At 56.1% G+C, this 57,671-nt stretch carries 48 protein-coding genes, 1 pseudogene and 1 riboswitch; of the genes and pseudogenes, 21 read left to right on the top strand and 28 right to left on the bottom strand.

Going from position 1 to position 57,671, the window contains the following annotated elements; translation table 11 throughout:
* Nucleotides 1-36: 36 nt before the first annotated feature.
* Complete coding sequence (locus tag ACYZT6_RS19970) at nucleotides 37-1,653, bottom strand: inorganic phosphate transporter (RefSeq protein ID WP_462028325.1); 1,617 nt, start codon at nucleotides 1,651-1,653, stop codon at nucleotides 37-39.
* A 220-nt stretch (nucleotides 1,654-1,873) separates the two neighbouring features.
* Complete coding sequence (locus tag ACYZT6_RS19965; RefSeq protein ID WP_461976044.1) at nucleotides 1,874-2,896, bottom strand: transporter; 1,023 nt, start codon at nucleotides 2,894-2,896, stop codon at nucleotides 1,874-1,876.
* Between the two features lie 433 nt (nucleotides 2,897-3,329).
* Between ACYZT6_RS19965 and ACYZT6_RS19960 the strand changes: the two genes are divergently transcribed.
* Both ACYZT6_RS19960 and ACYZT6_RS19955 read left to right on the top strand, forming a co-directional pair.
* Nucleotides 3,330-4,952, top strand: a complete 1,623-nt coding sequence (locus ACYZT6_RS19960) for a methyl-accepting chemotaxis protein (protein ID WP_462028324.1) — start codon at nucleotides 3,330-3,332, stop codon at nucleotides 4,950-4,952.
* A 315-nt stretch (nucleotides 4,953-5,267) separates the two neighbouring features.
* Nucleotides 5,268-5,636, top strand: a complete 369-nt coding sequence (locus tag ACYZT6_RS19955; RefSeq protein ID WP_462028323.1) for a hypothetical protein — start codon at nucleotides 5,268-5,270, stop codon at nucleotides 5,634-5,636.
* Nucleotides 5,637-5,645: 9 nt separating this feature from the next.
* Here the strand turns inward: ACYZT6_RS19955 and ACYZT6_RS19950 are convergent, their stop codons facing one another.
* From ACYZT6_RS19950 to ACYZT6_RS19940, 3 genes are all read right to left on the bottom strand, one after another.
* Nucleotides 5,646-6,824: a GAF domain-containing sensor histidine kinase gene (locus ACYZT6_RS19950; protein WP_462029988.1), complete on the bottom strand. Its 1,179-nt coding sequence runs from the start codon at nucleotides 6,822-6,824 to the stop codon at nucleotides 5,646-5,648.
* A 136-nt stretch (nucleotides 6,825-6,960) separates the two neighbouring features.
* Nucleotides 6,961-7,266 (bottom strand): PepSY domain-containing protein, encoded by a 306-nt coding sequence (locus ACYZT6_RS19945; protein WP_010457288.1) that lies wholly within the window; start codon nucleotides 7,264-7,266, stop codon nucleotides 6,961-6,963.
* Nucleotides 7,267-7,402: 136 nt separating this feature from the next.
* Complete coding sequence (locus ACYZT6_RS19940) at nucleotides 7,403-8,530, bottom strand: glycerophosphodiester phosphodiesterase (RefSeq protein ID WP_462028322.1); 1,128 nt, start codon at nucleotides 8,528-8,530, stop codon at nucleotides 7,403-7,405.
* Nucleotides 8,531-8,765: 235 nt separating this feature from the next.
* On the opposite strand from ACYZT6_RS19940, the gene ACYZT6_RS19935 reads away from it, so the two are divergent.
* On the top strand, nucleotides 8,766-9,092 hold the full coding sequence (locus ACYZT6_RS19935) for a DUF2025 family protein (protein ID WP_462028321.1): 327 nt from the start codon (nucleotides 8,766-8,768) through the stop codon (nucleotides 9,090-9,092).
* Nucleotides 9,093-9,215: 123 nt separating this feature from the next.
* Here the strand turns inward: ACYZT6_RS19935 and ACYZT6_RS19930 are convergent, their stop codons facing one another.
* Together ACYZT6_RS19930 and ACYZT6_RS19925 are read right to left on the bottom strand one after the other, a co-directional pair.
* A complete protein-coding gene (locus ACYZT6_RS19930; RefSeq protein ID WP_462028320.1) occupies nucleotides 9,216-9,545 on the bottom strand; it encodes an antibiotic biosynthesis monooxygenase family protein in 330 nt (109 codons plus the stop codon).
* On the bottom strand, nucleotides 9,542-10,249 hold the full coding sequence (locus tag ACYZT6_RS19925; protein WP_462028319.1) for a CTP synthase C-terminal region-related (seleno)protein: 708 nt from the start codon (nucleotides 10,247-10,249) through the stop codon (nucleotides 9,542-9,544). The genes ACYZT6_RS19930 and ACYZT6_RS19925 overlap by 4 nt, the downstream gene beginning before the upstream one ends.
* 15 nt (nucleotides 10,250-10,264) lie before the next feature.
* On the opposite strand from ACYZT6_RS19925, the gene ACYZT6_RS19920 reads away from it, so the two are divergent.
* Nucleotides 10,265-11,206 (top strand): LysR family transcriptional regulator, encoded by a 942-nt coding sequence (locus ACYZT6_RS19920; RefSeq protein ID WP_462028318.1) that lies wholly within the window; start codon nucleotides 10,265-10,267, stop codon nucleotides 11,204-11,206.
* A 7-nt stretch (nucleotides 11,207-11,213) separates the two neighbouring features.
* On the opposite strand, the gene ACYZT6_RS19915 is transcribed toward ACYZT6_RS19920, so the two are convergent.
* Both ACYZT6_RS19915 and ACYZT6_RS19910 read right to left on the bottom strand, forming a co-directional pair.
* A complete protein-coding gene (locus ACYZT6_RS19915) occupies nucleotides 11,214-11,753 on the bottom strand; it encodes a DUF1003 domain-containing protein (protein ID WP_462028317.1) in 540 nt (179 codons plus the stop codon).
* Nucleotides 11,754-11,892: 139 nt separating this feature from the next.
* A complete protein-coding gene (locus ACYZT6_RS19910; RefSeq protein WP_462028316.1) occupies nucleotides 11,893-12,501 on the bottom strand; it encodes a TetR/AcrR family transcriptional regulator in 609 nt (202 codons plus the stop codon).
* 214 nt (nucleotides 12,502-12,715) lie between these two features.
* Between ACYZT6_RS19910 and ACYZT6_RS19905 the strand changes: the two genes are divergently transcribed.
* Nucleotides 12,716-13,774 carry an MBL fold metallo-hydrolase gene (locus tag ACYZT6_RS19905; protein WP_462028315.1) on the top strand — a complete coding sequence of 353 codons (1,059 nt, stop codon included), beginning with the start codon at nucleotides 12,716-12,718 and terminating at the stop codon, nucleotides 13,772-13,774.
* A gap of 2 nt (nucleotides 13,775-13,776) precedes the next feature.
* Here the strand turns inward: ACYZT6_RS19905 and ACYZT6_RS19900 are convergent, their stop codons facing one another.
* The 3 genes from ACYZT6_RS19900 to ACYZT6_RS19890 form a co-directional block, all read right to left on the bottom strand.
* A complete protein-coding gene (locus tag ACYZT6_RS19900) occupies nucleotides 13,777-14,034 on the bottom strand; it encodes an XRE family transcriptional regulator (protein WP_462028314.1) in 258 nt (85 codons plus the stop codon).
* Nucleotides 14,035-14,045: 11 nt separating this feature from the next.
* Nucleotides 14,046-14,363 (bottom strand): helix-turn-helix domain-containing protein, encoded by a 318-nt coding sequence (locus tag ACYZT6_RS19895; protein WP_131059705.1) that lies wholly within the window; start codon nucleotides 14,361-14,363, stop codon nucleotides 14,046-14,048.
* 93 nt (nucleotides 14,364-14,456) lie between these two features.
* Nucleotides 14,457-15,224, bottom strand: coding sequence for an AraC family transcriptional regulator (locus ACYZT6_RS19890; RefSeq protein WP_462028313.1), 768 nt, complete (start codon nucleotides 15,222-15,224; stop codon nucleotides 14,457-14,459).
* 112 nt (nucleotides 15,225-15,336) lie between these two features.
* Between ACYZT6_RS19890 and ACYZT6_RS19885 the strand changes: the two genes are divergently transcribed.
* Nucleotides 15,337-16,149: a sulfite exporter TauE/SafE family protein gene (locus ACYZT6_RS19885; protein ID WP_462028312.1), complete on the top strand. Its 813-nt coding sequence runs from the start codon at nucleotides 15,337-15,339 to the stop codon at nucleotides 16,147-16,149.
* A 6-nt stretch (nucleotides 16,150-16,155) separates the two neighbouring features.
* On the opposite strand, the gene ACYZT6_RS19880 is transcribed toward ACYZT6_RS19885, so the two are convergent.
* The 7 genes from ACYZT6_RS19880 to ACYZT6_RS19850 form a co-directional block, all read right to left on the bottom strand.
* Nucleotides 16,156-17,145, bottom strand: a complete 990-nt coding sequence (locus ACYZT6_RS19880; protein WP_462028311.1) for a hypothetical protein — start codon at nucleotides 17,143-17,145, stop codon at nucleotides 16,156-16,158.
* A 291-nt stretch (nucleotides 17,146-17,436) separates the two neighbouring features.
* Entirely contained in the window at nucleotides 17,437-17,946 is a 510-nt protein-coding gene (locus ACYZT6_RS19875) for a BRO-N domain-containing protein (RefSeq protein WP_462028310.1), read from the bottom strand.
* 389 nt (nucleotides 17,947-18,335) lie between these two features.
* A complete protein-coding gene (locus ACYZT6_RS19870) occupies nucleotides 18,336-18,755 on the bottom strand; it encodes a very short patch repair endonuclease (protein ID WP_462028309.1) in 420 nt (139 codons plus the stop codon).
* A complete protein-coding gene (locus tag ACYZT6_RS19865; RefSeq protein WP_462029987.1) occupies nucleotides 18,756-19,724 on the bottom strand; it encodes a restriction endonuclease in 969 nt (322 codons plus the stop codon).
* Nucleotides 19,725-19,770: 46 nt separating this feature from the next.
* Nucleotides 19,771-20,559, bottom strand: a complete 789-nt coding sequence (istB, locus tag ACYZT6_RS19860; protein ID WP_461987631.1) for an IS21-like element helper ATPase IstB — start codon at nucleotides 20,557-20,559, stop codon at nucleotides 19,771-19,773.
* Nucleotides 20,556-21,578: an IS21 family transposase gene (istA, locus tag ACYZT6_RS19855; protein WP_462025424.1), complete on the bottom strand. Its 1,023-nt coding sequence runs from the start codon at nucleotides 21,576-21,578 to the stop codon at nucleotides 20,556-20,558. The genes istB and istA overlap by 4 nt, the downstream gene beginning before the upstream one ends.
* Nucleotides 21,579-21,638: 60 nt before the next feature.
* On the bottom strand, nucleotides 21,639-21,914 hold the full coding sequence (locus ACYZT6_RS19850) for a hypothetical protein (RefSeq protein WP_462028308.1): 276 nt from the start codon (nucleotides 21,912-21,914) through the stop codon (nucleotides 21,639-21,641).
* Between the two features lie 81 nt (nucleotides 21,915-21,995).
* On the opposite strand from ACYZT6_RS19850, the gene ACYZT6_RS19845 reads away from it, so the two are divergent.
* Nucleotides 21,996-22,979, top strand: coding sequence for a DNA cytosine methyltransferase (locus tag ACYZT6_RS19845; protein ID WP_462028307.1), 984 nt, complete (start codon nucleotides 21,996-21,998; stop codon nucleotides 22,977-22,979).
* Between the two features lie 291 nt (nucleotides 22,980-23,270).
* Here ACYZT6_RS19845 and ACYZT6_RS19840 read toward each other — a convergent pair whose 3' ends face one another.
* The 7 genes and pseudogenes from ACYZT6_RS19840 to ACYZT6_RS19810 all read right to left on the bottom strand — a co-directional run bounded on the left by ACYZT6_RS19840 (nucleotide 23,271) and on the right by ACYZT6_RS19810 (nucleotide 35,140).
* Nucleotides 23,271-25,397 carry an AIPR family protein gene (locus tag ACYZT6_RS19840; protein ID WP_462028306.1) on the bottom strand — a complete coding sequence of 709 codons (2,127 nt, stop codon included), beginning with the start codon at nucleotides 25,395-25,397 and terminating at the stop codon, nucleotides 23,271-23,273.
* A gap of 2 nt (nucleotides 25,398-25,399) precedes the next feature.
* Nucleotides 25,400-26,368 (bottom strand): PD-(D/E)XK motif protein, encoded by a 969-nt coding sequence (locus ACYZT6_RS19835; RefSeq protein WP_462028305.1) that lies wholly within the window; start codon nucleotides 26,366-26,368, stop codon nucleotides 25,400-25,402.
* Entirely contained in the window at nucleotides 26,355-29,105 is a 2,751-nt protein-coding gene (locus tag ACYZT6_RS19830; RefSeq protein WP_462028304.1) for a Z1 domain-containing protein, read from the bottom strand. The genes ACYZT6_RS19835 and ACYZT6_RS19830 overlap by 14 nt, the downstream gene beginning before the upstream one ends.
* Nucleotides 29,099-30,547 carry an ATP-binding protein gene (locus ACYZT6_RS19825; RefSeq protein WP_462028303.1) on the bottom strand — a complete coding sequence of 483 codons (1,449 nt, stop codon included), beginning with the start codon at nucleotides 30,545-30,547 and terminating at the stop codon, nucleotides 29,099-29,101. The genes ACYZT6_RS19830 and ACYZT6_RS19825 overlap by 7 nt, the downstream gene beginning before the upstream one ends.
* Before the next feature lie 1,052 nt (nucleotides 30,548-31,599).
* A pseudogene (locus ACYZT6_RS19820) lies at nucleotides 31,600-32,930 on the bottom strand (IS4 family transposase).
* Nucleotides 32,931-33,086: 156 nt separating this feature from the next.
* Nucleotides 33,087-34,337 carry a ribonucleotide-diphosphate reductase subunit beta gene (locus ACYZT6_RS19815; protein WP_017340233.1) on the bottom strand — a complete coding sequence of 417 codons (1,251 nt, stop codon included), beginning with the start codon at nucleotides 34,335-34,337 and terminating at the stop codon, nucleotides 33,087-33,089.
* Nucleotides 34,338-34,876: 539 nt separating this feature from the next.
* Nucleotides 34,877-35,140 carry a DUF2790 domain-containing protein gene (locus ACYZT6_RS19810; RefSeq protein WP_010457261.1) on the bottom strand — a complete coding sequence of 88 codons (264 nt, stop codon included), beginning with the start codon at nucleotides 35,138-35,140 and terminating at the stop codon, nucleotides 34,877-34,879.
* A 552-nt stretch (nucleotides 35,141-35,692) separates the two neighbouring features.
* Here ACYZT6_RS19810 and acs point away from each other — a divergent pair.
* The 7 genes from acs (at nucleotide 35,693) to ACYZT6_RS19775 (ending at nucleotide 43,731) form a co-directional block, all read left to right on the top strand.
* The gene (gene acs / locus ACYZT6_RS19805; RefSeq protein ID WP_462028302.1) at nucleotides 35,693-37,648 is read left to right on the top strand and encodes an acetate--CoA ligase; all 1,956 of its coding nucleotides are present in this window, start codon (nucleotides 35,693-35,695) and stop codon (nucleotides 37,646-37,648) included.
* Between the two features lie 698 nt (nucleotides 37,649-38,346).
* Complete coding sequence (locus tag ACYZT6_RS19800; protein WP_461955284.1) at nucleotides 38,347-39,120, top strand: ABC transporter substrate-binding protein; 774 nt, start codon at nucleotides 38,347-38,349, stop codon at nucleotides 39,118-39,120.
* Between the two features lie 91 nt (nucleotides 39,121-39,211).
* The gene (locus ACYZT6_RS19795; protein WP_461955283.1) at nucleotides 39,212-39,901 is read left to right on the top strand and encodes an ABC transporter permease; all 690 of its coding nucleotides are present in this window, start codon (nucleotides 39,212-39,214) and stop codon (nucleotides 39,899-39,901) included.
* Nucleotides 39,898-40,596, top strand: coding sequence for an ABC transporter permease (locus tag ACYZT6_RS19790; RefSeq protein ID WP_283181347.1), 699 nt, complete (start codon nucleotides 39,898-39,900; stop codon nucleotides 40,594-40,596). Before ACYZT6_RS19795 ends, ACYZT6_RS19790 begins: the two co-directional genes overlap by 4 nt.
* Nucleotide 40,597: 1 nt before the next feature.
* Nucleotides 40,598-41,710, top strand: coding sequence for a M14 family metallopeptidase (locus ACYZT6_RS19785; protein WP_462028301.1), 1,113 nt, complete (start codon nucleotides 40,598-40,600; stop codon nucleotides 41,708-41,710).
* A 27-nt stretch (nucleotides 41,711-41,737) separates the two neighbouring features.
* Nucleotides 41,738-42,502, top strand: coding sequence for an ABC transporter ATP-binding protein (locus tag ACYZT6_RS19780; protein ID WP_109634103.1), 765 nt, complete (start codon nucleotides 41,738-41,740; stop codon nucleotides 42,500-42,502).
* 248 nt (nucleotides 42,503-42,750) lie between these two features.
* Nucleotides 42,751-43,731 (top strand): GlxA family transcriptional regulator, encoded by a 981-nt coding sequence (locus ACYZT6_RS19775; protein WP_285433814.1) that lies wholly within the window; start codon nucleotides 42,751-42,753, stop codon nucleotides 43,729-43,731.
* A 1-nt stretch (nucleotide 43,732) separates the two neighbouring features.
* Here ACYZT6_RS19775 and ACYZT6_RS19770 read toward each other — a convergent pair whose 3' ends face one another.
* Nucleotides 43,733-48,592, bottom strand: coding sequence for a dermonecrotic toxin domain-containing protein (locus tag ACYZT6_RS19770; protein ID WP_462028300.1), 4,860 nt, complete (start codon nucleotides 48,590-48,592; stop codon nucleotides 43,733-43,735).
* Between the two features lie 286 nt (nucleotides 48,593-48,878).
* Between ACYZT6_RS19770 and ACYZT6_RS19765 the strand changes: the two genes are divergently transcribed.
* From ACYZT6_RS19765 to astE, 7 genes are all read left to right on the top strand, one after another.
* Nucleotides 48,879-50,099, top strand: a complete 1,221-nt coding sequence (locus ACYZT6_RS19765; protein ID WP_462028299.1) for an aspartate aminotransferase family protein — start codon at nucleotides 48,879-48,881, stop codon at nucleotides 50,097-50,099.
* 202 nt (nucleotides 50,100-50,301) lie between these two features.
* Nucleotides 50,302-51,321 (top strand): arginine/ornithine succinyltransferase subunit alpha, encoded by a 1,020-nt coding sequence (gene aruF / locus ACYZT6_RS19760; protein ID WP_462028298.1) that lies wholly within the window; start codon nucleotides 50,302-50,304, stop codon nucleotides 51,319-51,321.
* Nucleotides 51,322-51,392: 71 nt separating this feature from the next.
* Entirely contained in the window at nucleotides 51,393-52,418 is a 1,026-nt protein-coding gene (astA, locus tag ACYZT6_RS19755; protein WP_219097186.1) for an arginine N-succinyltransferase, read from the top strand.
* On the top strand, nucleotides 52,415-53,884 hold the full coding sequence (gene astD / locus ACYZT6_RS19750; protein WP_462029986.1) for a succinylglutamate-semialdehyde dehydrogenase: 1,470 nt from the start codon (nucleotides 52,415-52,417) through the stop codon (nucleotides 53,882-53,884). Before astA ends, astD begins: the two co-directional genes overlap by 4 nt.
* Nucleotides 53,885-54,046: 162 nt before the next feature.
* Complete coding sequence (astB, locus tag ACYZT6_RS19745; RefSeq protein WP_462028297.1) at nucleotides 54,047-55,393, top strand: N-succinylarginine dihydrolase; 1,347 nt, start codon at nucleotides 54,047-54,049, stop codon at nucleotides 55,391-55,393.
* A 20-nt stretch (nucleotides 55,394-55,413) separates the two neighbouring features.
* Nucleotides 55,414-55,701: a hypothetical protein gene (locus tag ACYZT6_RS19740; protein WP_033056735.1), complete on the top strand. Its 288-nt coding sequence runs from the start codon at nucleotides 55,414-55,416 to the stop codon at nucleotides 55,699-55,701.
* Between the two features lie 12 nt (nucleotides 55,702-55,713).
* Nucleotides 55,714-56,724 carry a succinylglutamate desuccinylase gene (astE, locus tag ACYZT6_RS19735; RefSeq protein ID WP_462028296.1) on the top strand — a complete coding sequence of 337 codons (1,011 nt, stop codon included), beginning with the start codon at nucleotides 55,714-55,716 and terminating at the stop codon, nucleotides 56,722-56,724.
* A gap of 120 nt (nucleotides 56,725-56,844) precedes the next feature.
* Here astE and ACYZT6_RS19730 read toward each other — a convergent pair whose 3' ends face one another.
* On the bottom strand, nucleotides 56,845-57,354 hold the full coding sequence (locus ACYZT6_RS19730) for a 6,7-dimethyl-8-ribityllumazine synthase (RefSeq protein WP_462028295.1): 510 nt from the start codon (nucleotides 57,352-57,354) through the stop codon (nucleotides 56,845-56,847).
* A 102-nt stretch (nucleotides 57,355-57,456) separates the two neighbouring features.
* A riboswitch (FMN riboswitch) is annotated at nucleotides 57,457-57,627 on the bottom strand.
* Nucleotides 57,628-57,671 lie beyond the last annotated feature (44 nt).

Below are 57,671 nucleotides of genomic sequence, written 5' to 3'. Positions count from 1 at the left end.
AGGCTTCGCCAGCTGCTACAGGGTTATGTGTTGCGGCTAGAAGATTTGGGTAAACAGCCAGTACAGGCTGCCCGACAACAGAATCGCCGCCGGCAAGGTCAGCACCCAGGCCATCAGCAGGTTGCGGATGGTCTTCATCTGCAAGCCGCCACCGTTGGCGACCATGCTCCCGGCCACACCCGAGGACAGCACGTGAGTGGTCGACACCGGCAATCCGAACATGTCGGCCGCGCCGATGGTCAGCATGGCCACGGTTTCCGCCGAGGCGCCTTGGGCATAGGTCAGGTGGGTCTTGCCGATCTTCTCGCCGACCGTCACCACGATGCGCTTCCAGCCGACCATAGTGCCCAGCCCGAGCGCAATCGCCACGGCGATCTTCACCCACAGTGGGATGAAACGCGTCGAGTTGTCGATCTGTTGCTTGAACAGTTGCAGTTTGCCGGTGGTGTCGGCATCGAAGTTACCGACCTTGTTCTTGTCCATCAGGCGAATGGTTTCGCTGGTCAGGTACATGTCGTTACGCACGTTGCCCACGGCCTCGGCCGGCACTTTGGACAGCGAACCGTAACCCTTGACCTGCGCGCCGATGCTGCCAGTGAGGGCGGCGAGGGCCGGGACCAGTTGCGGTGTGGCTTCCTTGCTGCGCACGAATTCTGAGAGCACCGGACGCGGATCGGCCGGGGCCGGCATCGGTGCGGCTTTCACCAGCGCTTGCTGGGTGACTTCGGCGACGGCGGCGAATTGCAGCGCCTGGTCGGCCGGCATGGTGCGGTTCAGCGCATAGGCCATCGGCAGCGTGCCGACCAGAATCAACATGATCAGGCCCATGCCTTTCTGGCCGTCGTTGGAACCGTGGGCGAACGAGACGCCGGTGCAGGTCACAATCAACATGCCGCGAATCCACCACGGTGGCGGCGTATTGCCGACCGGTGCCTTGTACAGCGCGCGATTCTTGACGAACGCACGCAGGGCCAGCAGCAACAGCGCGGCAAAGCCGAAGCCGACCAGCGGCGACAACAGCAATGCGTAACCGATCTTGGTCGCCTGCGCCCAGTCCACGCCGCTGGTGCCGTCATGGCCGTGCATCAGGGCATTGGCCACGCCGACGCCGATGATCGAACCGATCAAGGTGTGCGACGACGAGGCCGGCAAACCCAGCCACCAGGTGCCCAGGTTCCACAGGATCGCCGCGATCAACAGGGCGAAGATCATCGCGAAACCGGCGGAGGACCCGACTTGCAGAATCAGCTCCACCGGCAGCAGGGCGATGATGCCGAACGCCACCGCGCCACTCGACAGCAGCACCCCCAGGAAGTTGAAGAACCCGGACCAGGCCACCGCGAAATTCGGCGGCAGCGAGTTGGTGTAAATCACCGTGGCCACGGCGTTGGCGGTGTCGTGGAAACCGTTGACGAACTCAAAGCCCAGGGCGATCAGCAATGCGACACCCAACAGCAGAAACGGCGTCCAGGTGGTGACCACCGTGCCGAGTTCGCTCATGTCGTGCATCAAGCTGTAAGCGGTAAACAACAGCCCGCTGGCCAACACCCCGAAAAACACCACGAGGGTGAACAGGCTGGGTTTTTTATCGAGCTGCGGTCTGGCGCTACTGGCGGGAGCCTGCGTTTCGGCGGTGTAGGAAGGCGTAGCCATGACGGACAATCCTGAGGAGGGAAGGAGTGTTCGTCATGATCGTTGCAGAATGTTACAGAGAGGCTGCCCTGCGTCAGGGTTTGGGTTATTTGCTAATCCGTTAATCAGAATCCACCACGGTCCCTGTAGGAGCGAGGCTTGCCCGCGAAGGCGGTATATCAGGTAAAACGCCTTCGCGGGCAAGCCTCGCTCCTACAAGTGAAGTGCGCGATTTTAAAGATTAATAATCCTGGCGCTTACGAAACGCCCAACGCCCCGCAATCACGGTAAACGTCGCGACCAGCGCCACCAGAATCCAGAACCCCTCCGGATCCCCCGAAAGCGGCACCCCGCCCACGTTCATGCCAAAGAAACCGGCAATGATGTTGATCGGCAGCGCCAGTACCGTCACCACGGTCAGGGTGAACAGCGTGCGGTTGCTCTGCTCATTCAGGTTGGCCGCAATCTCTTCTTGCAGCAGCTTGATCCGCTCGCCCAGCGCCGTGAGGTCGTTGATGATCAGCGCAAACTCCTCGGTGGACTTGCGCAGCTCCTTCACGTCCTCCTTCTGCAACCATTGCGGCGGCCGGTTGAGCAATCGCAATAACGACCCCGGCTCCAGCGCCAACAAGCGTTGCAGGCGCACCAGCACCCGGCGATTGGCACCCAATTCAGCACGGTTGGTCGACAGCCGAGAGGACAGCAACTCATCTTCGATCTGATCGACACTGAGGCTGGTCTTGCGCACGATCTGGGTCAGCACTTCGCCCTGATCGCGCAGCAAATGCACCAGCAACTCCAGCGGTGAACGAAAGCACTCGCCGGCCTTCACCGACGAGCGCAGCTTGTCCACCGAGTGCAGCGGTTGCAGGCGCGCGCTGATGATCAGTCGACTGCGGGCACACACCCACAACGTCGACACATCGGACGACACCATGCTGCTGAGGTTGAACACCACGTCGTTGACCACCGCCAGCAATGCCGAATCGACATGCTCGATGCGCGTGGATCGTGAACCTTCGTGCAGGGCTTCGAAAAATTCGTCTGGCAATTCCAGATGGCTTTTCATCCAGCGCTCACACGCGGCATGCGCGAGGTTCAGGTGCAGCCACAGAAATTCGTCACTCTCGTCCGGCTGTTGCAGGCATTGCAACGCCTTGGCCGAATCAATCTCCCGACCACGCTCGCCGGGGCGAAAACTGAAACCGTAGAGCAGACCGAAGAGGTCCGGGTCGCGATGGCTTTGGTCGATGCTGTGGTTCATGAGGGCTCGCAAGGGGACGCTATCGCTCCATGTAGCAGCTGTCGAGCCCAAGCGAGGCTGCGTTCGGCTGCGCAGCAGTCGTGAAACCTGAGTGCGCGGTCTTCCTGAAATACCGCATCGTCTGATTTCACGACTGCTGCGCAGCCGAACGCAGCCTCGCGGGCTCGGCAGCTGCTACAGGTCAGGGTTACGGCTGGGTTCACTTGAGCCGCATCATCGCAAGGAGTTTTGACAGTTTTGTGACAGGGCGATGAAGGCTAAATAGTGGCACTACCGACGGTCGGAAAAGATTCAAGAACCGCTCTAGCACGCCGATCTTGCTTACGTTAAGTTGCGCGGCCCTGACCATTGGTCAAGGTCACCGACAGGGATGTCCGGACACCTTTCACGCTGTGTTTGCTGCGTGTCTCACCCCTGTCATGAGTATCACTCGATGCTGCAAAAATCCCTGAGAGCACAAATCCTCGCCTTGTTGAGCGGCAGCCTGTTGGCGATGCTGTTAATCGCCCTGGCCTGCTTTCACTTTCTGTCCGGCGGCGTTCAGAGCTACGCGAATCTGATCGAAGGCCCGTTGCACACCTCGCAGTTGATCGACGAAGCCAACCTGCAATTCAAGGTGCAGGTGCAGGAATGGAAAAACGTCCTGCTGCGGGGCAAGCAACCGGCTGACCTGGGTAAATACTGGAAGCAGTTCGAAGACCGTCAGCGCGATGTGCAGAGCATTCTCGGTGAACTGGCCGGGCAGAAGGGCATCGAGCCGCAACTCAAGACCCGCATCGAACGCCTGCGTGACGAACACCGTCTGCTGGGCGCCGCCTATCAGAAGGGCCGTGATGCCTACGTGGCGGCCGGTGCCGATCCAACGGCTGGCGACATAGCCGTCAAAGGCGTGGACCGTGCAACCAGCGATCAGATGAGCGAACTGGTCAGCGAATTGCGCAAGCAGGGGGCCGAGCAATCGAAGCTGATCAGCGCCGACGCCGATCGCACGGTGTTGCTGGGGATCATTGTGATGCTCGCTTCGGGCCTGTTGATCGGGCTGTTGAGCCTGTGGCTGGTCAACCGCAACCTGGTCGAACCGATCCGCAAACTGATCGAATACGTCGCGCAACTCAGCCAGGGCAAGTTTGCCGAGCGCGTGGCCAGCACCCGTCAAGATGAGCTGGGCAAGTTGGCGATTGCGGCCAACACCTTGCGTGATTTCCTCGCCGAAACCTTCAGCCGTTTGCAGCGCAGCGCCAAGGATCTGGACAGCGCCAGCGGTGAGCTGAATTCGATTGCCGGCCTCATGGCCAGCGGCACCAACGAACAGTTCAACCGCACCGATCAGGTGGCCACGGCGATGAACGAAATGTCTGCCACCGCACAGGAAGTCGCCCGTCACGCCGCCGATGCGGCACGTGCCGCCGACGATGCCGACCAGTCCGCCCAACACGGCGAAAAAGTCATGCAGGGCACCATTCACACCATCACCCAAATGCGTGGCGAAATCGCCAACACCGCCACGGTCATCCGCCAACTGGAAACCGACAGCGGACGGATCGGCAAGGTGCTGGAAGTGATTCGCGGCATCGCCGAACAAACCAACCTGCTGGCGCTCAACGCGGCGATCGAAGCGGCGCGTGCCGGTGAAGCCGGACGCGGTTTTGCCGTGGTGGCCGATGAAGTACGCAGCCTGGCCCAGCGCACGGCGGCTTCGATCATCGAGATCAACCAGATCATCCAGACCGTGCAAACCGGCGCAGTGGACGCGGCGCAGGCGATTGAAAGCGGCCAGTCGCGCAGCGAAGAAAGCGTCGAGCAAGTGACCCAGGCCGGCGCCATGCTGGAGCGGATCACCCTCGCCGTGGAAGCCATTCGCGACATGAACCGCCAGATCGCCACCGCCGCCGAAGAGCAGACCTCGGTGGCCGAGGACATCTCGCGCAACCTCACCGAAATCACCAGCATCGCCAGTACCAACCTGGACAACGTGCAGCGCACTGAAGCGGCCGGCCGTAATTTGCACGGGTTGTCCGGGCAGCTGAATGAAGTCACGGCGCGTTTGAGTGCGTAATGGAAAGGGCTGTGTGCCGGGTCGGTTAACGAGTCGGTACACAGTCGATCTCAAGTGCGGATTGGCCGATGTCGATGATGAGCTTACTCTGCCATTGTCAGTATCACCTCCACATGATCAACCAAAGTCTTTTCGACATTTGATGTCGTTGTAGGCTCAGGTACCACTGATCGGAAACCTGCAGTCGAGGCATCATATTTTGGGGCTACCTGTAATTTCTGACAGTAGATAGTTTTTTTCTCGGAGCGCTAGATAAAGCTCTGGCATGCCTATTCACACTGAATAGGCGTCAGCACTTTGAAAAGGAGCGTTGCGATGGCCGAGTCTTTGGTGCCTTTGGCATTTGTCGATGGTCAGTTAATTACTTTTTGCATTGACCTGGCAGAGCCAGGGGGCCCGAAAGTAGTCATTCCGGGGCGAGAACACTTTCAAGTTAACGAAGAAATCAAAGTGTTGATTGGTGACATTGTGGTGGCGTTTCACACCTATCGACAAAATGATTCATTTCCAATACATATTTTTTTGGACAAACAAAAAATGGCACAGGTGACTGGAACAAAGGAGGGGCACTACGAAATTAAACATCTGGATGGAAAGACCTCTATCTCACGTTCTTTCTATGCCAAGGTCGAGCTGTATAACAGCCAATCGACCGTGAGTCACACTAACGAGGTCGAGGTGTAGAGCCTGTCTTCACTGCGTCAACGCCAGCGTAAAAATGAACTCCGTCCCATGGGCCGGAGTTGATTTCACGTCGAGTTGCCCGCCATGTGATTGCGCAATCTGACTGGCAATGTACAACCCCAACCCGAGACCGGTCTGCGGTGTTCCACTGGCCGGTCGCGAGTAGGGGCGAAACAAATGGGGCAACGCGTCCTCGGCGATTTGCCCCTTATTTTTCACGCTCAGCACGAATTGCCCGTCCTCGATTTGCGCGCTGACCTCTACCGCGCCATCGGGATCGCCGTGGGCAACCGCATTCGCCACCAGATTGGAGAGCAATTGCGCGACCCGCTCGCGATCGCACGCAATGCTGTGCAGGTCGCCAATGGAGGTGCGAAGGGTGCGTTCGGGGTGGACGCTCTGGACTTCAGAAATCACATGCCGCAGCGCGGCTTCCAGGTCCGGGCACGGCTCGATGTTCACGGGAATTCCAGTGCCCAAGGAGCCGCGGGCGAAATCCAGTACGTCATCGACCAGTTTGGTCGCGCGCCGGGCGCTGGTGAGGATGTGCCGGGCCCGTTGCTGATTGGCCGGGTCGGGGAGTTTGCGCAGAAGCATTTCGGCACCGGCGCTGATGGCGAACAACGGGTTGCGCAGGTCATGGCCGAGCACGGCGATGAACTGTTCGCGCAGCTCGGCGGTTTTGCGTTCCGCCCTCAATGCCGCTTCGGTTTTTTGCAGGTTTTCTTCGGCCTCGATCTGCAGCGCCAGCATCCGCGCAAAGGATTCCATGGTGCTCTGGATCGAACTGGAGGTGAGCGGCGCAGGGTTGGGGTCAAGGGCGCAGATGGTGCCGAAAAAGCGTCCGTCGGTGCGGAAGATCGGCACGGCGATGTAACTTTCGAATTGGTAGAGGCGAGGCGTGTGGTGATCGCGGTAGAGCGGGTCTTCACTGGCGTGGTCGATCACCACCGAATGATGCGCCTGGCGAATTTCGTGGCACAGGGTCGTGACCACATCCAGCTCGCCGCCGACTTGCAAACCGAAGTCCAATTGATCGAGTACAGCGCAAGCGGTCCACGAGTCTTCAGTGACACGCGCCACTGCGGCGAAGCGCAATCCCGTCAGCTCACGGATCACCTGGAGAATCGCCGGCACCGCGCTGATCCGACCGATCGTGGCAATGTCTGCTGCCGCTGTGTGCCCCATATCCATCAATCTCTGCGTGAACACCGTTGAGGGATTCTAACGGGCTGACGTCGCGTTGGCGCGCCTTCATTGTCTGAATCCGACATGCGAAAAAGCCGCACGATCCGAAGATGGTGCGGCTTTTTCCATGCGTGTATCAGGTGTCTTGTTTGTCGCTCAGGACTTTACCGGTGGTGGCATCGAAGTCCACGTCAAATTCTTTGCCGTCAGCGGTTTTCAGTTCCACTTCGTACTCGTAGTTATTGAAGTGGTTGTCCAGGTCGGTGTCGGTGATGGTCGCACCCGGGTGCAGTTTCAGCGCCGCCTGGTTCATTTCTTCCAGTGGCTTGATCTTGCCGCTCTTGACCAGCTCAGGGATCTGGTCGACGCGAACGTCAGCCTGAGCCAGGCCAGCAGTGAGGGTCAGGGCAGCGGCAGTGAACAGGGCAGTCAGGGTTTTCATAAGATTCTTTCCTTGGGGTGATCTGTTTAAGTGGGGCCAGATTAACTACGGCAACTTAATTCACCCTTAATTCCAATGACCGTGTCGTTTGGAAGATTTCGCGGGCAAGTCGACGCGGTGTCGTGTCAGCGACCGATCAGTAGCCGTTGTTCTGCAGCAATTGCGCGACGGTGCCCGCCGCCGGGCGCTTGTAGAACTTCAGCAATTCGCTGGCGCGGTTGGTGAAGATGCCATCGACGCCGGCCTCCATGACTTTCTGGTAATCCACCGCTTCATCGATGGTGTAGACGTGCACCAGCAGGCCCTGATCGTGGGTGTACTGGCTCATCCACGGTTGCACCAGGTCCGAATAGCTCTGATCGCCGCCCTTGGTCAGCGCGGCGGAAGGACCGGTGCCGATGGCGCCCTGCGCCTTGGCGTACTCGACCCATTGCTGGAATTCGGCTTTGTCTTTCGGTTCCTGTTTGGCGTAGTAAGTCGCTTTGTCCTTGTCGCCGGACTCGGCAAACGTCACTTTGGATTTCGGCTCGATACTGCCTTCGCCAACCCACAGCAACAGGATTTTCGGCACTTGCGGCATTTCCTTCTCAAGCAATTCGAGGCTGCTCTTCTCGAAGGTTTGCAGCACGACTTTGCCTTTGCCCTGGCCGACCGCCAGATTGCTTTTCGCCAGTTTGGAACCGGCCGGGCTCAGCCAGCCGCGATCCTGCAATTTATCCTTGAGGTCGCTTTCGATGCCGGGGAATTGCTTGGGCTCTTTGGTTTCGATGTACAGACCGGGCTTGTGCAGCGGATTGCCCTGGGCGATGTCGATGATTTCGTCGAGGGTCAGAATTTTCAAACCGACGAAGGAAGGACGTGCGCGATCCGGGTACGCAGTGTTGAACCAGCTGCCGGCGTCCAGGGTTTTCAGTTCGGCGATAGTGAAGGCGTTGGCCGGGCTGTCCTTGCGATCGGGGAATTTTGTAGCAACGTCGGTGGTGCGTTGCAGGTTGTTATCGTGCAGGGCGAACAGCACGCCATCCTTGCTGCGTTGCAGGTCCATTTCCAGATAGTCGGCGCCCAAGTCACGGGCCAGTTTGTAGGCGGCGGCGGTGGATTCCGGTGCATCGAAGGACGCGCCGCGGTGGGCGATGACCGCCGGGTGCGGGATGCCCAAGTGGGTCGCCAGAGCAGTCGGGCTGGGCTCGTTGGCGGCCTGTGCCTGGCCGAGGACGAGCAGCATGCTCAGCAGCAGGGCGCTTTTGGTGAAGGTAACAGGCATGGTCGAGGTCCTTTCGCGTTGGGTTTTCAAAGACGTCTCTTTTAACAACTGAGCGCAGCCAGCGCTATCGCCAGACCGACATAAACGTGTTGAAAGCAGATTTTTTCAGCGCTTTTGTGCAGTTCTTTGCAGTACTCTTGGCCCTGGCGTTTCCCCGGCAGAGGGAAATCCGATTGCTAAACCTTGCGTGTAAACCATCGTTCACCGGTCGTTAACGACCTTTTGTGAGGTTTATATGCGCATCACTTCCGAGCTTATCTGCCAGGCCGCCGACCAACTCAAAGGCTTCGTCGGCCTCAATCGCAAGACCGGCCACTACATTGTGCGTTTCAGCGAAGACTCGTTTGGTATGGACGTGGCTGATGACGGGATTATTCCCACCAGTGAATTTGTCTGGGCGCCGGGACCGGGGCCGGCAATGACGCTCAAGCGTGAGCTGATTCAGTTGTTGCTGGATCAGAATATTGATGACCGGATCAATGTGACCGAACCGTTGCGCGTGTACATGAATCGGCGGGAAGTGCCGGAGATTTCGGCGGTCAGGAGTCTTGTTCAGGGCTGAAGATTTTGTGGTGACTGTTAGGGCCTCATCGCTAGCAGGCTAGCTCCCACATTGGTGTTGTGTACGACACATATCCCCTGTGGGAGCTAGCCTGCTAGCGATGGCGGCCTAAACATCACCGCATCATCTTACTGCCTTGAACGCATACGCCCGTTCAACCCTGCACACCCGCGTATGACATGCCGAATACCACGTCGACCGCCCCCGCTCGCGAATCTCACTGTGCTCAGGATGATGCTTCCACGCCAATATCGCCCCCTCGCTGGCCCAGTAAGACACCGTAATTCCCAACCCATCCTCACCCCGAGCCGATTCCACCCCGAGAAACCCCGGCTGTTCACGGGCCAGTTCCACCATGCGCTCGGCGGCTTCGGCGTAACCGTAATCGCCGTCGGTGCGCAGCGAAGTAAAAATCACCGCGTAGTAAGGCGCCGATGGCGTATCCGCAATCATGATTTTTGCCTTTTGCAGGCTTCGATCAAGGCGCGTACCAGTGGGGGTAGGGTGCCTTTGAGCGCTGCACGTTCAGGTTGGAACAGGGTGGCGACGAAGAACGGATGCCCTTTGAGCTCCACCGCCCGCAAGTCGCCGGTGAGGTCATGGCCTACGGCGTACAGCTGTTGCGTCAATAACTCACGTTCGAACTGCGGGTTCACGCCAAAGCGGCAGCGATATCCCTCAACAATCTCGGCGCTTTCGTACGCCTTTGCGATCAACGAGCCTTCAACCAAGTGAATGCTGTCCGTGGCTTCCACCAGTGAACAGGCCAGCGGCGTGAGTAACGCCCGCGCTGCATCGGGATGGGTTTCGCCGTGCTCGGCGTCTTCCCACGCCAACACGTTTCGAGCGAACTCAAGCACCGCGTGTTGAAAGCCGCCGCAGGTGCCGAGGAACGGTCGCTGCTGTTCACGGGCAAAACGGATCGCCCGTAATGCGCCGTCCATGTCGCGGTAAGGGCTGGCGGGCACGCACCAGAAGCCGCCGAAGTTTTGTAAAGGAGTGGCGGCGTTTATGTGATCGGTGGCCAGCCACTGAAATTGCACATCCACGTTCAACTGTTCAGCCGCCATGCCGAGCGCAACGGGAATGGCTTGGTGGGCGGTGACCTGTGGATCGTAATCACCGATCAGGGCAATGCGGATTGCGGTGGTTTCCATGAGTGATCTCGACGCTTGTTGATTCCTGGTCCCCACTATAGATTGGCGTTCACGCATTCAATATTGGCGTTATCCCAAGTGATCAATGCAGCGACGCACTATCGACTCGACTACCCAGACCTCGCGCTGATCCTCGCCTTGGTGCGCGGCGGCTCTCTGGCACGGGCATCGGCGTTGTTGAAGGTCGACGTTTCGACGGTGTTTCGCGCAGTTCGCCGACTGGAAGCTGCGCTGGGCCAGCAACTGTTCGAAAAAAGCCGCGCCGGTTATCTGCCAACCACGCTCGCACAGACCTTGGCCGAGCAAGCTGAGCGGGCGGAACAAGCGCTAGAAGCGGCGCGCATTGGCGTGGAGCATGGCGGTGAAGTCATCAGCGGCACCGTGCGGTTAACCTGCACCGATTCTGTTCTGCAAGGGTTGCTGCTGCCAGCGTTGGCGCAGTTCATGCCGTCCTACCCGGCGCTGACCCTCGAGCTGAGCACCTCCAACGACTTCGCCAACCTCAGCCGGCGCGATGCCGACATCGCCTTGCGCCTCACCCGTACGCCGCCCGAACACCTGGTCGGTCGACGTCTGGCGGATATTTCCTATCGAGTCTGTGCCAGCGCGGCGTACCTGAAATCGGTCGATCCTGAAGACTTGGCCTCGCTGACCTGGATCGCGCCGGATGACTTTCTTCCCGACCATCCCACCGTTGCGTGGCGACGTCAGCAATTGCCCGGCGTGACACCCGGTTATCGCTGCAACAGCATGCTGTCGGTGACCGAGTTGGTGCGTGCAGGGCTGGGCGTCGCGGCGTTACCGGACTTTTTGATCGGTGACGAACTGCAACCCTTGACCGGCCCGTTGCACGGTTACGACACCGCGCTCTGGTTGCTCACCCGTCCGGACTGCCGAGCGTTACGCTCGGTGGTGACGTTGTTCGATGAGCTGGGGCGGGCGCTTCGATTGCCGTGACCGGGGGCTAAACCTTCGGCTGATCTTTGAGTACGAAGTGCTGATGCATTTCCGACGTCAGGTTTTCGATGCGTTCAGTCAGGGTCTTGGTCAATTCCGTTAGCCGGGTGTTCTGCTCGAGCAACGCCATCAGTTGCGCGGTGTTCTGCGCCGCTTGTGCCTGACGTTCGGTGTTGGCTACCGCGAGGGATTCTCGGTGCAGGGCATCGGCGTCGGACTGGGCTTTGTCCCGCGCCGCCTGACGGGTCTGGGCCAGCAGAATCAACGGGGCGGCGTAAGCCGATTGCAGGCTGAATGCGAGGTTGAGCAGGATGAACGGATAGACGTCGAAGTGGGTCACGCCAAAGATGTTGAGACACACCCAGAGCACCACAATCAGCGTCTGGGCGCCCAGAAAGGTCGGCGTGCCGAAGAATCGCGCAAAGGCTTCGGCGCGCAGGGCAAACTTGTCGCTGCCAAACGTTGGCGCCAAGTGAGCATGAGCGCGGTGAAAGCGCAGGTGATCGACGGGAGCGGCGGGGGCGGTTTCGTTGGTCGTCGTGGTCATGATGCTCTCTGCAGGGCGCTGGGACTGAGGCTCACTATAGCCCCAGCGTTAGTTTCATCCTGAAACACATTGCAGCGTTGTATTCAGAGCGACCCTTGACCGGTCAATCGGCAGACGTTGTCATTTATTGCAGATCGATTCAGCGCTGATAACACGCCAGGAACATGTCCAGCGCCGACTCCACCACGGTGCTCTGCATCTCGACCGACAGCGCCGGGAGCCCCATGGAAATCTGCGGCCAGAATGCAAAGGATTTGAGCATTCCGTGAATCTGCTGTGCGGCAAATTCGGGGGCGACCGGTTTCAATCGACCGTCCGCCTGGGCGGCGCGGATCCACACGGTCAGGCCTTCTTCACGCTCGCCCATCCGGGCGACCATATTTTGCGCGCGCTCGGGGGAATGGATGGTAGCGGCGATTGCTACCCGCGCCAGGTCGAGAAAATTGTCATCGCCCATCATCTGCAGTTTCGCCTGCAACATCAGGTGCATTTGATCGCGCAGCGGCAGGTCAGGGCGGTAGGGCGTTTCCTGTTCGGCTGTCACTCGCGCCCACAATTGATTGAGGATTTCGGCGAACAATTCTTCCTTGCTGGGGAAGTGGTTGTACACCGTGCGCTTCGACACGCCGGCGGTGGCGGCGATCTTGTCCATACTGGTGATGTCGAAACCGTTGGCACGGAATTCGGCAATCGCCGCCAGGATGATGGCTTCGCGTTTACGGTCGGTGAGGCGCTGTGGAGCTGTCATAAGTACGCTTCGGCAGGCAGATAAAGAGAATTACACTCAGCAGTTTACTTGTGATCGGGTTTGATGCAACCTTGAAACTACACTGTGCAGTGTAATGTTTTGTTAATCCTGCCCAGGGAAAAATAGAATCTCCGGCTGATGCGTGCGTGCTTTGGCCATTAATCGTCCCACCGTGAAATACCGCTTTGTGCGGTTTTTCAGGAGTTACTCAGACATGGCCAACTCGATTTCCACGACTGACAACGCTTCCACGCCCGAAGCCTCCCGTCAGGCAGAAGGGCACTTCCGCAATCATGCGCCCGTGCAACGTGAAGGCTTTCGGAAAATGGTGCGCATCATGTGGAACATGATCTTCCACAAACCGCGCAACACCCGCCCGACGGCGACCGTCCCGGTGCAAGCCCTGACCCAGGCAGCGCTGATCGCAGCACCCAATCACAGCGTCTATCGCCTCGGCCACTCCACCGTGCTGCTGAAACTGCGGGACAAATTCTGGATCACCGACCCGGTCTTCGCCGAGCGCGCCTCACCGGTGCAGTGGGCCGGCCCCAAGCGATTCCACCAGCCGCCGATCAGCCTCGAAGAGTTGCCGCCCATCGAAGCGGTGATCCTGTCCCACGACCACTACGACCACCTCGATTATCAAGCGGTGCTCAAACTGGCCGACAAGGCCAAGTACTTCCTGACGCCACTGGGCGTGGGCGACACCCTGATCAAGTGGGGCGTCGAGGCCAGCAAAGTGCGCCAGCTCGATTGGTGGCAGGGCACGGAAGTCGACGGCATGCAGTTCATCGCCACACCGTCGCAGCACTTCTCCGGCCGTGGCCTGTTCGATGGCAACAGCACGCTCTGGGCCTCGTGGGTGATGATCGACGGCGACACGCGCATCTTTTTCAGCGGCGACAGCGGTTATTTCGATGGCTTCAAACGCATCGGCGAGCAGTACGGCCCGTTCGACCTGACCCTCATGGAAACCGGCGCCTACAACGTCGAGTGGCCTCACGTGCACATGCAGCCTGAAGAAACCCTGCAAGCGCACATCGACCTCAAAGGACGCTGGTTATTGCCGATTCACAACGGCACCTTCGATTTGTCGATGCACGCCTGGTTCGAGCCCTTCGACCGGATCCTCGCATTGGCTTGGGAACGCAATGTGTCGATCACCACACCGCAAATGGGTGAGGCGTTCAACGTCATGTATCCGCAGCGGGGGAATACCTGGTGGTCCGGACTGGAAAACGAAGACGGTCAGGTCGCCACTCAGAACGCTTGATCCTAAATCGTCGGGCCGCTCGCCATGGAGCGGCCCGCGATCTTCGCCACGGTCAGATCGCGTACGTTCCCGTCGAGAATTTCATCCAGCTCTCCCGCTGACAGCCCAAGCCTCTGCGCCGCTTCCGCCTTGCCCAATTGACCGGTGTCGAGGAGCATCCCGATCTTCATGAGGTATTCGGCCTTGGCCCTCATCTCCCCCGAATCTGCATCACCCGAAGACGGATTACCGCGCCTGTCGCATTCATTGATTCCATTCATCTGCTGACACCTCACTCAACCATCGCGTAGTCCGCCCGACCCACCGGATCAGGCGTCGACCCTTTAATATTCATCCCTCGACCCGGCGCAAATCCCGGGAAGAACACCAACCCCTCCGATTCAAACCGATACGCCAACGCCAGTCGGGTGACATCCAGTACATCGCGTTCGTCCTCAAATCGCAGAATGGCGTCCACGGAGACCCCGGATTCCTCCGAGAGCTCTTCCACACTCCAACCCAGCATCGCTCGGGCCTGGGCACAGTGGGCCGGGGTGAATTGGAAAAGGGCGATACGTTCCAGGGTGATTTTCATCGCAAGAGAGGCCATGGTGTTCTCCGGGCTCGAGAGTGCTAATCCAAAAAGTACTGTTGTTTTGTACAGTTGCTTTGCGCCCGGATCAAACTCATTTTTTGATTTTTGCTATGTCGTCCCCTCCATCCAGACGGACGGTGCCTGCCCCAATACGCGGCGAAACATGGTCGAAAAGGCCGCCGGGCTGTCATAGCCGAAATCCAGCGCAATCCGCGTCACCGGCGTACCCGCCGCCAACCGCGCCAGAGCCAGCACTACGCAGGCCCGCTGGCGCCATTGGCTGAAACTCAGGCCAGTCTGTTGACGGAACAGCCGATTAAACGTACGCAAGCTGATGTGCAATTGATCAGCCCATTGCTGCGGCGATTGATGCGCATCGGGCCGCTGCAAAAAGCCCTGGCACAACCCCAGCAACCGCGTATCGACCGGTAAAGGAATGTGCAATGGCAAGTGAGCACTGCGCGCCAGTTCATGCAGCAGCAAGTCGATCAGCGCGCCATCGCGCCCGGCCTCGTCATACGCCAGCGGGATCTCCACCGCCTCCATCAACAAATGCCGCATCAACGGCGACACACTGATCACCTGGCAACGCGGCCCCAGATCAACCGCACCAGGTTCGATGTACAAACTTCGCGTGCTCACCCCCAGCATCAACACCTCATGCGCCACCCCTGCCGGAATCCACACCGCCCGTTGCGGCGGCACCACCCAGTTGCCGTCGTGCGTGCTGACCTGCATCACCCCCGTGGCGCCATACAGGAGTTGTGCCCGCCGATGCGTATGACGGGGCAACACATGGCCGTGGGAATAATCCGTACCGATCGCCACCACCGAGCGTGGGGTGTCATCCAGCAGATTGATCGAAATGTTGCGCATTGAGCGGCTTCCAGCAGTTGGCGTAAACGCGAACATTATTGGCTGAGTTGCTGAAGCAGGCCAAGGCGCATCGCTCTATTGTCCACCGCTCTCAATCAACGGACGACGCGTCATGTTTTATCTGCTGCTGGCATTATTTGGGTGCATGACTGGTGTCACTGCGGTGTTGTTCGGTTTTGGCGGCGGGTTTGTTGTGGTGCCATTGCTTTATCGCATGCTCGTGGCCAGCCATGGTGCCGATGACCCGATCGGCCAATCGGCGATGCACATTGCCGTGGCGACTTCGACCTGCGTAATGATCGTCAACGCATTGGTCGCCACCGGCAAACACCGTCGCGCCGGCAATCTCATTCGTCATTATCTGTGGCCGCTGGGCGGGTTCATCGGCATGGGCGCAATCGTCGGAGCGCTCGCCGCGATGTGGGTGAGTGGCGAAGTGATTCGCTATGCCTTCATCGCGTACCTGGGCGTGACCATTGTGGATTGCCTTTTTCGACGTGGTTTTCTGACAGCGTCCGACACCGCAATCCCACGGCGATTGGGAAGGGCGGAAGTGTCTGGTGGCGTAGGAATCGGCGCGATCGCGACGTTTCTTGGCGTGGGCGGCAGTGTCATGACCGTGCCGTTGTTGCGGCGTTGTGGGCTGAGCATGAGTCAGGCGACGTCCATGGCCAATCCACTAAGCCTGCCCGTGGCGTTGGCCGGGACGCTGACTTACATGGCGATGGCGGGGTTTAGCGAGTTTGATTTGGGATCGTGGTTTATCGGCTATGTGGATCTGCTGGCGTTTGCAGTGTTGACGATGGGATCGTTGGCGGGGATTCGATTGGCCACGCCTTGGATTGGGCGGATTCCGGACCGAATGCATGCGCGGGTGTATGTGGGTTTGCTGGTGTTGGTGATGATCAGCATGTGCCTGAATTAAACGCTGTTACTTCGCCTCCAGCCCCGGCGCCTCACGAATAATAAAGTGATCCAGGTTCTCAATATTCGCACTGAACACCCCGAACGTCTGCTCGGGGTTTTTCTTGCTCGGCACCTGCTTCAACTCCGGCGTCACGCCATAAAAGAAGCAATACAACTCCGCCTCACTGTCGATGGCGTGCTTGATCTCTTCCAGAAACGCTTTGCGCTTGCGGTAGTTCTCGATCAACTTCTTGCTCAGGTAAACGTTGACCGAATAAGGCTTCTTCTTCGCCTCATCCGCTTGCTTGAACCAGACCTTCTGCTCGAAATCGATGCGAAAGCTCTGCGTGTAATCCTTGATCTCCTTGATCTTGCCCCAGTAAATCAGCCCCTTGTTGTCCGTCAAGTATTCGATCTTCTTGAAGAACGACCCATAAGGCGCCGTGTGCTCGCCAATCTTCAGCGGCATGCGCTTGAGCAGGTCCTTGTCCTCGAAGTTCGACACGAAGCACTCCACCGGGTGGGCGAAGATGCTGGTCTTGTCTGGCGCTGTTTCACGGCTTGGGTGTTCTGTGTTGCTAGCCGTAGTGGTTGGCTTCGGATCGTCCCGCACCACATTCGCCGCCACCGCCGGGCTCGACGGCTTACGCACATACTCACGCCGCGTCAGCAACAACTCCGACGGGAAATGCTCCTCACGACTGTCATCCGTTTCCGCACCGTCCGCATCCACACCTGACGCCGACGCCTTGAGACTGACATAAGGACAATCCGCCACATGCCGGGTGCTGGGCGTGTTTTTGAAGTGCGGGGTGCGAACGTAATTCACGTTTTTGGCGTTGAATGTCTTCAACACATTCACCCCATCGAACGCCGCCCTGCAGGCGTCATTGGGACATTGGAAGTGTTCCTTTGCGGAATCGAACTCCATGGTTTCGTCGAAATTCAAATCGCGCACGTCATAGATCGACAGCTTGTCGTCGAGGCTGAGGCAGTAGGCGAGGTCGAATTTCATGGTGGGCTCGGGTCCTTGAGTGGGGAAGGGTATTAATAGCGGGAGGCGGGGCGGGTTGCACTGACTGTTTTCAACACACCGCAAAATCTGCGGCAACACACCAAACCTGTGAGAGCGAGCCTGCTCGCGATTCCCAACCTCAACACAGCAACCAAGCCAGGCACTGACTTGTGGTGAGGGGATTTATCCCCGTTGGGTCGCGAAGCGGCCCCAAAAAATAGAACATGGCGTATCAACCGAATCCGCTGCCTAAAACTCAAGCAGCGGATATTCACTTCACTGCGTAAACGATCAGAACCCTCGCAAAACTCGTGACACCTTCCGCCACCAGGATCCGCGCTGATTGAATGGATCATCCGCTAACACACAAGGCATGTCCCGCAACCGAATCCACGGTTCATCCTGCCAGTGCAACATGCAGAGCGACATCTTCGGCCAGTCCAGCACGCTCAACGTTGGCCGTTCAACTGCTCGTGATGGACGCGCATCACGTAGCGCCGGAACTACCAAGTGCGTCAGCCATTCCCTCAGCAGCCGATACTCCGGGCAATAGTGATAAACCAGCAGTGCGTAGACGCCTGACTCGCTGATCATCAGGCGTTCTTCAGCAGTGCCGTGAGCATTCACCAACATCATCTGTCGCTGGTCTGCATCGAGCTTGCGTGACATGCGTTCATCAAGGTACTTGCCCATCAATCGTCCGAGGTCATGTGCGCAGAACCATGCCTGGTTTTCCACGAGAAGGGCATGAAGGTGGATGTTATGACGGGTGAAAAGGGTTGAAACGAGCGGTTCAGACATGGCGAGCCTCCTGAAGCGGAAGCACGCGATTGGACGTATGGGTACGGCGATTTACCTTCATCATGAAGGGCAGGTTGTCAGGCATTTCCTTTACCTCTGGCTGCTTTCTTAGGGCATTCGTTATGGGTGTCGGGAGCTAAGAAACCCACCAGAGACGGGCCGGACATATTCCCCTTTCGGGTCTTGTATTCGCCCACTCCCGACATAACGGGGATTTTCTCGCAGGCGTAGAAAAACCGCAGACGAAAAAAAGCCGCATGACTGTCGGGTGCGGAGGACCGCTCTGGTTGAGGCGTTTCTTAGGCGCCGAATCGAAAGCCTAGGGGGTCAAAGTAATACGGTCAACCCAATAAATTCGATCATCGAATTTAAGTCAGAAGCTTGTAGGCCTAAGCATCGGAACCGAAGGTAATGCGGATTTCGTTGCGTAAGAATTCTCTGTCTTTCGTGTGGCATTCCCAAACAATCGCCACTCTCCAACCGAGGGCATGCAGCGCTTGTTGAGTCGCCAGATCCCTTTCAACATTTCTCGCGAGTTTAGGAAGCCAGAAATCGAGTCTGCTCTTCGGTGTGTACGCATATTTGCATCCAGGATGCCGGTGCCAAAAGCATCCATGCACGAATATGCACAACCGGTGCTTGGGAAACACCAAGTCAGGTTTTCCAGGCAGATCCTTCCTGTGCAGACGATAGCGAAGCCCCATCTCATGACACACCGATCGAACGACCATTTCAGGCTTCGTGTTTTTGCCCTTGATCATCGACATGATCTTGGAGCGGTGTTCTGCGGTGACTATGTCCGCGTTCATTCAGACCTCGCTCAAAGGAAAACTCGCCTCCAGCCAGTTCAGGACGGCGCTACTGTCTTGCAACCCTGTCTCACGAAGAAGCTCAACGATGTCCTTTCCGGCGAGAATCATCACTGGGTGGCCGTCTTCAACAATCTCTTTATAGGCCTGGTCGTGAAGCCATGATGTTGTGATTATCACCCCGAACTGTCGATGTCGCAGACGAGAGATCAACCTCGAAACTTCCCGCACACCTACAGAGTTACCAATGCCATAACACTTGGCCTCGATTGCAAAATCTACAAGGACAGAAGTTTCAGACCTTCCTATTCGGAGTTTGCCAATGCCGTCGCGGCCGCCATCTCGATAGCGCCTCGTAAGATCAAGCTCAACCGTATCAGGCAGGCACACCCTGACGAGATGAGCTGCGCAGGCCTCAAATGCATAAGGATCCGACTCAAAGTGTTTATGCAAAATGGCAAGCATTTTGAGGTCCTCTTTCGAGGATGGAAGCTGATCCTTTTTGGAGCGTATGGGCTGTGAGCGCTTGGCTATGAGTGGAGTGTACTGACCTGATTTAACCCACTTTTGCCACTCTACTGGTGCATGCCCGCTATCACTTGCTCGTGTGCCATTGATGATGTCAGCCAGCCACGCTCTAGGTATTTCTGGCAAATCGAGGATGGTGAACGTGGCCCTGTAATTCTGAAAACGCTGCCCTTTACTCGCGTGCCAGACTGCAACCAGATCGTCGTTGTGAGTGCTTCCGATCCGACCAGGTACCGCGAGCCCTCTGAAAATCACGTCCCGATATATTCCAGCCTTGGTGAAAACGAAAATTGGTGGGATGTCGCGCCGTAAACCGGAATGCTGGCGCTCAAAAATTAGCTCCAAAAGGTTGTTGCCATACCGGTTGGTTTCGTCCAATTTACGCCCCGGCTTCTTGTTATCACCGTAATAGGTGTCAACACCGGTTGAAAACTGACCCACCCTACCGAAGTAAAACTGACCCACCCCGGCGGTGTTTGAGGTCTGTTTATTTTTGTGGCGAGGCCGTTTCTCTCGGCACCACCTGACCTGATTTCAGCTTGTCCTTCAGTCGATAACTTTGTCCGCTGACCTGGACGATATGCGCATGGTGCAGAAGCCGATCCAGCAGCGCAGCGGTCAGTGTTGAGTCGTCGGCGAAGGTCGTTGCCCACTGGCTGAACGGCAAGTTGCTGGTCAGCACCAAGCTGCCATGTTCGTACCGCTTGGCGATCACGTTGAAGAACAAGTTGGCTTCGTCACGGCCAAAAGGCAAATAGCCGATCTCATCAATCACCAGCAGTTTCGAGCGTTGAACAACGCGACTGAAATACTGGGCCAGGCGCCCTTGATGGTGCGCGGCGACGAGTTGCAAAGTCAGGTCGGCGGCAGAGATAAATCGGGTGGAAATGCCTGCCATTATCGCCCGATGAGCCAGAGCGCTGGCCAAGTGTGTTTTGCCAACGCCCGAAGGCCCCAGCAGTACGACGTTTTCCTTACGCTCGATGAAGGCCAGCCCGGCCAGTTCCAGGATCTGGCTTTGCGGCGCGCCGCTGGCGAATTTGAAGTCGTATTGTTCAACCGTTTTCACCGCCGGCAGCCCGGACTGTTGCAGCAGCGCTTGCCGCCGACGCTCGTTTCGAGCGCGATCCTCGCTCAGCAGAAGCTGTTCCAGGAAGTCGGCATAGCTCGTTTCTTTTTCGGCCGCTTGCTGGGCCAGAGCCGGCCAGTCCGTCGCAAAAGTGTCCAGCTTGAACTGTTGGCAAAGAGACTCGATGCGCAGATGTTGAAGGTTCATGGACGCACCTCAAGCAGTGCCTGATAGACAGAGAGCGGATGCTGCAAGCTTTCCACCGGCATGGGTTGGACGACCGAAATCATGCTGCTCGCAACCCCTTGGATCTCTGGCAGGGGCAACAAGTGGTGCACTTCGGTATCCAGTCGGTGTTGCGGTATTTCGCCCGTCGTCGCATGTGTTCGGGCGTTGGCGACCTCCATCAACCAAGGGCCAATCTTGCTGTTCGCGACTTCAACGTCCAACAGCAAGCTGACCTGGTTAAGTGACGCGGCCAGTGGCACTACGAAGCTGTTTTTCAGGTAGTGGTTGAAGCGCTCGACCTTGCCCTTGGTCTGCGCCCGATAAGGCCGGCAGACTTTCGGTGTGAAGCCATAGCGCTCTGCCAAATTCAATAGCGCGGGATTCCAGCGGTGCTGACCGGGGCCATAAACATCGCGTTCCTGGATAATAGTTTTGGCGTTGTCGAAGAGTAGCTTTCGCGGCGTACCGCCGAAGAAACGCAGCGCCTTTTCGATACCGGAACACCAGGCTGCGGAGTCTTCGCGACGGGAGAAAACGACGTAGGTCGCACGGCTCCAGCCCAACGTTGCAACGAATGCCAACAACGGATCGCGGCCACGCCGAATGACGGTGAAGTCCACCTGCATCTGCTCACCGGGCTCGGTTTCAAAGCGAACGACGGCTTCGTTTGCCTTGGATTTCAAGGTCAGCAGAAAGCTGGTGAGGATTGAGTATCCGCCTTCGTAACCCTGCTCGCGGATCTCCCTCAACAGCACGATGGCGGGAATCCAATGGGGTCGAGCGGCTTCTACGCGCTGACGCAGATAGGCCTCGAAAGGCACAAGCTTGCCCACGCGCTGCGCGCGCGGGCCATAGACGACGGGCTGGCGCTGGGCCTGTAATTTGAGGTGGCGTCGAATGGTATTGCGAGAGCAGCCCATCTGCCGGGCGATGGCCCGAATAGACAAACCCTGACGAATAAGAACACTGATTTCCACGTGTTGCTCCTGGGACAGCATGGGCAGCTCGCAAAAGCTGCATTTTGCCCAAGTGGGTCAGTTTTCAACCGGTAGGGTGGGTCAGTTTTGCATCGGTACTGACAAATAGGTGAATACGCCTGTAGAGAGGTCCAGTTCATCGGGCCAATCAAGATCCTCCATGCTCGCTAACAGGGCAATCAATCGCGGATCATCACGTTTTCCTCTGATTCTGAAGCCACCTTGATTGCTGAGGTTCAGCAGCTTCGTTAGAGGATCGTCGCTGGAATTGCCGTTTCGGCTTCCAGAATAGCGAGCGTCAATTATCAAATCTGAGCTTGACAGCTCGTCAACAGAGTAAACCAGGTTGTCAGTCATTATGGTGTCCTAGTGCCATTAAGGTTGAATGGTGCCGGGAACCTGGTAACCTGGCTAGAAGATAAAATTAAAGGTTTTGAAATGGATCAGATTCGTACGTTTGACATGTTCTGTGGCGCGGGAGGCAGCAGCCTTGGAGCGCGGGAGGGGGGGGCTAAAATTGTTGGTGGCGTTGACCTGTGGGGGCCTGCGGTTGAGTCCTTCCGCTTAAATTTTCCGGAAGCTCATGTCTTTCAACAAGATCTTCGAATCCTGACGCCTGAAGACGTACTAGAAAAAACAGGCCCCATAGATTTGTTGATTTCATCTCCAGAGTGCACTCATCACACATGCGCCCGAGGAAGTAAACCTCGGTCGGAAGAAAGTAAGGATACTGCTTTTCAAGTAATCAGATATGCAGAGGTAATGAAGCCGCGCTGGATAACATTAGAGAATGTAGTTCATATGAAACCGTGGGGCCGATATAAGGAGCTAATGGAAGAGCTTATACGCCTAAAATATAACGTGCGTGAACAAGTTATAGACGCGTCGGGATTCGGGGTTGCTCAGCGCAGACGTCGACTTTTTATGATTGCTGATTTGGTGGAAACGCCAAGCCAAATACTTCCATTGAATACTCTGTATAAAAATGTTTGGGATGTCTTAGATAAGACAGATAGATATAAGATGACTCCGCTAAGAAAGCCTAATCGAGCAATAGAAACACTTGCTCGTGCTGATCGTGCAATAGCTGAGCTAGGTCACGATAAACCATTTTTGATCGTTTATTATGGTACCGATGGTGGAGGAGGTTGGCAGAGAATGGATTCTCCGTTGAGAACAATAACGACGGTTGATCGATTTGCATATGTAAAACCAACCGTTGATGGGCATATGATGCGCATGCTTCAGCCCGACGAACTACGCCAAGCTATGGGTTTTCCAGATCATTATAAGTTTCCGAGTGTCACAAGACGGGAGAAGGTTAAGTTGATGGGGAATGCAGTTTGTTCTCCCGTTATGGAAGCGATCGTGACGAGCTTAAAAGGAAGGATGTTGTCAGGTAAGAAACTTGATGCGGCTTAAGAAGGGGCGTAAGAGGGAGGTTGTAAGGGGATTCTGCTGTAACCATTAAACCCATCATTTGGCATGTGGGCTTTATGAAGGTATTCGGCTCGAGATTCGAATACGCACTGACTAGATGGCGGTAAGGCTTCGAGGCCTTCAGTCGAAGCCTCGAGTGGCAAGCGTTTTAGGGTTCAGCGCAGTCATGCATGCGGCTCTTGGTCGTTTAGTTAGACGATTTCACCAGCCACACTGGGTCGCATTATGAATGCCCACGGATATAGAATGTATTCATAAAACTCGAGTTTGGTGTTAATTGGTTGTATGTGGATCTTTATTAATAATAAATCCTTCGTTCTCACAAGAATTTTTAATTTCGATCAAATGTTGCCACGCATCTTCTGATTTGATGCGGGAAAATCCCTCAATGGAACTGACCTTTGACACCAAGTCGTGATCCTTAGGTAACAATATATCTTTAAGCAATGGCCATTTTTGAAGCGACTGCCAATATCCGTTTTTAACCAATTCTAGTACTTGTGTTTGAAACATAATTTCGGTGTCTCGTCTCCCGTGCTTGCGTCCCTCTGCGCGTATTTGAGAAAACTCATTTTTTCCAATGAGCCATGTATCGATCATTTCAATAGGGTATACATCAATATGCCGGATGCTTTCCCAGCAAGCATCTTTCTTGCACCACTCTCCGACGTTCGACATCCCCTCGGGTGGATGAAGTAGGTGGGTTTGTACTTTGATGGCGATTTCTTGGATAAAATTGTCTAGTTTAGAATCAATGCTTTGTTTTAACCAGATCTGGCCAAGATCAATTTCGAAACCCTGAGCCCTAACTGTGTGAAATATGAATGCAAGGGAGTAAGCAACAATTTGCGGGCGATAGTCGCCTAAATACCAAGAGCCTCGCCCAGCTGAAACTTTTTTCTCTGCTTTATCCCACAAAATTGAAATGGCTATAATCTGCTGGTAATACCAGTCCCCGTACTGCTGATTTATCAAAGACCAATATTCAGCCTCACTTATATCCTGTTTGTTTTTGGAAAACTGGGAGGCAAATCGAGAAAAGTTTTTTTGCGCCCCTAAGCTAACCCATTGAGGGTGGCATTTATATGTGCTGTCATATTTGGCTAGTTCTGTTTTGCTTATAAGCTGGCCTCTTGGGAATTCGAGATCAAACGCATCTTTTTTTGCTTTGGGTAAGTATAATCTTTCGTTTTGGTATTGGCCGCGTGAACGCTCATAAAACCATTTACTTTGTATTCTAACTCCAGCCGTTGCAGGTACTTGTAAGCGGCGCGAAATTTCTTCCATTTTTCTGTGAAAAGGATGATTGGCAAAAAAATCTGCTATGGCTACTTTGTTTTGGGTGTTGGCAAACTGCGCGATTTTTGGAATAAGATCATGTGCCTCCTTATGATTTACTTTGGTTAGCTTCATTTGGACTGTCACATCTTTTAAAGATAAACGATCCTTTTTTCGCGCGCTAAGAATACTTGCAGTAGTCTGCCCTCCGTTAACTATCTGGAAGTCAACTAGACTGGTAATACGTCGAGTACCTTCCACCTCCGAAATTATAACCTCGGCAGCGGTAGCTGCAATTCCATTGTTATAGGCAAAGAAGAGTGACGGCGCCTCTTGGATAGTGGAGCGAATTCCTTTGTTTACTCCTACTTTCATGCCGAGAAAAGATCGTACATTACCCTCTAATAGTCTGCTTCCATAGCGGTCGAAAAGGTTCGCAAGTAGATTTCCGTCAATTACGCACAAAAATGATGTGAAGCTTTCAGACTTTGCAGCTTCAAGGTAAGAGATGCCCTCCGATTCAAAATCTGACATATGTATTTCGACAACTTCTCGTTCACGGGAGGATTGGTATAATGCCTTTAACCGTCGGAGGTCCCAGATGTGCTTTTCCAGTGGAATTCCAGCTATCGTTCCGCAAAGTTCTTGGCTGAACCTCTTGCTCAGAATATGATTTGAGAAAATATGCAGGCGTATTCTGGATATTTTAGATATCGAATTTTGTAGCAAGCAAGCGAGATCGTAGGCTGGATTTGCTTCAGTAATGCGCTCCTCAAGATTCTCTTTAATGGCCTCGGTAATGAAGTTCTCGAGCCCAGCAGTGAGCTGATTAATCATTGCTGTCATAATTGTCTCTGGGCTATCCGTATCTGTCCAGCTACCGATGATCAGTCCAATACTTCCATCTGAATCGTCTAACTCCGTATATCCATGAAGTTTTAACGGTTTGTTCCTTCTTCCAGTTCCTGAATATTCAACTTGAATAAACTCTCCAAAAACCGGATCTTCTTCCAGGCGCTCTGTAACCTCTGAGACAAAAGCCATAGTATCAACGAGGTTGCTAGTGTCGGCGCGGCGTCTTACAATTTGCCGTAATTCTTCATAAAACTCGATATCGTCCATTGTTATGAAGCCTCGATCCATTCAAAGTCTTTAATTGCATCAGCCGAAATTGTATATTCTACTCGAGTAATTCCTTCCGCTACAGATTGCGTGGTCAGGCGAGGAAAACCTACGTCGACTGCATACCACTTATTTTCGATATGTTCAAAACAGATAGTGTCGTAGTGGTTCTGTTCGACAAAGCCGGCCTCAAGTAACCGATCCTTAAAAGTTAGGAGCGCCCCTGGGTCGGATGAAATTAGGCTTTCTAGTCTAGCAACGACTTCATTTAAGCTAAAGGCGTCATGCTCCCCCGGTACAGCCGAACGCATGCTAAATAACACTAGTTTGATAGGAGGCGGAGAACTCAGTTGGTCGAGGGAAGATATGGATATTTCATTCGCGCCTGGGCGAATTGCTTTTACCTCAAGTACAGTGTCGGAAAAGACAAAGTCTTGATCAGCCCCAAGGGGGCCAACCCATCCGTTTACCGCCTCGCCCAGATCACGATGGAAACGTACAATTAGTGATTCAAGCGTCAATAACTCAGCCATCAACCCTTTAATCTGATTGGCTTCAAGCAGCCCATTTGCTCCATGCTCAAATAAACGTTTCCACAGTAGCAGACGTTCTCTGAAAAGGGCCGCTAAAGCCATCTCTCCATTTACATTGTCTGCAGCATCCAAAAGATCTTGGCAGAGTCGTCCGAAAACAGCTTCCAATCCGTGGCGCTTCAGTCTTAATACCATGAGCCAACTACCATCAAGCCTCTGGTGCCTGAAATAGTCAAATGCGGAAGCCTCCATATCGACACTTGGAGGTCGGCAAGTCAGACCTATTGCAATCATGACGCTGCAGGCTGCATCTATCCCAGCATAAATGTCGAGAGGTGAATCTGAATCGATCCTGTTCAATCGATACCCAGTACCATCAATTGGAAATTCATCTGATTTCTGAAGTGCAGCCTTCCAGACTTGTTCAATCTTGGTCATCAGTTTCGTCCTCTAGCTCTTCTTCTATAAGTCCAAGAGTACGTAGTGCAACCTTATTTAATCTATACGAGACTAAAGAATTCTCATTGTCTTCATAATTAGGGAAGGAGATGCTAATTGCGACGATGGCGGTTGAACCGATTTCTGATGCGCGCATCATTGCGCGTATTCTTTTCTTTGGGTCTATTGACTTTGCTGGGATTGAGTCGCGTGGCTGGATGATGTGAATTGTTAATAATGGGCGTTGCCGATAACGGCGATAAAAATATCCAGGAATAGTCACTCCATAATTATCAGGGTCACTTTCCCTTAATATTTTCCATTCGTTTTTGGCGGTTGTAATAACCGTTGCAGAAAGGCCGATCATTTCGTCGCTTATTTCCCCGATCCGTTGCCTATTCACCTTAAGGTATTGAGCCCCTTTTGGAACTTTTTCGAACTGACGCCTCCTACAGCGAATGTTGGTCTCAGTCCCATCTACGAATGTGGTTTTTAAGTCTGGTGCAAAATCTCCATCCCCCTGAGGCAGACAAACATCCCATTCTTTGAGCATTTCCACTGTATTTTGAGATATAAACGAGAACAATGGAAGGTCACTTCCCGACAGGTCGGAAATGAACGCCATGTTCATATTCGAGATGTTCAGTTTTCTCAAGAATGAGGCGATATCCTTTGACTGGATGTTGCTCCATACACAGCGGTTTCCAATCCTTTCAGCTGCACCTAGATTTTTTTCTATGAATTGGCTCACTGTAGAAAGGTTCGATTGGTTCAGTTTCTGGCTTTTCGGCAGTAATGGTGTTTCTGCACCATATTTGCTGTACGAAACTGAATGACTGATTTCTTGAGCATTACGCATCTTGTTTAAAGCTGTGACAATCAATGTATCCGGATGAGATCTTACGCGCATGCCAAATTTCTCTGGAGGCTGATGATTTGCGTGCATCCGTTTGATGTCAATACGTAACTCTGTTACTACTTTGGCGATATGAGCGAACCATCCTTGTACGTTTGGTTCCATCCAAATGCGGCATAAATCATCGTAGTTTGAACGATAACCAAACCAACGTCCCATTTGGAGTAGAGTGTCATAGGCCTTTGAGTTACGGTAGAAATAGCTGGTGCACAACCCTTCTAGAGTTAGTCCTCGTGATAAAGTAAGTCCGCCAACTGCTATCACTCGGCGGCCTTTTTCTGAATTTTTATAAGCGCCGTAGTTGAGCCGATCAGAGGCTTCTGTTTTTTGGTTTATGGTAAGGGTTTTTACTGATGCAATTGATTCATATAGATTTTTTCGAATATCGTTCCATGAGCAGGTTACATCCGAATAATAAACGCTCCATACTCGGTGTAGCTCCATGAGAGGGGGGTGTTTTGCCCAGGAATTATCGTCGGCTAAGTACTGTTTTATCTCCTCCGTTAACTCATATAAATACTGCTTTATTAGCTTGGATAATCTAACCTGGACGTCAGTAAGACGCGTTACATTCACAAGCATGGAGCGATGTTTAAGGGGTTCGTTTCGCATGTCTCGAATCGCACACGAAAGTAAAAATACTTGGATTGCCTCATGTAACGATGGAGGTAGTGTTTCTAGAGGTAGATGTTTTTTGTGATCGTAGGGAAAAATAGTTTCGGCGTCGTCGATATCTATTAGTTGATAATGATGACTGCCAGATTCTGAAAAGACGCTTGTGGCGCCGATGTAATTTGTAGGGGTGTTTAGTGAGTAGACAAAATTTGACGGAAAAAGATCGTCATTATCAGGGTTGATAAATACGTTAGCAAAAGGGGTGGCAGTATATGCGGCGTAGGTTGATTGATTGAATAGTCCGAGTACATCCCTTATTAATTGATTGATGGTGGTTGGGTCATCGTCTTTCCGTGAGTTAACAGATGCATTGTCAGCCTCGTCATCAATCAATAGTAGTGGCAGTTCAAGAAGTTTAGCTCCATGAACAAGTTGAGAGTCCAGAAAGGCTGCAAGGTTTTGAAGCGCGGATTTGTTTTTCTTCATCACGAGCAACACAGGCTCGCTTATATTCTTCAATGGAATCCCGCCCAATGCGCGAGCATTGCCTGTAAGAAAATCTGAATCGACGGACGTAAGTACATTGGGTGTTTTCGTTCTGAAACGTCCCGCACCGATTGTTTTGGTGGTGCGAGTTCCCCCTAATAGGTCACGACTGTCTCGACCAACGAATCCCTCGTCTAAGCGCCCCTGCGACTGGGCACGCAACTCTTCAATCATGCCGGTGAGCAAGACTATAACCTTATACCCAGCGTCGGCTGCCTTATTTACGAGCCCGCAGTAATTAGCAGTCTTCCCTGATTGAACGTCCCCCATGACCAAGCCGCGAACCTTCCAGCCGTGATCCTGCCGAGGGTTGCCGCACTCATTCAAAATATTGTCAGTATCTTCATCTAGAACACGGATTACCTCCTTGCTCATGCCGTCAGCTTTAAGCTGATTTTTATAAGCTTCCCAATAGTCCCATTTGATTGATGCTTTTACTTCCTCCAGCCAAGGTTCCTGTTCCCCGCCATGCAGGCCGTCTCCGGCCATCATTGTTATCCCGATGTTAGCCTCAAGCTTTTTTCTTACCGAAATTAACTCACCTTCGTTGGCTCCTGGCATACCTTTTAGAATGCTCATGATGAGTTCTAGCCTCTCATCAGTTAGATCATTTCCCCCTTGTAAGCCCACGGCAACAAGGTATAAATCCGTATCTAGCATTTATAAAGCTCCGTGCGAATTTTTTCGTGGTACTGCGGATGGCGAACCAATGGATCAATATTGAGAATGTCTTCGATGTTAAAGCCCGTTAATTTCAGTAAGTTTGTGGCAAGCTCAACCAGTCTGGAAATAGTGTCGTATTCATTTAGTTCTCGACTATCAGAACACATGTCAGCGTAGATGGAGTCAAATGGGAGTGCTTCGCCTAGCAATCCTAGAAGCAACTGCAAGCTCTTCTGATCACTTACATCTAGCTTAGACGACAGGGATTGGATTATGGGGTGCTCTAGATTTGGCTCATATCGGAATGAACTATGTGAGGGTTCGATGCGAGTCCATAGTGGTGTGATGCCTTTCGATATCCTTTTTTTTCCTTGATATGTAACTGTCTTTCTGCTCGTATTAGCAAAATGTGGTATTAGTTGGCGGAGCCTGTTACGGATAGCTTCAGGAGGGTAGGCTATTGATTTTTTTATATCTATCGTCCACAACTCATCAAAGGAATTCGGGATATCTACCTGAATTCGAGTCAGCTTGAAAAACTCGCTTTTTGATACCAGCCGGAACCACGTACCCCAGATGACTAGGCGTCGATTACGATAAATGTAGAAGCCCTGAGTTCCTCGCAGCCCGTCGCGTCCGCCTGCAAGATCAATTTCCTCAGGCGAAAGATGGCTCACAGGAGGGAGTACAAACGGTGATACAAGAACATCACCTTTTTTATCCCGTATTACCTGCCCTTCTAAAGGCTGCCGGAAAGGATTGCTTCTTAGAAAAGGATCACGGGCTGGAACTGGAAGCCCGTTGACAGTTATTTGGATTGCCTCATATTGATTTTCCCGCTGAGTAAATCGATGAAATACCAATGCAAGATGATCAAGGAGCGGAGTTAATTTGCTGGTTATTTCCTTTTGGGGGCGGTCAGCTCCCGCTGTGAGTCTATCCAAGTCCTGCCAGACAATTAACGTGCCTGTGTCTTGTAACTTCAGTGATGAGAACATAGGCATTTTTTCAAGATCTTTTATGTCCGGGACAACTACAATCCACTTGTTTCTACGCCGAACTTCATCCAAATCCCAGCATCGCGCGCTGACAATCCCAGCCTTTTTACTAATCACTGTCAGCTTTCTGCATTGGGACAGCGAGGCAGTTTTGAGTCCAAGTCCAAACCTACCTAAATCCTCTGGGTCGCGATGATTAGCAGGATTATGACTTCCATGACGCATTGCGTTCGTTAGTTCGTGGGAGGCCATTCCCCGCCCATTGTCGAGAATGGCAACGAAGGGGGCGTCGGAGGCGTCGTACCTAACGTCAATGCGACTGGCTTTCGCTGTGATACTGTTATCGAGTAAGTCAGCAATGGCCGATTCTGTTGAATAACCAACCGCTCGCATTGCTTCGATTAGTGATACAGGATCCGGGATGACTTCAAGGACTTCCATAATTCCTCTTCTTTGCAGATACGGTAAGCCGCTGCTCAAAGTGGTCGCTTCACAGCGTCAAAAAAACTCCTGCCGCAGACCCTACCGTTGCTACCCTTTCTTATGGAGTCCCTTTAGCATCAAGTGCAGCAAGAAATCACTACTACATTGAGCCAAGACATTCCTCACGTTGCTGGCAGCTTACAACAATCTTCATATACTGCGTATGTCGGATTGCTGAAAACACAGGCGGGTGTATCGTCTAATGTAGTTCGCTTGGTGCTCGCAAAAAAATACGGCAGGAAGAGTTGGGGTGCGACGGGCTATTCTAATTCTGGTTCGTAATTGGCTCGCGACGTTATTGATGGTAGACGCTTTCAATAGCCGCGCGCTCTAGGGCCATAGTATCGGTAGCTTTTTGCGCCTGAATTTACTTTTTGTGGGTTTTACCACTGATATTTTATGTGATGGCATCATTCTTCCCAACTCATCGTGTCCGTCCGTCTGATATTTCATTGCTCAATCATCGAAAAAATTCTACTTTTTTTCACGGATTCTAGGTCAATCTATCAGGCGGTTAATGTTGGATATATCTGCGTTTTTTGGAGGCTGTCTGATGACCCTGCGCTGGGTGCCGATGCTCGACAAGTGGTTGGCGAGCCGTGTAATCAGCTGCTCGTGAGCGTCGCTTTTGATCTGGGAGATATTGATGAAACAGGCGAATGGGATACTGTAGACTCCTGAGGACCTGGAGGTATTGGTTCAGGATAAGGGTTTTACCAAGCTGCCGACTTCGGGAATTTGCCAGAAATTCATCACGACCCGTTTGTTCGGACGTTAATTGCCCAGGCTCTGGCGGAATGGCTGGAGTTGGTAGGGCCGGATGAGATCATCGCGCAGTATGGGTGCAGATGGTTTCGACGCGGTTGCGATGGGGTAGGTAGTTTTTCCGAAGGGTAGGGGATTAGGGAGTTTGCGAGGGCCTCGGTCTCGGATGTAGCTTTCGGCAACTGCTACGAGGGGGCCGCGGGTTTTTCGCCCATAAAAAAGCCCCGATCAGATCGTAATGCTGTTCACTTAAGCGGAGCAGCCTTACGGTCCACTGGAAATCGGGTTTTCGAAATTTTCACCGTCCTTGGTCTCGAAGGCCTTGGGCGGTGATCCAGAAACAATCCCCCTATCCCTGCTCTCAACTCAGCCAAGCGTCTTCCTGTGGCTGAAATCGGATTAGCCGCCGCCATCACGATCAGTTGCACGGCGATGTACTGACAAACGGGTTTGAACGGATGTCCGAGGGTGGTCGGCCAAACGCCACCGCCGCCTGACTGGCCTCTCGACGAATCACGTTATAAGCCAGCAATAGCCCCCACACTTCCTGATAGATCAGCTCGACTTTTTTGCTGCGCAAGGTCATTGCGTTCTGTTGCATCGAACTCTTGATGTCCCTGAAGCCCAATTCGATTTCCCAACGCTCTTGGTAAAGTTTGGCAACGGCTTGAGTGTTGTAGGTCTTGGCCGGCAACGACGTCATGACGGTCTTCACCTTGCCTTTGATTTCATAACTGACTTCGCGTACTTCCCAGTGCGTTGGAAGAACCGGGTTTCGCTTTCTGGCCTGCGGTGAGACTTTCATACGCACTAACCTGTCGTGCTGGCTGTAACGGGCCACTTCCTCGCAGACCAGTCCTTTTTTTGCCGGGATCAACCAATGACGGTTGATGCCTGCTCCGCTCAGGCTCGACAGCAGCTCGGCACCCCAAAAACCTTTGTCGAACAGCGTCACCGAGTGGTCGGGTATCTGCTGCAAAAATTCGTCGGCCAAGCGCATTTCACTGCGTCGATAAGGGCTCAATTGAGCATCCATGATCACGTGCGAACGCACATTCATCAGGGCCACCAAGCGCAGCATCGGAAACGGCGTCTGGCGGTCGCTTGGAGTGTTTCCCGACCCGAAGTGATCTCGAAGCTCGGGCGTATCCGGAGTACGCAAAAGTGCACCGTCCACCGCGAATACCTGCAGATCATGCCAGGTATCATCGTCATAGCGCTCCGCGCCCCATTGGGTCCCGGTCTTGCGGAATAACCACTCAACAGGATCGGCACCGAGTCGCTTGCGCGCCTCGGTCACACCACTGCGGGCCAACAAGTGGTCGGTGGCCAGGCCTTGAGCGCAGATGTTCAAACGTCTGGCCACCTCATGAACCGGCTCGTCACGAAACAAGGCCATGCCGAGTACCAACCAGAGCACTTGGTCAGCGGGCAGGCGACGTCGGCGAATGGTCGCCTGACTGGAAAGATCCAGCGCAGACGCTACCCACTCGATGGGAATGTTTTGGGTGAAGGTGCTCAGGTCGCAGAAGTTGAAAAGGTCGCCGAGGTCGAGCAGATCTTGTTGAACAGACATAAAAAATCCGATGCCAGAGGTCTGGCATCGGATTTTCGGATAAGCCCGGCTTGGACTCAAATGCTTAAGTGAACAGCATTACGATCAGATCGGGGCTTTTGCTTTTCAGATTTGTCGATTCAGACGGCAATCATCAAATCGTGGCGAGCTTGGAAATCAATCCCAGCTAAGCGCACCACCGGTTTGGTATTCAATAACCCGAGTCTCAAAGAAATTCTTCTCTTTCTTCAAGTCCATAATCTCGCTCATCCAAGGGAACGGGTTAGTCGTCCCTGGATACTCTTCTTTCAAACCAATCTGCGACAAACGACGGTTAGCGATGAACTTCAGATAGTCCTCCATCATCGCCGCATTCATCCCCAACACCCCACGAGGCATGGTATCCCGCGCGTATTCAATCTCCAGCTGAGTCCCCTGCAGAATCATCTGGCTCGCTTCTTCCTTCATCTCAGCGTCCCACAAGTGCGGGTTTTCGATTTTGATCTGGTTGATCACGTCGATGCCGAAGTTCAGGTGCATGGATTCGTCGCGCAGGATGTATTGGAACTGCTCGGCGACGCCGGTCATTTTGTTGCGGCGGCCCATGGAGAGGATCTGGGTGAAGCCGCAGTAGAAGAAGATGCCTTCCAGAACGCAGTAGTAGGCGATCAGGTTGCGCAGCAATTCTTTGTCGGTTTCGACGGTGCCGGTTTCGAACTTCGGATCGGAGATCGAACGGGTGTATTTGAGGCCCCAGGTGGCTTTTTTCGCGACCGATGGGATCTCGTGGTACATGTTGAAGATCTCGCCTTCATCCATGGCCAACGATTCGATGCAGTACTGGTAGGCGTGGGTGTGGATCGCCTCTTCGAACGCCTGGCGCAGGATGTACTGGCGGCATTCCGGGTTGGTGATCAGGCGGTACACGGCCAGGACCAGGTTGTTGGCAACCAGGGAGTCGGCGGTGGAGAAGAAGCCGAGGTTGCGCATCACGATGCGGCGCTCGTCGTCGGTCAGGCCTTCCGGGTCTTTCCAGAGGGCGATGTCGGCGGTCATGTTGACTTCTTGCGGCATCCAGTGGTTTGCGCAGCCGTCCAGGTATTTCTGCCAGGCCCAGTCGTACTTGAAGGGTACGAGTTGGTTGAGGTCGGCGCGGCAGTTGATCATGCGCTTTTCGTCGACGGCGACGCGGGCGGAGGCGCCTTCGAGTTCGGCGAGGCCTTCGGCGATGTCGAGGTTGTCCAGGGCAGCTTTGGCACGGGCGATTGCGGCAGAGTCGTTCGCGGTAACGGCGCGAGCTTCTTGAGCGGCGACACCACCAGCGGTGTCGAGTCGGTCCATGTTGGCTTCAGTCGCGTGGCCGGCGTTGGCGCCTTTTACCACGGTCTCGCCGCTGTCTTCTTTGTCGAATTCGTCCCAGCTCAGCATGACGTGTCGTCTCCTGCGTGAGGGCCAGATGCCCGTGTGAAAACTGATTGGTTGTTTTTCACACGGCCGTACTGGCCGCGTTGGATAGCGTTTTTTGCAGCGGTACACGCAGGCAAATAAACATAATTTTGTACGGGGTTCTGAGAGCCACTGATGGGCGCAGTGAGCGACAAACGCTTCTGCGGGGCTTCAGACTGGCTTTCGTTCCTGTAAGGGAATATTGCAGGCCCGTTTAAGGCCGCATTATAAGGAAATTTTTGCCGGCGTGGTGCGGCGAATCGGCTCATGGAGTGGCCGGAAGGGATGGTTTTTGGAGCAAACCGAGGGAATACAGGGCTTTGGCCGGTGCAGATTTTTTTTCGTTAATTTTGACGCTGAATCGAATTTGTTCAAAAAACAGCCAAAAACCGCGTTTTTCACTACATCTTGTGGTTTGCAAGGGGTTTCGCCGCTTCAAAACACAACTGAGCCCGACCGAAGCCGGGCTGGAAACGACCGTTAGCGATCAGCTGACAGGGGCCGATTCGGTGCAGTCACGATCATCCGTTGGTGCAGCCGTTACCCATGATGCTGTAGCGCAGGATGTGGCGTTGACCTTGGGAGTCGTCGTATTCCATTTTCACCGGAACAACTTCGCACACATTGGGGACTTCGCTCATGGAGATAACTTTGGCGATGTCCAGGTGAGTCGAGTAAGTGTATTCCTCGATGGCTGGCTTCTGCTGTGCGACATCAGTCGGGACCTCGTCTGCCATGGCGGTTGCGCACAGGCTGGAGAGGGCCAGAACTAATAAAGCTTTCATTTCAGATTTACCTTTTAGAGGTCGAAAGGGGTCACGCAACCTTTTTGGGGTTGCGTGTGGAGCTTGATTAAAGAGTTTTGGATTAACGGCCTTCGTGGGGGCTGTAACTTGGTTAATCACAGTGCCTTGTTGGCGAGGCGGATTTTAGGCGTGGGGGGTGGATTCATATAGGTGGGGTTTTGATAAACACCTTTGGCGGATTTCGTAACAATCCTCGAAAGAATCAGCTGGCGAAGCACGACCTGTAGCAGCTGGCGAAGCCTGCGTCCGGCTGCGAAGCAGTCGTAAACCCCGTTAAACGCGGCCTGCCTGACCTACCGCAATTGCTGATTTTACGACTGCTTCGCAGCCGAACGCAGGCTTCGCCAGCTGCTACAGATCGGTTTATGGGCGGGCTCCGGTATTGCCTGGAAGAAGCGTGAAAGTTGGGCTTTCGGGGTATTCACGACATTTTGTAGGGGCTTGTTACTACCATCGTCGAATGGTTCTATAGGCCCGGCCCGGCTACAACTGGGGGCATACAAAAACAACTATTCCACCGAGGTAAGAAAGATGAGTGCGGCTTCTCTGTATCCCGTTCGTCCCGAGGTAGCAGCCAACACGCTGACCGACGAGGCAACCTACAAAGCCATGTACCAGCAGTCCGTCGTCAACCCGGACGGATTCTGGCGCGAGCAAGCCAAGCGCCTCGACTGGATCAAGCCTTTCACCACGGTGAAGCAGACGTCTTTCGACGATCACCATGTCGACATCAAATGGTTCGCCGACGGCACCCTGAACGTTTCCTACAACTGCCTGGACCGTCATCTGGCCGAGCGCGGCGATCAAGTCGCGATCATTTGGGAAGGGGATGACCCGGCCGAAAGCCGCAACATCACTTACCGCGAGCTGCACGAACAAGTCTGCAAGTTCGCCAACGCCTTGCGCGGCCAGGATGTGCACCGCGGCGACGTGGTGACTATCTATATGCCGATGATCCCCGAAGCCGTGGTCGCCATGTTGGCTTGCACCCGGATCGGCGCGATTCACTCGGTCGTCTTCGGTGGTTTCTCGCCGGAAGCCCTGGCCGGTCGCATCATCGACTGCAAATCCAAAGTGGTGATCACCGCTGACGAAGGCATTCGTGCCGGCAAGAAGATCCCGCTCAAGACCAATGTCGACGACGCGCTGACCAACCCGGAAACCAGCAGCATTCAGAAAGTCATCGTGTGCAAGCGCACCGGTGGCAACATCAAGTTGAACCAGCATCGCGACATCTGGTACGAAGACCTGATGAACGTGGCGGGCAGTGTCTGCGCGCCGAAAGAGATGGGCGCCGAAGAAGCGCTGTTCATCCTTTACACCTCCGGTTCCACCGGCAAACCTAAGGGCGTTCAGCACACCACCGGCGGTTATCTGCTATACGCCGCCATGACCCACGAGCGCGTGTTCGACTATCGCCCGGGCGAAATCTACTGGTGCACCGCCGACGTCGGCTGGGTCACCGGCCACACTTACATCGTCTACGGCCCGCTGGCCAACGGCGCGACCACGGTGCTGTTCGAAGGCGTGCCGAACTATCCGGACATCACCCGGGTGGCGAAGATCGTCGACAAGCACAAGGTCAACATCCTTTACACCGCGCCAACGGCGATCCGCGCGATGATGGCGTCGGGCAAAGCCGCTGTTGAAGGCGCTGATGGCAGCAGCCTGCGTCTGTTGGGTTCGGTCGGTGAGCCGATCAACCCGGAAGCGTGGGACTGGTATTACAAGAACGTCGGCCAATCCCGTTGCCCGATCGTCGACACCTGGTGGCAGACCGAAACCGGCGGCAACATGATGAGCCCGTTGCCGGGCGCTCACGGCCTCAAACCAGGTTCGGCGGCACGTCCGTTCTTCGGCGTGGTGCCGGCGCTGGTGGACAACCTGGGTAACATCCTCGAAGGCGTTGCCGAGGGCAACCTGGTGATTCTCGATTCGTGGCCAGGCCAGGCGCGCACGCTGTACGGCGACCATGACCGCTTCGTCGACACCTACTTCAAGACCTTCCGTGGCATGTACTTCACCGGCGACGGCGCACGTCGCGACGAAGACGGTTACTACTGGATCACCGGGCGTGTGGACGACGTGCTCAACGTGTCCGGCCACCGCATGGGCACCGCCGAGATTGAAAGCGCGATGGTTGCTCACCCGAAAGTTGCCGAGGCTGCCGTGGTTGGCGTGCCGCACGACATCAAGGGGCAGGGCATCTATGTCTACGTCACGTTAATCGGTGGCGAAGAGCCGAGCGAGCAATTGCGTCTGGAGCTGAAAAACTGGGTGCGTAAAGAGATCGGCCCGATTGCTTCGCCGGATGTGATTCAGTGGGCGCCGGGGCTGCCGAAGACGCGTTCGGGCAAGATCATGCGCCGGATTCTGCGCAAGATTGCGACGGCTGAGTACGATGGGTTGGGGGATATCTCGACCTTGGCGGATCCGGGTGTGGTGCAGCATTTGATTGATGAGCACAAGATCATGAATGTTGCTTAACCGCCGCCTCTGAGTCAGTAAAAGCCCCATCCGGTGTTGTGCCGGATGGGGCTTTTTTTGCCTGGGGTTTTTGTGGGGCCGTTCGGGCCTCATCGCTAGCAGGCTAGCTCCCACAGGGATCTCCAGGGGATTCAAAGTTTGAATCGAGCGCAGTTCCCCTGTGGGAGCTAGCCTGCTAGCGATGGCGATCTGTCAGACGCTAAATAAACATCGCCCAATAATTATCGGCTTCATCTGTAAGCCAATTCCCACTGTTACCCACCCCCATTCAAGTAACTGAATGTGTAACCGCCCATCCCCATACGGGGCATTGGGAAACGCAAAGCCCCATTCCCGGGCCTCTCCAGCCCCTGTAAAAAATAAGTCATAACGCTGCGCTTGCCGGATTAGAAGGGTTTGCCAATAATAGGCCCGCAATTTGCAATGTAGATCGGTTCACTGTCTTTTGCTCTTGCATGAATTTGCAGGGCTGTCAACGCGCTCAAACGGCTTTCTCGGTGCATCTGTAATTAGTTGTCGCATTGAAGAAATATCGGCTTCGGGCCTGTCGTTAGAATGCCGATCACTCGCTCGTTGTTGCTCGCGTTGAAAAAATCGCGCGGTTCCTACGACGCAGCATCGCTTTGCGGTTCCACTCACTCGCATATTGGGCTGTCGCTCACTCTGCCGTTTTAGCCCTTTACCGATGGAGTCCCAACATGAAGAAACTCGTGCTGCTCGGCGCCCTGGCACTGTCCGTGCTGTCCCTGCCAACCTTCGCCGATGAAAAGCCTCTGAAAATTGGTATCGAAGCGGCTTACCCTCCGTTCGCTTCCAAAGCACCGGACGGCAGCATCGTGGGTTTCGACTACGACATCGGCAACGCCCTGTGCGAAGAGATGAAGGTCAAGTGCGTGTGGGTCGAGCAAGAGTTCGACGGTCTGATCCCGGCGCTTAAAGTGCGCAAGATCGACGCGATCCTGTCGTCCATGTCGATCACCGAAGACCGCAAGAAATCCGTGGACTTCACCAACAAGTACTACAACACCCCGGCTCGCCTGGTCATGAAGGCTGGCACTCAAGTCAGCGAAGGCCTGGCTGAACTGAAGGGCAAGAACATCGGCGTGCAACGTGGTTCGATCCACGAGCGTTTCGCCCGCGAAGTCCTGGCCCCGCTGGGTGCCGAGATCAAGCCTTACGGTTCGCAGAACGAAATTTACCTCGACGTGGCCGCTGGCCGCCTCGACGGCACCGTGGCAGACGCTACGCTGCTGGATGACGGTTTCCTGAAAACCGATGCCGGCAAAGGTTTCGCTTTCGTTGGTCCGGCCTTCACCGACGTCAAATACTTCGGCGACGGCGTGGGTATCGCTGTTCGCAAGGGTGACGCGTTGAAAGACAAGATCAACACCGCGATCGCTGCCATTCGCGAGAACGGCAAGTACAAGCAAATCCAGGACAAATACTTCGCCTTCGATATCTACGGCAAGTAATACGCTCCGGCGACAAGTCCGAAATGGCGCAAGCAACAGGATCTCTGAGGTTTGCGCCATTTTTTCATCCCCACATTCGAGGACCTGAATCATGTTGAAAGGCTACGGGGCTGTCATCCTCGATGGCGCATGGCTGACGCTTCAGCTCGCCTTGTCGTCCATGGTCCTGGCCATCTTTCTGGGTCTGATCGGCGTGGCATTGCGTCTGTCGCCGGTTCGCTGGCTGGCCTGGCTGGGCGACCTGTATTCCACGGTGATCCGCGGTATTCCCGATCTGGTACTGATCCTGCTGATTTTCTACGGCGGTCAGGACCTGCTCAACCGCGTGGCGCCGATGCTCGGCTTTGACGACTACATTGACCTGAACCCATTGGCCGCCGGTATCGGAACCCTGGGCTTCATCTTCGGTGCGTACCTGTCGGAAACCTTCCGCGGCGCCTTCATGGCGATCCCCAAAGGTCAGGCAGAAGCTGGCATGGCGTACGGCATGAGCAGTTTTCAGGTGTTCTTCCGGGTGTTGGTGCCGCAGATGATTCGTCTGGCGATTCCGGGCTTTACCAACAACTGGCTGGTACTGACCAAGGCTACCGCGCTGATTTCGGTGGTGGGTCTGCAAGACATGATGTTCAAGGCCAAGCAGGCGGCAGATGCCACCCGCGAGCCTTTCACCTTCTTCCTCGCAGTGGCGGCGATGTACCTGGTGATCACCAGTGTCTCGTTGCTGATTCTGCGTCAACTTGAGAAGCGCTACTCGGTAGGCGTAAGGGCGGCTGATCTATGATCTTCGACTACAACGTCATTTGGGAGGCCTTGCCGCTGTACTTCGGCGGCTTGGTGACTACCCTCAAATTGCTCGCGCTGTCGCTGTTTTTCGGCCTGCTGGCGGCCCTGCCACTGGGGCTGATGCGCGTCTCGAAGAATGCCGTGGTCAACATGTCGGCCTGGCTCTTCACTTACGTGATTCGTGGCACGCCGATGCTGGTGCAGCTGTTTTTGATCTACTACGGTCTGGCGCAATTCGAAGCCGTGCGTGAAAGCTTCCTGTGGCCGTGGCTGTCCAGCGCGACGTTCTGTGCGTGCCTGGCCTTCGCCATCAACACCAGCGCTTACACCGCGGAAATCATCGCCGGCAGCCTGCGCGCCACGCCGAACGGTGAGATCGAAGCGGCCAAGGCGATGGGCATGTCGCGCTACAAAATGTACAAGCGCATCCTGTTGCCGTCCGCCCTGCGCCGGGCGCTGCCGCAGTACAGCAACGAAGTGATCATGATGCTGCAGACCACCAGTCTGGCGTCCATCGTGACCCTGATCGACATCACCGGCGCCGCGCGCACGGTCAACGCTCAGTTCTACTTGCCGTTCGAAGCGTACATCACTGCGGGTGTGTTCTACCTGTGCCTGACCTTCATTCTGGTGAAGCTGTTCAAACTGGCCGAGCGCCGCTGGCTGGGCTACCTGGCCCCGCGGAAGCACTGATATGGAACGCATCGATCATTCATTGCCGTGGAACCACCTGGGCAGCGAACGCCAGATTTCGGTGTTCCGCTTCGGGAGTGGCGAGCGCAAGGCCTACATCCAGGCTAGCCTGCACGCCGATGAATTACCGGGAATGCGCACGGCCTGGGAGCTGAAAAAGCGCCTGGCCGAACTCGAAGCCCAGGGCTTGCTCAACGGTGTGATCGAACTGGTGCCGGTGGCCAATCCATTGGGCTTGGGTCAATTGCTTCAGGGCAGCCATCAAGGTCGTTTCGAAGCGGGCAGCGGCAAGAATTTCAACCGGGACTTCGTCGAGCTGAGCGCGCCAGTGGCCGCTGAGCTCGAAGGGCACCTGGGCGATGATCCTCACGCCAATATCCGTTTGATCCGCCAGGCCATGAGCGATCACCTGGCCGCATTGCCAGAGGCGAGCAGCCAGTTGCAAGGCATGCAGCGCATCTTGCTCAGCCATGCTTGCACCGCCGATGTGGTGCTGGATTTGCATTGCGATGCCGAAGCGGCGCTGCACATGTACGCCTTGCCGCAACACTGGCCGCAATGGCGTTCGCTCGCTGCGCACCTGAATGTGAAAGTGGGTCTGCTGGCGGAAGATTCCGGCGGCAGCTCCTTCGACGAAGCCTGTTCGCTGCCGTGGCTGCGCCTGTCCCGTCAGTTTCCGGACGCGCAGATCCCACTGGCCTGCCTGGCGACTACCATTGAATTAGGTGGTCAGGCCGATACCGGACGCGCAGAGGCCGAGGCTTACGCTGAAGGCATTCTGGCGTTCCTCGCCGAGCAAGGCTTGATCAGCGGCGAATGGCCGAAACCTGCGCAGGACGCCTGCGAAGGCATGCCGTTTGAAGGTACTGAGTTGCTGTTCGCGCCGCATCCGGGCGTGATCAGTTTCCTGCGTAAACCCGGTGAGTGGATCGAAGCCGGCGACGAGATTTTCGAAGTGATCGATCCGTTAGCGGATCGGGTCAGCACGGTGTGTGCTGGTACGTCCGGGGTGCTGTTTGCCATTGAACGGCTGCGTTATGCCCAACCCGGTTTCTGGCTGGCCAAGGTGGCGGGGCGCGAAGCGCTGCGTCACGGGCGCTTGCTCAACGACTGACTGACTGTTTTTGTGAGAACCGACCGCATGTACAAACTTGAAGTCCAAGACCTGCATAAACGCTATGGCAGTCACGAAGTGCTCAAGGGCGTGTCCCTGAAAGCGGCGGCTGGCGATGTGATCAGCATCATCGGCTCCAGTGGCTCCGGCAAAAGTACTTTCCTGCGCTGTATCAACCTGCTTGAGCAGCCGCACGCGGGCCGTATCCTGCTCAACAACGAAGAGCTGAAACTGGTGGCGAACAAGGACGGCGCGATGAAAGCGGCCGACCCAAAACAGTTGCAACGCATGCGTTCGCGCCTGTCGATGGTGTTCCAGCATTTCAACCTGTGGTCGCACATGACCGCGCTGGAAAACATCATGGAAGCGCCGGTCCACGTGCTGGGCATGTCCAAGGCCGAAGCCCGTGAAAAAGCCGAGCACTACCTGAACAAGGTTGGCGTGGCGCATCGCAAAGACGCTTACCCGGGCCACATGTCCGGCGGCGAGCAGCAACGCGTAGCGATTGCCCGTGCGTTGGCGATGGAGCCTGAGGTGATGCTGTTCGACGAACCGACCTCGGCACTCGACCCGGAACTGGTTGGCGACGTGTTGAAAGTCATGCAGGCTCTGGCGCTGGAAGGCCGGACCATGGTCGTGGTAACCCACGAAATGGGCTTCGCCCGTGAAGTGTCGAACCAGCTGGTGTTCCTGCACAAAGGCGTCGTCGAAGAAAGCGGCAACCCGCGTGAAGTGCTGGTCAATCCACAGTCTGAACGTTTGCAACAATTCCTCTCGGGCAGCCTGAAGTAAACCGAACTCCCGTTGCGCACCGGGATAGTGCATGCTTCGCAACCTAGAAGCTGACCCCGATACCCTGTAGGAGCGAGGCTTGCCCGCGAAAGCGGTGGTTCAGACAGCAATGATGTTGACTGATACACCGCTTTCGCGGGCAAGCCTCGCTCCTACAGGGGATCTCCGTTGGTTTTGAGATTTGCGTTCATTTACGGGCTAGCATTGGCCCATGCCTTCATCACTGTTTTCGTTTCGGATTGCCCGCCATGACTGCCCATCGAATTGGTTTCCTGATTTGGCCCAGCACTAAAGCACTGACGCTTGCGCTGGCTGAGGAGGCCTTGCGTGTTGCCCAGCGTGTGCATCCGGACGTGGTCTACGAATTGTCGTTTTTGCAGGCCGAACCGCCGACCGAAGGCGCCTGGCAATTGCCGGGTGAGCCGTGGGCCGGCAAGCTCGAAAACTTCCAGAAACTGTTCCTGCTCGCCGATGAGCCACCGACCACACTCGCGCCGCCGCTCAGCAGTTCGCTGAAGCAGCTGGTGCGCGCCGGTTGTGTGATCGGCGGTTTGTCCGCCGGTGTCTACCCGTTGGCGCAACTGGGTTTGCTCGACGGTTACCGCGCTGCCGTGCATTGGCGCTGGCAGGACGATTTCGCCGAACGTTTCCCCAAAGTCATCGCCACCAGCCATCTGTTCGATTGGGATCGCGATCGCCTGACCGCGTGTGGCGGCTTGTCGGTACTCGATCTGTTGCTGGCGGTGCTGGCCCGTGATCACGGCGCCGAACTGGCCGGCGCTGTGTCGGAAGAATTGGTGGTCGAGCGCATCCGCGAGGGCGGCGAACGCCAGCGCATTCCGCTGCAGAACCGCCTGGGCTCCAGCCATCCGAAGCTCACCCAGGCGGTGTTGCTGATGGAAGCCAACATCGAAGAGCCACTGACCACCGACGAAATTGCCCAGCACGTGTGCGTGTCCCGTCGGCAGCTGGAGCGGATCTTCAAGCAGTACCTCAACCGTGTGCCGAGCCAGTACTACCTGGAACTGCGCCTGAACAAGGCCCGGCAGATGTTGATGCAAACCAGCAAGTCGATCATCCAGATCGGCCTGTCGTGTGGCTTCTCCTCGGGGCCGCATTTCTCCAGCGCCTACCGCAACTTCTTCGGCGCCACGCCGCGGGAAGATCGCAACCAGCGGCGCAGCAGCAGTCCATTCGAGTTGTCGTCGGTGCCGTCCGAGCGCGGCTGATCTACTCGTCGATCTCGGAACCCTCAGAGGTGGAAACCTGCATTTCACCTCGGTTCATTACCTCTTCCACGCCAAAGTCAGCACCTGTGTGTTCGAAGTAGCTGATCAGCCGCAGCAGACTTTCCTCGGAAAACGGGTTGCCTCTCAACGTGATGTTCTCTGCAGTTTCAACGGGCAGTTCCATCAGATCGCTGGGCATCTCGGTAATCGCATTCATGCTCAGGTCTGCCCAGTCCAGGTCAGTCAGCTGAAGTAGACCATCGGGTATTTCAGTGATGCCGGTGTCGTTGAGCAGGACCGACGCAAGCTCCGGCATCTGACTCAGATCAGGTGTGCGCCCGAGCGGGTTGAAGCTCAGATCCAGGTAGTCGATCTGTTCCATTCCCGTCAACGCGTTTACCGACTCTACTGACAGACTGACGCGACAGTCGGGAAGCGAGAGTGATCTGAGTCGACCCATCTTGAACACTGAATCGGGAATGTTGCCGAGGTCACATCCGCGCAGCCTCAGGCTTTTGAGATTGGGAAAAGACTCGAGAAAACGCCCGAGGCGCGTTACGCCATCGGCACTGTGGACCTCCAGTGCGGAAACATGACTGAAATCTGCACTCAGGGCCGGCAGTTCTCCATTGATGACCGGGCGGACAGTGAACTCGAAAGTCGGCTCAAGCGACTCATTGAAATCATCCAGTTCGGACTCACGCTGCCAGCACTTCTCAAGCGCCTGCTTGAATTCGTCACGGTTGGCTTGCTCGGCAAACAGCTGGTCGGCGTTGAAAGGTTCGCCGGTATCGGGATGTCGGTCCGGAACGTCGGCGGTCCAGGCAGACAGATCATTTCTCAGTTGGGTGAGCTCTTCCTCAAGGCGCGTCAGATAGGTGCGGCCAACCTCCAGGGTCCCCGGTAGTTCGTAGACGAACTCGCTCGCCTGTTCGACTTCCATGCCGGGGTACAACGCTTTGACACGAACAATATCTGCCTCGGGGGCATAGACGCCCATGTCGTAAGCGGTTTCGAAGTGGTGTTGCTTGATCAGTTCCCGTGCCCTGATCGAAAGCGGATTGTGCGTGAGGTGTACGCCGCGCTTTTCGTACAGCGAGCTCTCGAATAACCCGGCAGGCAACTCGCTGATGCGGTTGTTCATCAGCAGGAGGGTTTCGAGCTTCGGGTGTTGCAGAACGCTGGCCGGAATCTCTGTCAGGTGAGTGTCACTCAGGTCCAGGTGTGCCAGTTCGCTCATCGTGTCGATGCGGGGCAGTGTTTCAAACGGGTTTTTGTACAGGTCCAGCATGGCCAGTTTTTTCATTGCCGTCAGCTTCGACCACGTAGCCGCGTCGATCTTGATGCCGCAATCGCTTAACACCAAGGCGTGAAGGTCTGGCATTCGGCTGACGGCATCGGGGAGGGCGGCCAGAGAGAAACGGCGTAATTCCAGGCGGCGCAGGCCACTGAAGCCCTGTAGAAACGCGGGAATACCCTGCACGCTACGGGTGCCTTCCAGGGACAGCAGCGACACATGACTGAAATCGGCACTCAACGACGGCAAGTCACCAACGATCGGCTCTGCAAACCTGAGCACATACTGAGTGACCCCATCCGGTGTGTCGAAGTCCCGGTCGGACTGTCGCCGCCAGCTGCGCTGGATTTCCTGAGCCAGCAAGCGGCGATTGTTTCTCTCGGCTGTTTGTTCCAGCTCGCTGAGCGGGAGCCGGGTTTCAGGATGAACAGTCGGTGATTCATTGACCCAGGCGCGCAAATCCTTATGCAGTCGGGCCAACTCCCTGCTCAATCGTGAAAGTTCTACGCGAGCGCCATCGGGATGCAGTTGCAATGCCTGGACAAAGGACTGCATTTCCTCCTGAGGCAGGTTGGGGTAAACCTCTCGAACCCGGTCGTTGAGCGTAGGTGTCTCACGGTTGGCTTGACCGTAGCCCTCCGTGCCTCCGGGCAGGCGCATTGTCGTGGGGTCATAGAATGGTTTTCGACGGGGATTTTTTGCGAACAGCGTGCGTAATGCCGGCTGCTCCAGCGCGTGTTCGGCGATGCGCTGTTTAAGTGCCCGGGCGTCTGCGATCGAAGGGTTCAGCTTGTTGCGCTGTACATCCGGCAGCGCCTGGAAGAGGGCGTGATAAAAATCACCGGGCGTCGAATCATTGTCTGAGTGAACCTGGTAAGTCCCGTCTTCAGCGCGAACCAGTGTTTTAACAATCGGTGCATCGGGTTGGCCAATGCTATCGCTCAAGGTTCCCGTGGCCGAGTAATCCCTCACTTCGATACGCAGCTCGGCTGGCAAATCGGGCAGAGAGTTCAGGCTTTGCAAGGCCAGTCGGTGGGTGTCGGTGTTGTCCAGCGCTTCGGAGTAAAAGCCTTCACACGCTCGGGTTGCGCGCACGGCCTCCATGGCTTTGAGCGCCGCGTCCTTGAGCCGCTGGGGTGTGCGGCCGTTGTGCAGCTGTTTCAGTTCGGTGCCGGACGCATTGCTCACCAGTTCCTGGGCGATATCGGTCGGTAACCCCTGCACGTCGTCGAGCAGTCGCTGAACCCGCGGATCATCGGTTTTTTCCTCTGCGCGATAGCGCATATCGAACAACGATTTTTGGTGGTTTCGGGCGAATTCGGCGGTCTGTTGTCTGAAGGCTGGCGTTTGGGCTTGCGGTGTCGGCATGGGTGTGTCGACAGGCCAGTCGTCATAACCGCTCAGCAGTTGATGTTGCAGGCTCACATCGGCCATTCGATAGCGCTCGGGTTGATCACTGCCGATCTGCTCGATAAAGGTTTCAATGTCCCGATTGATCCTGAAGCGCTTGATCGTGTCGGTCAGCAGCGAAGGCGGTCGATAATGTTCGACATGCATTTCGCGCACGGCATTGTCGTGGAAACCGCTGACCCGCAGGATCTGTTCGCGCTCGGCGCCGCTCAACGACTCGACGCTTTGGCCGAGACGACGCATGACCGTTTCCCGATCCCAGCTCAGCGGTTGCTCCAGCTCGGTGTGCCAGGCGCCGTGGTTGTTATGCAGCAGTGACGGCTGATAGGCATCGGCACGGGTCGGGTGCTCAATCTGAAACGCGCCCGAAGTGCCATCGGATTTCACGGCATACAGTTTTCCTTCAAGCGGCAGCAACATCTTGCCCCCGTGGTGATAGAGGCCATGCTGATCGGGTTTTGTGCCTTCGGGCAGAGCCTGTGCCTGTTCGTAAGGCGTGAGATCCGGCTTCCAGTAGCGGGTTTTGCCTTCCTGCGTTGCGACGGGTTTGAGCGGGTCGACCAGCGCGACAGCTTCGCGCGAGAGCAGACGACTAAAGGCGCCGGCAGCGATAGCGCCGCCTATCGCGAATGTACCCAACTCAACCACTGTTTCGACGAATGTCATCAGATGTCCGAACGCTTCTGTTTTCAGCCCTTCGGCCAAATCCACGATGCCTTCGAAGGTTTCGTCGAGTAACTGGTAAGCCATGTAGCCCAGCATCAGTTCGCCGAGAAACGGGACGAACGGCAATGCAACGAACGTCGCGATTTCAAGGAGCGTTGAAGCCACTTTGCTGAAGGCATCCCACAAGGCCCATCGCGCGTTTCGGTCGGCAGAGGCGGTGGAGACGGCAAGCGTGCTGGCATCGTTGATGATTTTGTTCAGTTGTCGCTGATAAAGATGATTCCACAGGTTCGCGCTGAACGGCGTCGTCGAAAACCGCAGATTGGGCCGGTCGATGGGCGTCTCGCGCCAGCTCGGCAGTGGGTCGCCACGCTTGTGTTGATGCCAGGTCACGCTCTGGAGGCGACGGTTGAGATCAGCGAAGAAATGGCCCCTTTCCTTGTGTTCGACGAAGCGGCTGAAGAACGTCTGGTAAGCAGGCGCGCGCAGCTTGCGGGTCAGCTCGGTCATGAATGCCAGGGTGTTCGGGTACTCCTTGAGCGGATGCTCTGGATCGTCGGGAATATAGGCAATGATCCGTGTTCCCTTGCGTGCGCGCTCCAGGCTCGCGGCGAAAATCACGATCCCGGTCAGAGAGGAGGACATTATCGTCAGGTCATGACCGTACAGGGGCTGGCCATCCAGTCGCGCACCCGAATGTCCTTCCAGAAGGCGCAGGATCGAGTGATAAACATCCTCTGGAATGTCCTTGCGGATTTGAGCCATTTGCAGCGCAGCTTTGAGTGCGGCCTTGTGTGAGCTGATCACCTTCGGTTTCAACACCGCACCGGCCACGGGGTTGGTCAGCCCCAGATTGTCTTTTAGGTACGTGTTGTACCTGGCACCGATATCCAGTTCCCGGCACAGCCGCGCAAAGGCCGCGACGCCAAGTTTTTGTTTGACTGTCGGCAGCGTATCGAACTGGCCCGTGGGCGACGGTTCGGTAATGAAGGTCGAGGCGGACTCGTAAGCGTCAACCGCTGTCTCCGACTCCTGAAAGTTATGCAGGGCGGCGTCGAGCAGCGACACGGTCCAGGTGCGCGCAGCGCCTGTCTTGAGTCCGAACCAGGGCACGGTTTGAGGAATGTACAGGCGCAGGAAAGTGGTCTTAACGTCCAGTTCCAGATCAAACCGGGTTTTCAGGGCCGCTTTTAGAAGCGGTTCGGCAAAGGCTTGTGCGCTTTGCAGCTTCGACAGTGTTGAATCCAGCCGATTGCGATGGGTCCAGTGTTCCCGGCTGAGCTTTTTCAGCGACTGATGTTGCAAAGGTGTCGCGGTGCCATGCCAGCTCGGCTTTATAAGCCTGGCGTTCTTCAGGGCGCTGCGGGTGCTGGACGATGCTTCTAATACCCAGGTCGGCAGATTGTTGAACAGGTGATGGTAGTGATCGTCCGGCTGCGTGGCAGATTCACTGCCGTCGGCAGTAGAAGAGTTTTCGAGGCGACTCATGCGCTATTCCCTTAGCGTTTGGATGAGTCGCCAGCAAAACAGACAATGATTCGTTCCGTGCGGTACATATTTACCGCACCGTTCCACGAGCCTGCCTATAACCTGTGCCGGCGGTTTAAACTGCGCCTTTGCGACCCTATATGTCGCATTGCCGTAAACCCGGGAAAAACCGGGGTTTGCGCTATAAGAAGTTGTCGCTTGGCGGCAAGGCCGGGCGGAAAACTGTCCTTACAATCCCCCCATCGCTCGCCAGTTTCCGGCGAGTGTTCCTCATCAGGAGACTCCGATGTCCGTTGAGCACGCTGCGGTAGAACGCGCCGATTTCGACCAGGTAATGGTTCCCAACTACGCCCCTGCCGCATTCATTCCTGTGCGTGGTGCCGGTTCCCGTGTCTGGGACCAGTCTGGCCGCGAGCTGATCGACTTCGCCGGCGGGATTGCCGTTAACGTATTGGGCCATGCGCACCCGGCGCTGGTCGGTGCCTTGACCGAGCAAGCGAACAAGCTGTGGCACGTGTCCAACGTGTTCACCAATGAGCCGGCCCTGCGCTTGGCGCATAAGCTGATCAACGCCACCTTTGCCGAGCGCGCTTTCTTCTGCAACTCCGGCGCCGAAGCCAACGAGGCCGCCTTCAAGCTGGCCCGTCGCGTCGGTTTCGATCGGTTCGGCAGCGAGAAGTACGAAATCATCGCCGCGCTCAACAGCTTCCACGGTCGTACCCTTTTCACCGTGAACGTCGGTGGCCAGTCGAAGTATTCCGATGGCTTCGGTCCGAAGATCACCGGTATCTCCCACGTGCCGTACAACGATCTGGCCGCTCTGAAAGCCGCCATTTCCGACAAGACTTGCGCTGTGGTCCTGGAGCCGATCCAGGGCGAAAGCGGCGTCATCCCGGCCGAACTTGAGTACCTGCAAGGCGCCCGCGACCTGTGCACCGCGCACAACGCGCTGCTGATCTTCGACGAAGTGCAGACTGGTATGGGTCGCACCGGTCATCTGTTCGCCTACCAGCATTACGGCGTGGTTCCGGACATCCTGACCAGCGCGAAGAGCCTGGGCGGCGGTTTCCCGATCGCGGCCATGCTGACCACCGAAGACCTGGCCAAACACCTGGTCGTCGGCACGCACGGCACCACTTACGGCGGCAACCCGCTGGCGTGCGCTGTCGCTGAAGCCGTGATCGACGTGATCAACACCCCTGAAGTGCTGGCCGGCGTCAATGCCAAGCACGACAAGTTCAAGGCCCGCCTGGAGCAGATTGGCGAGAAATACGCGATCTTCACCAAGGTCCGCGGTATGGGCCTGTTGATTGGTTGTGTGCTGAGCGATGCCTGGAAAGGCAAGGCCAAAGACATCTTCAACGCCGCCGAGCGTGAAGGCTTGATGATTCTGCAAGCCGGCCCGGACGTGGTGCGTTTCGCGCCAAGCCTGGTAGTTGAAGACGCAGACATCGATGCCGGTCTCGACCGTTTCGAGCGCGCCGTGGCCAAGCTGACGCAAGCCTGATAGACCCTTCGACGCCTGACACTTCAGGCGTCGAACAAATTTCTATGCCGGACCCGCTTTTCTGTAGGAGCGAGGCTTGCCCGCGAAGGGGTCGTGTCAGCCACCATCATCATCGGCTGACACACCGCCTTCGCGAGCAAGCTTCGCTCCTACAAGGGTTCGGCTTATTTCCCCCAAAAGAGTATGAGAAAGGAGTGACACCATGCTGGTGATGCGCCCCGCGCAAATGGCTGATCTGGGCGAGGTACAGCGTCTGGCTGCGGACAGCCCTATTGGTGTCACTTCCTTGCCGGATGACGTTGAACGCCTGAGCGACAAGATCGCCGCAAGCGAAGCCTCGTTTTCCGCTGAAGTCAGCTTCAACGGTGAAGAGAGCTACTTCTTCGTCCTTGAAGACTCGGCCACCGGCAAATTGGTCGGTTGCTCAGCCATCGTTGCCTCCGCCGGTTATTCCGAGCCGTTCTACAGCTTTCGTAATGAAACCTTCGTGCACGCCTCCCGCGAGCTGAAGATTCATAACAAGATTCACGTGCTCTCGCAGTGCCACGACCTGACCGGCAACAGCTTGCTGACCAGTTTCTACGTGCAGCGCGAGCTGGTGGGTTCGCCTTGGGCGGAACTCAACTCCCGCGGTCGTCTGCTGTTCGTCGCCAGCCATCCGGAGCGTTTTGCCGATTCCGTGGTGACCGAGATCGTCGGTTACAGCGACGAAAATGGCGATTCGCCGTTCTGGGACGCGATCGGTCGCAACTTCTTCGACCTCAACTACGCCGCAGCCGAGCGTTTGTGCGGCCTGAAGAGCCGGACCTTCCTCGCTGAGCTGATGCCGCATTACCCGATTTACGTGCCGTTGCTGCCGGACTCCGCGCAAGAAGCAATGGGCCAGGTGCATCCACGGGCGCAGATCACCTTCGACATCCTGATGCGCGAAGGCTTCGAGACCGATCACTACATCGACATTTTCGACGGTGGCCCGACGTTGCATGCCCGCGTCTCGGGGATCCGTTCGATCGCCCAGAGCCGTGTGGTACCGGTGAAAATCGGCGAGGCCGTCAAAGGCGCCGGTCGTCAGTACCTGGTGGCCAATGCCCAGTTGCAGGATTACCGCGCCGTGTTGCTCGAGCTCGATTACGCGCCGGGCAAACCCGTGACCCTGGATCTTGAAGCGGCCGAAGCCCTGGGCGTCGGTGAGGGTGCCAGCGTGCGCCTGGTGGCGGTTTAACGACTGCTTTGAATGCCTGGAAAGTAGAAGTGTTTCACGGGTGGCGTCAGCGGCCCGTTTGAGGAGATAGCATGATCGTTCGTCCCGTACGCAGCAGCGATTTACCCGCTCTGATCGACCTGGCCCGCAGCACCGGCACCGGCCTGACCACTTTGCCGGCCAACGAAGAGCGTCTGGCCCATCGGGTCGGCTGGGCCGAGAAGACCTTCCGCGGCGAAGCCGGGCGGGGCGATGCGGACTACCTGTTCGTGCTCGAAGACGATGACGGCCGCGTGGTGGGCATTTCCGCCATTGCCGGCGCCGTCGGCCTGCGTGAGCCTTGGTACAACTTCCGTGTTGGCCTGACCGTCAGCGCCTCGCAAGAGCTGAACATCTATCGCGAGATCCCGACGCTGTTCCTGGCCAACGACCTGACCGGCAACTCCGAATTGTGCTCGCTGTTCCTGCACGCCGATTACCGCACGGGCCTCAACGGCCGCATGCTGGCGAAGGCGCGGATGCTGTTCATCGCCGAGTTCTCGCAGCTGTTTGGCAATAAGATCATCGCCGAGATGCGCGGCGTTTCCGACGAAGCCGGGCGCTCGCCCTTCTGGGAAAGTCTGGGCCGTCACTTCTTCAAGATGGAATTCAGCCAGGCCGACTACCTGACGGGCGTGGGCAACAAGGCGTTCATCGCCGAACTGATGCCGAAATTCCCGCTGTACACCTGCTTCCTGTCGCCAGACGCGCGCAACGTCATCGGCCAGGTCCACCCGGACACCGAGCCGGCGCTGGCCATGCTCAAGAGCGAAGGTTTCAGCTATCAAGGTTACGTCGACATCTTCGACGCCGGCCCTGCGGTCGAGTGCGAAACCGGCAAGATCCGCGCCGTGCGCGACAGCCAGGCGCTGGTGTTGGCCATTGGCACGCCGGGTGATGACGCCACGCCGTTCCTGATTCACAACCGCAAGCGCGAAGACTGCCGGATCACTGCCGCACCCGCACGCTTCGCCGCCGGCACGTTGGTCGTCGATCCGCTGACCGCCAAACGTCTTCAACTCAACGCCGGCGATCAAGTGCGCGCCGTTCCGTTGTCTGCTGCCAGGGAGTCGAAATAATGAATTCGCTATACATCGCAGGTGAATGGCTGGCCGGTCAGGGCGAAGCGTTCCAGTCGCTGAACCCGGTGACCCAGCAAGTGCTGTGGACCGGCGAAGGCGCGACCACCGCTCAAGTCGAGTCGGCCGTGCAGGCTGCGCGTCAGGCGTTCCCGGGCTGGGCCCGTCGTACCCTGGAAGAACGCATTGCTGTGCTTGAAGCCTTTGCCGTCGCGCTGAAGAACCACGCTGACGAACTGGCCCGCACCATTGGTGAGGAAACCGGTAAACCGTTGTGGGAAGCGGCGACCGAAGTGACCAGCATGGTCAACAAGATTGCGATCTCGGTGCAGAGCTACCGCGAACGTACCGGCGAGAAGAGTGGCCCACTGGGCGACGCCACCGCCGTGCTTCGCCATAAGCCACATGGCGTGGTCGCGGTGTTCGGGCCTTACAACTTCCCGGGTCACTTGCCGAACGGTCACATCGTACCGGCGCTGCTGGCCGGTAACAGCGTGCTGTTCAAGCCCAGCGAACTGACCCCGAAAGTCGCCGAGCTGACGATTAAATGCTGGATCGAAGCCGGACTGCCGGCAGGCGTACTGAACCTGCTGCAAGGCGCCCGCGAAACCGGTATCGCCCTGGCGGCGAACCCGGGCATTGACGGTTTGTTCTTCACCGGTTCCAGCCGCACCGGTAATCACCTGCACCAGCAATTCGCCGGTCGTCCGGACAAGATCCTCGCGCTGGAGATGGGCGGTAACAACCCGCTGGTGGTTGATCAGGTCGCAGACCTCGATGCTGCCGTTTACACCATCATCCAGTCGGCATTCATTTCCGCCGGCCAACGTTGCACTTGTGCCCGTCGCTTGCTGGTGCCGCAGGGCGCCTGGGGCGACACGCTGCTGGCGCGTCTGGTGGCAGTCAGTGCGACGATTGAAGTCGGTGCGTTTGATCAACAACCGGCGCCGTTCATGGGCTCGGTGATTTCCCTCGGCGCGGCAAAAGCGCTGATGGATGCGCAAGAACATCTGCTGGCCAATGGCGCCGTGGCGCTGCTGGAAATGACTCAGCCTCAGGCACAAGCCGCGTTGCTGACCCCGGGCATTCTGGACGTGACGGCAGTCGCCGATCGTCCTGACGAAGAGCTGTTCGGTCCGCTGCTGCAAGTGATCCGCTACGCTGATTTTGAAGCAGCGATCGCTGAAGCCAACGACACCGACTATGGCCTCGCGGCCGGCCTGCTGTCGGATTCCGAAGCGCGTTATCAGCAGTTCTGGCTGGAAAGCCGTGCCGGCATCGTCAACTGGAACAAACAGCTGACCGGTGCCGCGAGCAGCGCGCCATTCGGCGGCGTCGGCGCCTCGGGCAACCATCGCGCCAGCGCCTTCTACGCCGCCGATTACTGCGCGTACCCGGTGGCCTCGCTGGAAACGCCGAGCCTGGTGTTGCCGGCAGCCCTTACGCCCGGCGTGAAGATGGCGTAACGGCCAATCGCGGGCAAGCCCGCTCCCACAAGGTCAGCGTCGAACACAAAATCTGTGAACACTGCTGAACCTGTGGGAGCGGGCTTGCCCGCGATGGCCGCGACGCGGTCTTACTGAATAGTTACTGAAGCCATAACAACAGATTCTCGTGGAGCCTCGCTGATGAAATCCTATGAAGTCAATTTTGACGGTCTAGTGGGGCCGACCCATAACTACGGCGGTTTGTCCTACGGCAACGTCGCGTCCCAGAGCAACAGCCAGCAGTCTTCGAACCCGAAGGAAGCCGCGCTGCAAGGCCTGGCGAAAATGAAAGCGCTGATGGAAATGGGCTTTCAGCAAGGCATTCTGGCACCCCAGGAACGTCCCGACGTCGCCGCCCTGCGCCGCCTGGGTTTCAGTGGCACCGACGCGCAAGTGATCGAACAAGCCGCCAAAGACGCGATGCCATTGCTGGTCGCCAGTTGCTCGGCGTCGAGCATGTGGGTGGCCAACGCCGCCACGGTCAGCCCGAGTGCCGACACTGCCGATGGTCGCGTGCATTTCACCGCCGCTAACCTCAACTGCAAATACCACCGCAGCATCGAACACCCGACCACCAGCCGCGTGCTGGGGGCGATGTTCGCTGACCAGAAGCACTTCGCTCACCACGCCGCTTTGCCGGCAGTGGCACAGTTCGGCGATGAAGGCGCCGCCAACCACACCCGTTTCTGCCGTGAGTACGGTGAAGCCGGCGTCGAGTTCTTCGTGTTCGGTCGCAGTGCGTTCGACACCCGCTACCCGGCGCCTCAGAAGTACCCGGCGCGCCAGACCCTCGAAGCCTCGCAAGCCGTTGCTCGCCTGCACGGCTTGAGCGATGACGGCGTGGTCTACGCCCAGCAGAACCCTTCGGTGATCGATCAGGGCGTGTTCCATAACGACGTGATCGCGGTGGGTAACGGCGAGGTGCTGTTCTATCACGAGGACGCGTTCCTCGACACCGACAAGATGCTCGCTGAACTGCAGGGCAAACTCGCAAAAGTCGGTGGGAAATTCCAGTCGGTCTGCGTACCGCGTTCCGCCGTAACCGTCGAAGACGCTGTTCGTTCCTATCTGTTCAATAGCCAGTTGCTGACGCGTCCTGACGGTTCGATGCTGTTGATCGTGCCGGAAGAGTGCCGTGGCAACGAGCGCGTCTGGCAATACCTGCAAGGCCTGACCAGCTCCGGCGGCCTGATCCGCGAAGTGAAAGTCTTCGATCTGAAACAAAGCATGCAAAACGGCGGTGGCCCGGCTTGCCTGCGGTTGCGTGTCGCACTGAATGAAACCGAACTGGCGGCGGTCAACCCAGGGGTTATCATGACGGCTCCGTTGTACGGCACGTTGACCGAATGGGTCGACAAGCACTACCGCGACCGCATGACCGAAAACGATCTTGCGGACCCGCAATTGCTGCTTGAGTGCCGGACGGCACTGGATGAACTGACGCAAATCCTTAAACTGGGTGCGGTTTATCCATTCCAGATCAATTGAACGTCGAGAGCGTAAAAAACATGAGCGATACCCTGCAGCTGATCCTTGAAGACACCGACGGCACGCAACTGGAAACCTCCTGCACCCGCGTCGCGGTCATGTGGCAAGGCAAAGAGCTGTGGATCCAGCAGGACGGCCGCGGCCAGCTGCTGATCGGCGTGGACGTTGAAGAAGGTGACGCTGAATACGCAAACCTGCTGCTGCGCCCATTGGCGACTAATCTGGTAAGTCTGCAACTGGAAATGGAACCGGCTGAAGTCGGCGACGAAGACCACGTGCACGGCCCGGATTGCGCACACGACCACTAAGGAAACCGCTCTATGCTCGCCCTCGGCAAACTGCTTGAACTGACCCTCGCCGGCCGCGAACCGGCGGAGAAGACTCAACTGACTGTCGAAGGCGTGCGCATGCGCTGGTTGAGCGAAGGTGCGCTGGAAGTCCGGCCACCTGAAGCTCGTGACAACGGCCTGGACCTGCTGCTATCAGCCGGTATCCATGGCAACGAAACAGCGCCGATCGAGCTGCTCGATCGCCTGTTGCATGACATTGCCCGCGGCGACTTGAAGCCGCGCGCACGTATTTTGTTCCTGTTCGGTAACCCGGAAGCGATACGCAAAGGCGAGCGCTTCATCGAGCAGGACGTCAATCGGCTGTTCAACGGCCGTCACGAACAAACCAGTGGCTCGGAATCCCTGCGTGCTTGTGAGCTTGAGCGACTGGCGGCGAGTTTCTTCAGCCTGCCTGACCGAGGCCGCCTGCACTACGACCTGCACACCGCGATTCGTGGCTCGAAAATCGAGCAGTTTGCGTTGTATCCCTGGAAAGAAGGGCGCCAGCATTCACGCCTGGAACTGGCCCGTTTGCGTGCTGCCGGCATGGAAGCGGTGCTGTTGCAGAACAAGCCGTCCATCGTTTTCAGCTCCTACACCTACGACAAGCTGGGCGCCGAGTCTTTCACCCTTGAACTGGGCAAGGCGCGGCCGTTTGGGCAAAACGATGGGGTTAACGTCTCGCTGCTTGAAACCCGCCTCAAACAGATCATCGAGGGCAACGAACCAACGGTGACCGACGAAGGCCTGGACGGTTTGCAGTTGTTTAGCGTGGCGCGGGAAATCATTAAGCACAGCGATAGCTTCCGCCTGAACCTGCCGGCGGACATCGAGAATTTTTCGGAATTGGACGTGGGTTACGTGCTGGCCGAAGACATCGCCCAGACCCGTTGGGTCATCGAAGAGAAGGGCGCCCGGATCATCTTCCCGAACCCCAAGGTGAAGAATGGCCTGCGTGCCGGCATCCTGATCGTGCCGACCACCGACGAAAACCTCGCCTGAATTCACCGCATACCAATGTGGGAGCTAGCCTGCTAGCGATTGCGATGTGTCAGTCACCCTAGGTGTCGACTGATACTCCGCTATCGCCAGCAGGCTAGCTCCCACAGTTATGTCCGGTGTTTAGACGGCTAAGGCACGCGGCTCGGTGCGGCGCAGTGCACGAACCTTCTGCAGCGTATCCGCACAGGTCTTCGCCGCTTCCTGACCTTTGTGCACGAAATGCTCGAAGAAGAACTTCTGATGCTCTTCGCCGGCATGGAAGTGGTGCGGGGTCAGGGACACCGAGAACACCGGCACTTCGGTTTCCAATTGAACCTGCATCAGGCCACTGACCACGGACTGGGCGACGAATTCGTGACGGTAGATCCCGCCGTCCACCACTAGGGCTGCCGCGACGATGCCGGCATAGCGACCGGACTTGGCCAGCAGTTTGGCGTGCAGAGGAATTTCAAAGGCGCCGCCGACTTCGAAGAAATCGATGTCGGATTCCTGATAACCCTGAGCAATCATCTCGGCGACAAAGCCTTTACGGCTCTGATCAACGATTTCCTTGTGCCAGCAGGCCTGGATGAACGCAACGCGCTCGCCCTGATGGTGTTTGCTTTTGCTATCGATTGCGGTGGGTTGCATGTTCTGACTCCTGTTTATGAAAAAAACAGGGCATATGAATCGAATGGGATTTAAGGGTACGCACGCTCGCACGAATGCCCGCGGACGGCCCTTTGGCGCCAATCCCGTTCTCTCTTCATCCGGACTATGACCGTCGGCCCCGGGATCACACCGGGTCTGCTGACCTTGCCGCCAGACACCGCCGAAGCCGTACTGTCACCAAGCGCTCGCGGGCTATGCGCATTGCGCGCAATTACCGCCGGTGGGGAGTTGCACCCCGCCCTGAGAACGTTTTGCCGCCAGAATGTTTGGCGGCGAAGCGTTTTTAACACATATTT

The organism is Pseudomonas sp. RT6P73 (genome assembly GCF_054897715.1).
This window is presented reverse-complemented; position numbering and strand designations above follow the sequence as displayed.

Bases quoted from the DNA above. Each gene is read 5' to 3' on its own strand.
- ACYZT6_RS19730 (WP_462028295.1), bottom strand. From the start codon at position 57,354: ATGCAACCCACCGCAATCGATAGCAAAAGCAAACACCATCAGGGCGAG.
- istB (WP_461987631.1), bottom strand. From the start codon at position 20,559: ATGAACCTTCAACATCTGCGCATCGAGTCTCTTTGCCAACAGTTCAAG.
- ACYZT6_RS19970 (WP_462028325.1), bottom strand. From the start codon at position 1,653: ATGGCTACGCCTTCCTACACCGCCGAAACGCAGGCTCCCGCCAGTAGC.
- ACYZT6_RS19795 (WP_461955283.1), top strand. From the start codon at position 39,212: ATGTTGAAAGGCTACGGGGCTGTCATCCTCGATGGCGCATGGCTGACG.
- ACYZT6_RS19870 (WP_462028309.1), bottom strand. From the start codon at position 18,755: ATGAACGCGGACATAGTCACCGCAGAACACCGCTCCAAGATCATGTCG.
- ACYZT6_RS19880 (WP_462028311.1), bottom strand. From the start codon at position 17,145: ATGAAATTCGACCTCGCCTACTGCCTCAGCCTCGACGACAAGCTGTCG.
- ACYZT6_RS19915 (WP_462028317.1), bottom strand. From the start codon at position 11,753: ATGACCACGACGACCAACGAAACCGCCCCCGCCGCTCCCGTCGATCAC.
- ACYZT6_RS19875 (WP_462028310.1), bottom strand. From the start codon at position 17,946: ATGTCTGAACCGCTCGTTTCAACCCTTTTCACCCGTCATAACATCCAC.
- istA (WP_462025424.1), bottom strand. From the start codon at position 21,578: ATGCTGTCCCAGGAGCAACACGTGGAAATCAGTGTTCTTATTCGTCAG.
- ACYZT6_RS19905 (WP_462028315.1), top strand. From the start codon at position 12,716: ATGGCCAACTCGATTTCCACGACTGACAACGCTTCCACGCCCGAAGCC.
- ACYZT6_RS19815 (WP_017340233.1), bottom strand. From the start codon at position 34,337: ATGCTGAGCTGGGACGAATTCGACAAAGAAGACAGCGGCGAGACCGTG.
- ACYZT6_RS19935 (WP_462028321.1), top strand. From the start codon at position 8,766: ATGCGCATCACTTCCGAGCTTATCTGCCAGGCCGCCGACCAACTCAAA.
- ACYZT6_RS19885 (WP_462028312.1), top strand. From the start codon at position 15,337: ATGTTTTATCTGCTGCTGGCATTATTTGGGTGCATGACTGGTGTCACT.
- ACYZT6_RS19830 (WP_462028304.1), bottom strand. From the start codon at position 29,105: ATGCTAGATACGGATTTATACCTTGTTGCCGTGGGCTTACAAGGGGGA.
- ACYZT6_RS19780 (WP_109634103.1), top strand. From the start codon at position 41,738: ATGTACAAACTTGAAGTCCAAGACCTGCATAAACGCTATGGCAGTCAC.
- astA (WP_219097186.1), top strand. From the start codon at position 51,393: ATGATCGTTCGTCCCGTACGCAGCAGCGATTTACCCGCTCTGATCGAC.
- ACYZT6_RS19835 (WP_462028305.1), bottom strand. From the start codon at position 26,368: ATGACCAAGATTGAACAAGTCTGGAAGGCTGCACTTCAGAAATCAGAT.
- astE (WP_462028296.1), top strand. From the start codon at position 55,714: ATGCTCGCCCTCGGCAAACTGCTTGAACTGACCCTCGCCGGCCGCGAA.
- ACYZT6_RS19950 (WP_462029988.1), bottom strand. From the start codon at position 6,824: ATGGGGCACACAGCGGCAGCAGACATTGCCACGATCGGTCGGATCAGC.
- ACYZT6_RS19945 (WP_010457288.1), bottom strand. From the start codon at position 7,266: ATGAAAACCCTGACTGCCCTGTTCACTGCCGCTGCCCTGACCCTCACT.
- ACYZT6_RS19785 (WP_462028301.1), top strand. From the start codon at position 40,598: ATGGAACGCATCGATCATTCATTGCCGTGGAACCACCTGGGCAGCGAA.
- ACYZT6_RS19955 (WP_462028323.1), top strand. From the start codon at position 5,268: ATGGCCGAGTCTTTGGTGCCTTTGGCATTTGTCGATGGTCAGTTAATT.
- ACYZT6_RS19845 (WP_462028307.1), top strand. From the start codon at position 21,996: ATGGATCAGATTCGTACGTTTGACATGTTCTGTGGCGCGGGAGGCAGC.
- ACYZT6_RS19765 (WP_462028299.1), top strand. From the start codon at position 48,879: ATGTCCGTTGAGCACGCTGCGGTAGAACGCGCCGATTTCGACCAGGTA.
- ACYZT6_RS19965 (WP_461976044.1), bottom strand. From the start codon at position 2,896: ATGAACCACAGCATCGACCAAAGCCATCGCGACCCGGACCTCTTCGGT.
- ACYZT6_RS19890 (WP_462028313.1), bottom strand. From the start codon at position 15,224: ATGCGCAACATTTCGATCAATCTGCTGGATGACACCCCACGCTCGGTG.
- ACYZT6_RS19770 (WP_462028300.1), bottom strand. From the start codon at position 48,592: ATGAGTCGCCTCGAAAACTCTTCTACTGCCGACGGCAGTGAATCTGCC.
- ACYZT6_RS19775 (WP_285433814.1), top strand. From the start codon at position 42,751: ATGACTGCCCATCGAATTGGTTTCCTGATTTGGCCCAGCACTAAAGCA.
- ACYZT6_RS19740 (WP_033056735.1), top strand. From the start codon at position 55,414: ATGAGCGATACCCTGCAGCTGATCCTTGAAGACACCGACGGCACGCAA.
- ACYZT6_RS19900 (WP_462028314.1), bottom strand. From the start codon at position 14,034: ATGAATGGAATCAATGAATGCGACAGGCGCGGTAATCCGTCTTCGGGT.
- ACYZT6_RS19910 (WP_462028316.1), bottom strand. From the start codon at position 12,501: ATGACAGCTCCACAGCGCCTCACCGACCGTAAACGCGAAGCCATCATC.
- ACYZT6_RS19800 (WP_461955284.1), top strand. From the start codon at position 38,347: ATGAAGAAACTCGTGCTGCTCGGCGCCCTGGCACTGTCCGTGCTGTCC.
- acs (WP_462028302.1), top strand. From the start codon at position 35,693: ATGAGTGCGGCTTCTCTGTATCCCGTTCGTCCCGAGGTAGCAGCCAAC.
- ACYZT6_RS19850 (WP_462028308.1), bottom strand. From the start codon at position 21,914: ATGACTGACAACCTGGTTTACTCTGTTGACGAGCTGTCAAGCTCAGAT.
- aruF (WP_462028298.1), top strand. From the start codon at position 50,302: ATGCTGGTGATGCGCCCCGCGCAAATGGCTGATCTGGGCGAGGTACAG.
- ACYZT6_RS19840 (WP_462028306.1), bottom strand. From the start codon at position 25,397: ATGGACGATATCGAGTTTTATGAAGAATTACGGCAAATTGTAAGACGC.
- ACYZT6_RS19790 (WP_283181347.1), top strand. From the start codon at position 39,898: ATGATCTTCGACTACAACGTCATTTGGGAGGCCTTGCCGCTGTACTTC.
- ACYZT6_RS19825 (WP_462028303.1), bottom strand. From the start codon at position 30,547: ATGGAAGTCCTTGAAGTCATCCCGGATCCTGTATCACTAATCGAAGCA.
- ACYZT6_RS19810 (WP_010457261.1), bottom strand. From the start codon at position 35,140: ATGAAAGCTTTATTAGTTCTGGCCCTCTCCAGCCTGTGCGCAACCGCC.
- astB (WP_462028297.1), top strand. From the start codon at position 54,047: ATGAAATCCTATGAAGTCAATTTTGACGGTCTAGTGGGGCCGACCCAT.
- ACYZT6_RS19940 (WP_462028322.1), bottom strand. From the start codon at position 8,530: ATGCCTGTTACCTTCACCAAAAGCGCCCTGCTGCTGAGCATGCTGCTC.
- ACYZT6_RS19895 (WP_131059705.1), bottom strand. From the start codon at position 14,363: ATGGCCTCTCTTGCGATGAAAATCACCCTGGAACGTATCGCCCTTTTC.
- ACYZT6_RS19930 (WP_462028320.1), bottom strand. From the start codon at position 9,545: ATGATTGCGGATACGCCATCGGCGCCTTACTACGCGGTGATTTTTACT.
- ACYZT6_RS19960 (WP_462028324.1), top strand. From the start codon at position 3,330: ATGCTGCAAAAATCCCTGAGAGCACAAATCCTCGCCTTGTTGAGCGGC.
- ACYZT6_RS19925 (WP_462028319.1), bottom strand. From the start codon at position 10,249: ATGGAAACCACCGCAATCCGCATTGCCCTGATCGGTGATTACGATCCA.